Genomic DNA, 57,671 nt, shown 5'->3' with positions numbered 1-57,671 from the left:
ATCTGCCGGTGCATCGGTTCTTCCGAGGCGCGGTCGACCGACATGATGTCGAGGGAGAGGCGCATGTGGTCGGGCAAGGCACTATCCCCCGACGAACCGGGCGGCGCGGGCGATCTTTTCCTCGTTGAGCCGGCAGACGGTGTCGAGCACCAGTCGCCTGGTTTCGGGACGGATCTCGCGGCTGTTCTTCAGCGCGCGATGCACGGTGGCGGCACCGAGTTCCGCCTTCTCGGCAATCTCCCGGATGGTGCAAAGCCGTTCCATGCCAAGCGCAGCTTCGAAAGCCATGTCGCTCCTCCTCGGTTGCATCAAGGCACGGCTTCCAGCCGGCCTCAAGCTTGAAAGTCGGGGTTTGCAATCCAGAGCCGGGATTCTGCGATCCGCGCCGCGCAGGGAGCAAGGCGGCGCGGATAGCCGGGCGCTTTCGCGTCGCTAACCCCATCGAGGCGCGCGCCCATCGTGTTCCCCCGGCTCGCAAATGCGGGCCGGTCAGTTTGCCTGCCGCGTCGCCACTTCGAAGCCGGCCTCGCGGGCGGTGGCGAGCAGCGAGAAATAGCCCTTGCTGGCATAGGTCAGCGGATGCGCCTTGGCCGGATCCTGCTCGGCTTCGACAACGAGCCAGCCTTCATAGCCGCGCGCGGCGAGGGGTTTCAGCAATGACAGGAAATCGATCGAGCCGTCGCCGGGCACGGTAAAAATGCCGTCCATTACCGCCGCCATGAAGCTCATGTCCTCGCGGCGTGCCCGTTCCAGCACCGCTCTGCGAACGTCCTTGCAATGGAAATGCACTATACGGTCGAGATGCCGTTGCAGCAGCGATTGCGGGTCGCCGCCCGAAAACAGGCAGTGGCCGGTATCGAACAACAGGCCGACGCTTCGGCCCGTCGCCGCCATCAGCCTGTCGACTTCATCGTCCGTTTCGACGATGGTGCCCATGTGGTGGTGGAAGGCCATGCCGACCCCGAATGCGGCCATGCGGTCGGCGAGGGCGGTCAGTTTCACGCCATAGGACGGCCAGTCGCCGTCGGCGAGGCGCGGACGCTCGGAGATCGGTGCGAAAATGCCGTCATGGCGACCGCGCGAGGTGTCGGCGTAGACGACGATCCTGGCGCCAAGGTCGCGCAACAGCTGAAGATGTGGGGTGATCGCCGCGAATTCCTCGTCGACCGTGCGGTCGAGAATGCGGCCATCATACCAGCCGGAGACGAGTTCCAGGCCATAGGAAGACAGGAGCGGCCCAAGCACTTCGGCCTGGCGCGGAAATTTGCCGCCGAGTTCGGTGCCGCGGTAGCCGGCCAGCGCGGTTTCCGACAGGCAGGTGTCCAAGGACGTATCCCCGCCAAGCGCCGGAACGTCGTCATTGCTCCAGGTAATAGGATTGATGCCGATCTTGACCGTCATGACGCCAGGCTTTTGCGGGCTTGGGAATACAAGCCGAGCCTGCAGACTGGCGACAAAGAGGCCCTGTCACTAGGTCCAGTTCAGCCGAATTTGGCAGAACCAATCAATGGAGACCGACCCTAATCTTCCTTTGGGCGGCCAAAAAGGGCGCGCAGCTCGTCTTTGGCGTCCTCCAGCACTTTCTTCTGCGCCGCCGGCAGGTTCTTGCCGGCGCGGTTGATGTAGAAATTCAGCATCGACATGGCGGATTGAAACGGCCCTGCCTTGCGTCGGTCGCTGTGCTCGGCCGATCGCTTCAAAGAGGCGGCGATCTTCTTGGGATCGTGGGATTCGAAGATGTGTTCCTCGAGGTCCAGCGCTTCGCTGTGCTCGGTGACGTCGGCGGACCATTTCCGTTGCGCGGTCATGGCAAACTCCTTCCACTAGGTCGTTGCCGGAAAACGCCTTATGGCGCACCCCTGTTCCACTTCGGCCCGAATCCCTGGAGCCACGGATTTGCCTGTCGTGGCGCTGCTCGGCGATGCGAATGCGCCGATAGTGGTCAGAACCGCCGATTCAAGAACTGCGGACAGGAAACGCTCTTGACCCCAATCGTCTCAAGCCAGGCAGGAAGTTCCGGCATCGACAGTGCCTATGCCTGGATACGGCTGGGCATCTCGATGCTGCTGGCAACGATCGGCGGGGTCGGCATGTGGGCGGTGGTCGTGGTGCTGCCTGCCGTGCAGGCAGAATTCGGCGTCGATCGCGCCGCTGCCTCGATGCCCTACACCGCGACCATGGTCGGCTTTGCCGCCGGTAATGTGCTGTTCGGCCGCGCCATCGACCGCATGGGGTATTGGATCCCGGCGCTGATTGCCGCGATTACACTTGGCGCCGGCTTCCTGCTGGCGTCGCTGACCAGTTCGATCCTGCAGTTCACCCTCGTCCAGGGCCTGTTGATCGGCGTTGGCTCGTCGGCGATCTTCGGGCCGCTGATCGCCGACATCTCGCACTGGTTCAACCGGCGCCGCGGCGTCGCGGTGACGGCTGCCGCATCCGGCAACTATCTCGCCGGAGCGATCTGGCCGACGGCGATGCCCTATGTCATGCAGGCGCAAGGCTGGCGCTTCACCTATGCCGCGATCGGCGCCGTCTGCCTGGTCACCATGGTGCCGCTGATCCTGCTGCTCCGGCGCGGCGCACCGCCCCAGGCGGCTCCGGGATCGCCGGGGAGCCGCGTGGTGCAGCCGATCTCACTGTCGCCGGCGGCCTTGCAGGCGCTGCTCATCGTCGCCGGGCTCGGCTGCTGCGTGGCGATGTCGATGCCGCAAGTCCATATCGTCGCCTATTGCATGGATCTCGGCTACGGCGTGGCGCATGGCGCCGATATGCTGTCGATCATGCTGGCGGCGGGCGTAGTCAGCCGGCTTGGCTCCGGCTTTCTTGCCGATCGCATTGGCGGCGTGAAAACCCTGCTGATCGGTTCGGTGCTGCAATGCCTGTCGCTGCTGTTCTATATCCCGTTCGACGGGCTTGCCTCGCTCTATGTCGTCTCGCTGGTCTTCGGCCTGTCGCAGGGCGGCATCGTGCCCTGTTATGCGATCATCGTGCGCGAATATATGCCAGCCAAGGAGGCTGGCCAGCGCGTCGGCATCGTCATGATGGCGACCATCTTCGGCATGGCGATTGGCGGCTGGATGTCGGGCTGGATCTACGACCTGACCGGCTCCTATGCCGCCGCGTTCCTCAACGGCATTGCCTGGAACCTGCTGAATATTTTGGCCATGGTGCTGCTGCTGTGGAAGGCCCGGCGCAGCGCTGCTGTGGCGGCCTGAAGCACAGCGGTACGGATACAGTCTCTCCGGCCGTCGCTTGACAATAGCCGAAGGCTGCGCGACGCCAGACAAGGTGTGGCAACGGGCCAGTTTGGCATGGCAGCAGTTTCAAAAACGCTGAACATCGTTTCACGGTCGCGTGTGGGCGGTTGCCCGGCGTCCGGACGAGTACGGTGATCAAGCCGCGCTCACGCCGCGGCGGCGGCCGCCCGACCATCGCCGACGTCGCCCGCAAGGCCGGCGTCGGCGCCATTACCGTATCGCGCGCCCTGCGTGAGCCGGGGCGTGTCTCGGAAGATCTGCGCCGCCAGATCGAGTCGGCCGTGAACGAGCTCGGCTATGTGCCCGACCCGAATGCGCGGGCGCTGGCTTCGGCGCGCGCCGAGGTCTTTGGCGTTCTGGTGCCGTCGCTTACCAACAACGTCTTTGCCGAAGTGGTGCGCGGCATCTACGACAGCCTGTCGGACGGCCCTTTCCGGATTCAGCTCGGCAACACCCACTATTCCGGCCTTGAGGAAGAGCGGCTGCTGCAGGTGTTTGGCCCGCAACGCCCGGCGGCGCTGATCGTGGCCGGCATCGACCAGACGCCGGCCTCGCGAAAACTGCTGGAAACGGCAGGCTGTCCGGTGGTGCAGGTGATGGAGACCGGGCCCGATCCGGTCGACATGATGGTCGGTTTCTCACATTTCGAGGGCGGCAAGGCGGCTGCGGAACATCTGATCGAGGCAGGCTATCGCCGGATCGGCTTCATCGGTGCGCGCATGGATCCGCGTTCGCAGCGGCGGCTTGCCGGCTATCGCGCGGCGATGGAGGCGGCCGGCCTGTGCGATCCGAGGCTCACCACCACGACGCCGGTGCCCTCCAGCGTCACCCTCGGTCGCGAATTGTTCCGCGACGCGCTGGCCAAGGTGCCGAGCCTCGATGGGGTGTTCTGCAACAATGACGATATCGCCCTCGGGGTGCTGTTCGAATGCCATCGCGCTTCGATCGCCGTGCCGAAGACGATCGGCATCGTCGGCTTCAACGATCTCGACATGATGGAGGTGGCGTTTCCGTCGGTCACCAGCGTTCGGACCTATCGTTACGAGATCGGCCGGCGGGCGGTCGCCATGGCGCTTGCGGCGATCGAGGGCAATAGGCCGGAGTCGCGCGTTGTCGACCTCGGCTTCGAACTCAAGCGGCGTGAAAGCACGGCGCGCTGAAAGCTCGAAAAAAGGGTCCGGCGATCCGGTAGTATTCGAGCACCATCGCGATGCGCCGGAGGTGTTCGAGGAACTGAGTAGGTCTCGGACACCTACGCAGGCCAGGGTCCATGAACATCTGGGCGACTTCCTATGGGAAAATCCGGAGGCCGAACCGCTTCATTGAGGCGCATAGTTCTCCAGACGGCAAGGTCGTTCTTGGCCCAGTTCTCCACAATCTGGCGGTCTTCATCGGAAAGAAGGAGCGCAAGGCTCGCCAGTACATCGAATACGCCAGCTGAGTAGCCACGGCGGTACATGTGTTCCAGTTTTGGATCAATATGTCCTTCCATCATTGGCTCCCCACATCCAGCGTTGTTCTGCGCAAAGCGACGAAACAGTAATGCGTTTCATAGACGCTGTCGCCGTTTTGGATGCAACGGATCGACGGGTGGCGCAGGTGTCGTCGCGACCTCGGCTTCGAACTCAAGCGGCGTGAAAGCACGGCACGCTGAAGCGCGCTTCAACGCAATGGCGCTTTACACTACGTCATGGTAGCGCTACCAGTTATCGCCGGGCAGTACTTCGCTCAGAGGATGGGGGCTGTTTATTATACATAAGCGACAGCTCATGCTTGTTTATTATGTATAATATGATAGTTTTTGCGGGACTAGCCGGGCAGCAAAGGAGGGGATCGGGTCGGCATTCGGCCACCTGAACGCGCGACGGGTACGGCGGGAGGTGCCGGGCCGGAAAAAGCGCAAATTCATCGGCGTAACAACAAACAAAACTGCAACTGGGAGGAATATCGATGATCAAGTCACTCGTTGGCGGTATCGTTGCCGCCACTGCTTTCGTCATGCTGAGCTCGTCGGCGATCGCCGATCCTGAAATCGTCAAGGGGCCATCGGCCGAGCCTGACTGCTTCGCGCCCTGGTCGGCCGATACGCAGTTCTTCAAGTTCCCCAAGAAAGACGGCCCGTACCGCATCGCTCTGGCCAACGGCTATATCGCCAACACATGGCGCATCCAGATGGTGCAGACGGCAAAGGCCTATGCAGCGCAGCCGGACGTCGCGGCCAAGCTCAAGGAATTCAAGGTGGTCTCGACCGGCGAAGACGTGCCGGCGCAGATTTCGGCGATCAACAATTTCATCGATTCCGGCTATGACGCGATTGTCGTCAACGCCCAGAACCCGACCGCATTCGGTCCTGTCATCAAACGGGCCAAGGAAGCCGGCGTGGTGCTGGTCGCCTTCGACAACATCCTCGACACCAAGGATGCCATCAACGTCAATGTCGACCAGAAAGGCCTTGGCGAATTGTGGGGCAACTGGCTGGTCAAGCACGTGCCGAACGGCGGCAAGGTGCTGGAAGTGCGCGGCGTCGCCGGCACATCCGTCGATACCGACCGCCATAACGGCATCCACGAGGTTCTCGACGCTTCCGGCAAGAAATGGGATGTCACCGAGGTCGTCGGCAAGTGGGATGACGGCGTTGCGCAAAAGGCTACGGCCGATGCCATTGCCACCAACGGCCCCTTCGACGGCATTACCGGACAGGGCGGCGATACCGGCATCGTGCAGGCGATGATCGATGCCAAGCATCCGTTCGTGCCGTTCGGCGGCGAGACGGAGAACGGCTTCCGCAAATTCTGCGCCAAGTTCGCCGCTGACGGCCTGAAATGCTCGTCGGCCGGCACCGGCCCGGCGCAGGTCGCGGTTGCCATCAAGACGGCGATTGCAGCACTTGAAGGCCAGGTCGTGCCGCAAGCGGTCAAGCTGCCGCTGGCGATCGTCGAGGATCCGAACTTCAAGGCAGGCCAGGACTACTTCCCCGACCAATCCGACAATTTCTTCGTCGGCAATTCCTTCCCGACCTGCGGCATCAATTTCACGGCGCAGGAAATCATGGGCCAGAGCAAGGAAAACCAGTAAACTCCGACAGCCCGACATCCTGATTGCCAAGCGCCTGGGGAGGGCCGATGGACGGTGCGGTTCCGCTCTTCCGCATGGAAGGCATATCCAAGCGCTATGGCGGCGTGCGGGCGCTGGAGAAGGCCGAACTGTCGGTCACTCCAGGCAGCATCCACGCCATTCTCGGCGAGAACGGCGCCGGCAAATCGACGCTGATCAAGGTCATGGCGGGGGTCGTCGCGCCCGACGAGGGCCGCATGATGCTGGACGGAAGCGAAGTTACCTTCGCTTCGCCGGCCGCTGCCAACCAGGCCGGCATCGTCTGCATCTTCCAGGAACTGTCGCTCGTCCCCGAACTCAGCGTTGCCGACAACATCGTCATTTCCGATCCGCCGAAGCGTTTCGGCATGATCGACCGCAAGGCGCAGCGCCGCATCGCCGAAGAAGCCCTGGCTCGCGCCGGCGCTTCCGATATCCATCCGCTGGCGCTGGTCAAGGATCTTCCCCTTTCAAGAAGGCAGATGGTCGAGATCGCCAAGGCACTGGCGCGCAAGCCACGCATCCTGATCCTCGACGAGGCGACCTCGGCGCTGACCGCGGCCGACGTCGCCAGAGTTTTCGCCGTGTTGAAGCGGCTGCGTTCGGAAGGGCTGGCGCTGCTCTATATATCGCACCGCATGAACGAGATCGCCGAGCTGGCCGACCAGTGCACGGTGTTCCGCAATGGCCGCAATGTCGCCAGCTACGCGGCCGGTACAAAAAGCGACAACGAGGTCGTCGAACTGATGATCGGGCGCGAATACAGCCACATCTTTCCGCCCAAGCCCGCGCGGGCGGCTGCCGCAGCCACGCCGGTTCTGGAGGCGCGCAGCCTGTCCTGGACGGATCGGCTGCACGATGTCTCGCTATCGGTCGGGGCGGGCGAGGTGGTCGGGCTTGGCGGCCTCGACGGCCAGGGCCAGCGCGAATTGCTGCTCGCCTTCTTCGGTGTGCTGCGTGGCCTGTCGGGCCAGATCCTGATCGACGGCAGGCCGGTGGCGATCGCCAGCCCGGCCGCGGCGCGCGACGACCGGATCGGCATGGCGCTGATCCCGGAGGACCGCAAGACCGAGGGGCTGATGCTGCCGATGACGGTGCGCGAAAACCTCTCATTCGCTGCCCTCGACCGGCTGTCCAGGGCCGGCATCATCGATCGCGCCGCCGAGCAGCGGCTGATCGACGATATGGTGGGTCTCCTGGCGATCAAGACCGCCGGCCTCGACATTCCGGTCGGCGCGCTATCCGGTGGCAACCAGCAGAAGGTCGTCATCGCCAAATGGCTGATGCGGCAGCCGCGCATCATCCTGCTCAACGATCCGACGCGCGGCATCGACGTCGGCACCAAGCAGGAGCTCTACCAGTTGATGCGCAAGCTTGCCGACCAGGGTGCGGCGATCCTCTTCTATTCGACCGACTATGACGAGCTGATCGGCTGCTGCGACCGCGTGCTGGTGCTCTATGACGGCGCGGTCAAGCGTGAACTGGTCGGCGCCGAAATCACCGAGCGGGCCTTGATCGCCAGCGCGCTCAACATTCACGAAGAGATGCCAAAGCAAGGAGCGGACGCGTGAAGGATTGGCGCTACTGGCTTGCCGAACAGCGCGGAACGCTACTGGCGTTCGGCATCTTCGTCGTCATGTTCGTCATCTACACCTCGAACCATCCGGCGGGCTTCACCGCCAACGTCGTGCAGACGGCCTCGAACAAGGGCGTGCTGCTCGCCTTCGTCGCCATGGCGCAAACGCTGGTGGTGATCACCGCCGGCATCGATCTCTCGGTCGGGATGATCTTCACCCTGACCAACTGCCTGGCGTCGTGGCTGGTCGTCGGCACCGGCATCGAGACCGCCGTCGGCGTCATCGCCGTGCTCGGCACCGGGCTGCTGTGCGGGGCAATCAACGGCGCCATCGTCATCTATGGACGCCTGCAGCCGATCGTCGCCACTATCGCCACCGGTGCGGTCTATTTCGGCATTGCGCTGCTGCTTCGGCCGTTTCCGGGCGGCTCGGTCAATGAAGGGCTCGCCGATGCGCTGACCGGGCGCCTGTTTGGTATTGTGCCGGCGAGCCTGGTGGCGCTGCTGGCGGTCGTGCTTGTCGTCTGGGTGCCGTTCAGCCGGTCGGTGCTCGGCCGCGCCGCCTATGCGGCCGGCTCCTCGGAGATGGCGGCCTACATGTCCGGCGTGCCGATCCGGCGTGGAAAGTTCGCCGCCTATGCGCTTGCCGGTCTGCTTGCCGCGATCGGCGGGCTGTTCCTGACGTTCTTCACCTATACCGGTGATGCGGCCTATGCCAGCGGCAACGCCTATACGCTGTTTTCGATTGCCGCGGTCGTGCTTGGCGGCGTGTCGCTGTTCGGCGGCAAGGGCAGCGCCATCGGCGCGATCTTCGGCGCGCTTGCCTTCCGCACCATCGGCGACCTGCTGTTCGTCTTCGATTTCGATCCGCTCTGGCAGCCCCTGTTCCAGGGCGTCATTCTGCTGATCGCGGTCAGCCTCGGCGCCTTCGCCCTGTTTCGGGTCCGCAACCGGCTGGAGTGGTTCCTGTGAGCGAAACGACTGTGAGTGGTCTCGCCGGCCGCATGCCGAAATTCCTCCGCCGCGCCGACCCGGCGGTGCTGACGGCGTTCGCCTGTATCGTGCTGCTGCTGTTCCTCGGCAGCCTCTATTCGCGCAGCTTCCTGTCGCCTGAATACCTTTTGCAGCAGCTCAAGGTGGCGTCGTTTCTCGGCGTCATCGCGACCGGCATGATGCTGGTCATCCTGCTCGGCCAGATCGACCTGTCGGTGCCCTGGTCGGTGGCGGCCGGCGCGATGATGGCCTGTGCCGCGGCCGCATACGGCCCGGTCGGCGTGGCGCTTGCCATTCCGTTCGGCATCTTCTGCGGTGTTCTGATCGGCATCGTCAACGGCATCGGCGTTGCCTATCTGCGCATTCCCTCGATGATCATCACGCTTGCCACCAACGCCGTCGCGCAGGGGCTGATGGTGGTCTATACGGGCGGTTTCTCGCCGCAGGATTCGGCGACCGGTGCGATGCGCTATCTGGCGACCGGCTTTGCCGTTCCTGCCGTGCCCAACGCCGTCCTCATCTGGGCGCTGATCGGCGCCGCAATGGTGTTCGTGCTGACCCGCACCGGCTTCGGCCGCACCGTTTACGGCATCGGCAATCGCGAGCGTGCCGCCTATCTTTCCGGTATCGACACGCGGCGCGTGGTGATGATCGCCTTTGCGGTTTCGGGCGGGCTCTCCGCCTTCGGCGGCGTGCTGTTGGCCGGCTATGCCTCCAAGGCGGCACAGTCGATGGGCGACGCCTATCTGCTGCCGTCGATCGCCGCGGTTGTGCTCGGCGGCACGTCGATCCTCGGTGGGCGCGGCTCCTATCTCGGCACAGTCGCCGGGGTAATCCTGATCACGCTTCTGCAGTCCATTCTCTCTGTCATGCAGATGCCGGAGGCGGGACGGCAGATCATCTACGGCGTCGTCATCGTCGCCATGCTGCTGCTCTATGGCCGCGCGCCGGCAAGCCGCTGACCTGCATGACCGGCAAAGACGTGGCATATAAGCCGCCGAGCACTGTTCGAACGATACCCGCCATCGTGGTGATGGGGGTTGCCGGCTGCGGCAAGTCGGTTGTCGGCGAAGCGCTTGCAGCGGCATTGGGCGCCGTCTTTATCGAAGGCGACAGGCTGCATCCGCCCGAAAACGTCGCGCGCATGGCGAGCGGCCAGCCGCTCACCGACGCGTTGCGCGAAGGCTGGCTCGACGCGATCGGCCAGCGGATGGCCGCGTCGGTCGCAAGCGGACAAGGTGTGGTCGCCGCCTGCTCAGCGCTGAAACGCAGCTATCGTGATCGCCTGCGCGGCTTTTGCGCGGATATCGTTTTCGTTCACCTGGAGATCGACCCGGCAACAGCAAAACAGCGCGTCGGCAATCGCAAGGGTCATTTCATGCCGGCAAGCCTGGTCGACAGCCAGTTCGCCACGCTTGAGGCGCCGGCGGCGGACGAGGCGGCAATGACCCTGGATGGCACGCGTCCGGTCGCCGACACCGTCGCGACCGCCTTGAGCCTGCTCGCGCGCTAGATTTGCGACGTCAGTTCGACCGGGAAATCGTCATTGTCGGCGTCGCGCATGGCCGCGAGGCTGCGGTTGTCCAGCACCTCGGCGATCGCCTGCCGGACCTCCAGCATCATGTGCCGGACCTGGCAGGTCGCCTCGTCGCAATCCTCGCAGCGCTGGTATTGCGTGCGGCTGGCGCACGGGATCGGCGCCAGCGGCCCGTCGAGGACACGCACGACATGGCCGATCTTGATCTCGGAAGCCGGCCGGGCAAGGCGGTAACCGCCTTCCTTGCCCTTGCGGCTCTGGACGAAGCCGGCGTTACGCAACTCGCCCAGGATGGCATCCAGGAATTTCTTGGGGATGTTATTGGCGACCGCAATGTCGTTGACGAATGCGAGCTGGCCGACCGGCAGGCCCGACAGATGCACGAGGGCCTTGAGGCCGTATTTGCCTTTTTTGGTAAGCATGCCCCGAGTCAACCCATGAAGCCCCAACCACCTGCGTCTGGCGGCTGTTTGTGTGCAAATCATGACGGTTTGATCACGCGAAGCCGTTCGCGAAAACAAGCCGTCCGTTCTCACGGTAGGCACAAACGCGTTGATTCTTTGTAACGTTTTGGACGGAATGCGCCCGGAAAGTGCCAGAAATCACCTTTCGCGGCGCGAAAGCAAAGAAGCCGGCAAAGCCGGCTTCTGTCAAAGTTGGAACATCGCCTCAGCGGCTGCCATAAGTCTGGTCGAGCAGGCCGCCCGCTGCAAAGTGCTCGGCCTGGACCTTGGCCCAGCCGCCGAAGACCTCCTCCACCGTCAGCAGGCGGACATCGGGAAACTCAGCCTTATATTTGGCGGCGACCGCCGCGTCCCGGGCCCGCAGGCCGTTGCGGGCGGCGATGTCCTGGCCCTCCGGTGTATAGAGGAAGTCGAGATAGGTCTTGGCGAGATCGCGCGTGCCATGCTCGTCTGCAACGGTGTCGACGATCGCCACCGGAAATTCCGCCAACAGGCTGACCGAAGGCGTTACCTGCTCGAACTTGTCCTCGCCATACTCCTTGCGGACGCCGCGCGTTTCCGACTCGAAGGTGATGAGTACGTCGCCGATTTCGCGCTGCACGAAAGTGGTGGTCGCGGCGCGCCCGCCGCTGTCGAACACCGGCACGTTGTTGAACAGCTTTGTCACGAACTCCTTCACCTTGGCATCGTCGCCCTTGAAGGCTTCCTTGGCGTAGGCGGTGGCCGCGAGATAGGTGTAGCGCGCATTGCCCGATGTTTTCGGATTAGGGAAGATCACCTGGACGTCGTCGCGCACGAGATCGTTCCAATCCTTGATGTGCTTCGGATTGCCAGCGCGCACCAGGAAGGAGGGCAGCGAATAGAAAGGCGAGGCGTTGTCCGGAAAGTCCTTCTGCCAGTCGGCGGAGATGAGGCCCTTCTTGACCAGGAAGTCGATGTCGATGACCTGGTTGAACGTGACCACGTCGGCGCCGAGGCCTTCGGCGATGGCGCGTGCTTGTGCCGAGGTTCCGGCATGCGACTGATCGATGGTGACGCCGGGGTGGCCGGCGACGAACGCCTTGTTGACCTGCGCAAACAGTTCGCGCCCGACATCATAGGAAGCATTGAGCAATTTGTCGGCCGACCAGGCTTGGGAGGATGCGAGGAAGAGGCCGGCCAACGTGGCGATGCCAAGCAAAAATCGCTTCATGAAAACAGGCTCCAATGCCATGAGCTTAATGCCGGACCATAGCGGCAAGGCATCGTGCGCGACGAGGCACGCAGAGCGGCCGCTCCACGTTGTCGATAGAAGAAATATTCCCGCTGTGGGCGATTTCTGGTTTTTTCTTTCAAGCAGAGTCTCAGGACAGCTTGGCAGCGGCGCCGATGCCGTCGGCGTGCACGATGGTTCCCGGCCGGCCAACGCGGTGCAAGGCGATTGCATCGCCGCCCTGTCTGGCATATACAAATAGTATATACAAGGGAGCTGTTGTCATGTCTCAACACCGCCATTCAACAACCCCGCCGAAGGAGGCGAAGCTGTTTCGTAACAATCGCAGCCAGGCGGTGCGCATTCCCGTCGAGTTCGAACTTCCCGGCGAAAAGGTCTTGATCAGCCGTGAAGGCGACCGCCTGATCATCGAGCCGGTCCGCAAACCTGGCCTCACCGCACTGCTCGCGCAATGGGCGAAAGAGCCGCCGCCCGGTGCCGAGGAAGACTTTCCCGAAGTCGAGGATATGCCTGTCAAATCCGAGGAATTTTTTTGATGCGGTTCATGCTGGACACGAACATTGTCAGCGACATGATCCGAAATCCGGCCGGGAAAGCCGCAAGCGCTGTCCTGCGCGTGGGAGATGCCGCCGTGTGTACCAGCATCGTGGTCGCGTCGGAACTGCGATATGGCTGCGTCAAGAAAAGATCAGCCAAGTTGCACAAGAAGGTCGAGGAATTGCTGGCTGAGATTCCCGTCTTGCCGCTCGATGTGCCGGTGGATGCCGAGTACGGCGCGATTCGCGCAGAACTGGAAGGCAGGGGCCAGACCATCGGCCAAAATGACCTTTTTATTGCTGCCCACGCCCGTGCGCTTGGAACTACCCTGGTGACCGCCAACACCGGGGAGTTCAACCGGATCAACGGCCTGAAGGTCGAGAACTGGCTGGTGTAGCGCCTGATAGAGGATCAAGCAGCCGGAAAAAGCTTCCAGCGCCGCGGCCTGAAAGCCACGCGACTTTTCTGCGCCGCCGGATGATCGACGGGCAATTCGATCTCGACCCGCTGACGTTCGCCGCCGATTTCGAGCTCGACCCGCCTGGTGCCGGCGACGCGGCGGCTGGCGGCGACCGTGCCGGCGATGCAGCCGTTGCATTCTTCCACCAGATCGACGTCGTGCGGGCGGAAGAACAGCGTCGCTTCGCCTTGCGGTGCGTGCGGCGCGGAAAGCCCGATCGGCCGGTCGGCGATCCAGACCTGGCCGTCCTCGACCTTGACCGGAAGCGAACTCGATTCGCCGATGAAGCCGTAGACGAAGGGAGAGTTCGGCGTGTCGTAGATCTCGTCGGCGGTGCCGACCTGCTCGATGCGGCCCTGGCTCATCACCACGACACGGTCGGCAAGCTCCAGCGCCTCTTCCTGGTCATGGGTGACGAAGACCGTGGTGTGGCCGGTGGCGTCGTGGATGTCGCGCAGCCAGCGGCGCAGTTCACGGCGCACCTGCGCATCGAGCGCGCCGAACGGCTCGTCGAGCAAAAGCACGGCCGGTTCGATCGCCATGGCGCGGGCCAGCGCCACGCGCTGGCGCTGGCCGCCCGAAAGCTGTGCCGGATAGCGTTTTTCCAGACCGGAAAGCTGAACGAGGTTGAGGAGTTCCGAGGCGCGGCGGCGGATTTCCTTCGCCGACGGGCGTGACGGCCCGTGCCGGACCTTGAGTCCGAAGCCGATATTGTCGGCAACCGTCATATGGCGAAACAGCGCGTAGTGCTGGAAGACGAAGCCGACATTGCGCTCCTGAATCGACTTTTGGGAGGCATCCTCTTCGCCGAAGAAGATCTTTCCGCGGGTCGGCCGCTCCAATCCGGCAATCAGCCTGAGCAGCGTCGTCTTGCCGGAACCGGACGGGCCCAGCAGGGCGATCAGTTCTCCCGACTTGATGTCGAGCGAAACGTCGTGGAGGGCCGGAAACCGCTCAAACTCCTTGCGCACGTTGGCAACGCGAACTTCCATGCAAATCCCTTTTGTAGTTGATGCATGCCGTTATCCCAAAACCGGTTCCCACTTTTGGGCGACATCAAATCTTTGTTTTATGCATGTCGTTGTCCAAAAACCGCTACACACTTTTGGGCGACATGCATTTGTCAGTGTCCGCGCGTCGCGGCGATCTCGGCGCCGTAGCGCATCTCGAGAAGTGTTTTCAAGACCAGCGTGACGAGCGCCAGGCCGGCAAGCAGCGAAGCGACGGCAAAAGCGGCGGCGGCATTGTACTCGTTATAAAGGATTTCGACATGCAGCGGCATGGTGTTGGTCAGCCCGCGTATGTGGCCCGACACGACCGAGACGGCGCCGAACTCACCCATCGCGCGGGCATTGCACAACAGCACGCCGTAGAGCAATCCCCATTTGACGTTGGGCAACGTCACGTACCAGAACGCCTGCCAGCCATTGGCCCCGAGCGACAGGGCAGCCTCCTCGTCGCCATTGCCCTGTTCCTGCATCAGCGGGATCAATTCGCGGGCGACGAAGGGGAAGGTGACGAAGACGGTGGCCAGCACGATGCCCGGCACGGCAAACAGGATGACGATGCCATGCGCTTTCAGCCAGGCGCCGAGCAGGCCTTGCGCGCCGAACAAGAGCACGTAGACAAGCCCCGAAATGACCGGCGAGACGGAAAAGGGCAGGTCGATGAGTGTGGTCAGGAACGCCTTGCCCTTGAACTCGAACTTGGCGATCGCCCAGGCGGCGGAAATGCCGAAGACGATGTTGAGCGGCACCGAGATCGCCGCGACCAGAAGCGTCAGGCGGATCGCTGAGCGCGTATCCGGTTCGCCTAGCGCCTGTGTGTAGGCCTCGATGCCCTTGGCGAAAGCTTCCTTGAAGACGATGATCAGCGGCAAGAGCAGGAAGATGGCGAGGAACGCAAACGTTACCGCCATCAGCACGGCTTGCGCAGGGCGGCTTTCGGTTACCGCCGCCGAGCGGCTTTCGTGGTGCGGCGCGTAGGATTTGATCTCCGGGTCAGCCATAGCGCTTGCGGCTCCAGGTCTGCACCAGGTTGATGACCAGCAGCATCACGAAGGACAGCGCCAGCATGATCGCCGCGATCGCGGTCGCCGCGGCATAATTATATTCCTCGAGCCGGATGACGATCAGAAGCGGTGCGATCTCGGATTTGTAGGGCAGGTTGCCGGCGATGAAGATAACCGAGCCGTACTCGCCGACGCCGCGCGCGAAGGCCAGCGCGAAACCGGTGACGATGGCCGGTGCCAGTCCGGGAAGCAGAACACGGCTGATGATCTGGAAGCGATTGGCGCCGAGCGTGGCGGCCACTTCCTCTACCTCTTTGTCGATTTCCTCCATGATCGGCTGCACAGTGCGCACGACGAAGGGCAGCCCGATGAAGATCAGCGCGATGACGATGCCGAGCGGCGTATACGCGACCTTGATGCCGAGCGGCGTCAGCAGGCTTCCGATCCAGCCATTCGGTGCGTAAAGCGTGGTCAAAGCGATGCCGGCAACCGCCGTCGGCAGCGCGAAGGGCAGGTCGACCATGGCATCGGCGATGCGGCGGCCTGGAAAGCTGTAGCGCACCAGCACCCACGCGACGATCGTGCCGAAGACGACGTTGACCGCAGCGGCAATGAAGGCGGTGCCGAAGCTGATTTCAAGCGCGTTGATGGTGCGGCGGTCGGTGACGATCGCCCAGAAGTCGGTCCAGCCGAGCGCCGCCGAGCGCCAGACCAGCCCGGACAGGGGAATGAGGATGATGAGGGTGAGGTAGGCAAGCGAGAAGCCGAGCGTCAATCCGAAACCCGGAATGACGCTCGGCTGCCTGAATCGCCACCCCGCCTTGGCGGGTGCTGTGGTCATGTCGTCCTGATCTAAATGCTACTGGGCCGGCTTGTAGATCTGGTCGAATATACCACCATCGCCGAAATGATAAGGCTGTGCTTTCTTCCAGCCGCCAAAAAGCGGGTCGTCGATGGTGACCAGCTTGATCTCGGGCAGCTTGGCCAAGTCCTCCGCCGGCACCAGTTCGGGCTTCGAAGGGCGATAATGGTTTTTGGCGATGAGCGTCTGGCCTTCCTTGGAATAGAGGTAGCTCAGATAGGCTTCGGCAACTTTGCGCGTGCCTTTGGCGTCGACATTGGCGTCGACCACGGCTACCGGCGGCTCGGCCAGGATCGAGGTCGGCGGGTAGACGATATCGAAATTGTCGGCGCCGAACTCGTCGAGCGCCAGATAGGCCTCGTTTTCCCAGGCGAGCAGCACGTCGCCCAGCCCCTTTTGCGCGAAGGTCACGGTGGCGCCGCGCGCACCGGTGTCGAGAACCGGGACATGCGCATAGAGATTGCCGACGAATTCCTTGGTCTTGGCCTCGTCGCCGCCATCCTTGGCGCTGGCATAGGCCCAGGCGGCAAGATAGTTCCAGCGCGCGCCGCCGGAGGTCTTCGGATTGGGCGTGATCACCTGGACATCGTCCTTGACCAGATCGCCCCAATCATGAATGCCCTTGGGGTTTCCCTTGCGGACGAGGAAGATGATCGTCGAGGTGTAGGGCGCCGAATTGTTTTCGAATTTCGTTCGCCAGTCGGGATTGATCTTCTTCGTTTTCGAGACAATGGCGTTGATGTCGCCTTCGAGCGCCAGCGTCACCACGTCGGCGTCGAGCCCGTCGATCACGGCGCGCGCCTGGGCGCCGGATCCGCCATGCGACTGCTGGACGGTGACGGTCTCGCCTGTCTCGGCCTTCCAGTGGGCGACAAAGGCCTCATCGAATTGCTTGTAGAGCTCACGCGTCGGGTCATAGGACACGTTGAGAATGGTGGTGTCGGCAAACGCGAAACCGAGCGTGCCGAACTGGACAGATGTGGCGACCAGTGCGCCGAGCAGTTTCCTGAAATGAGGTTTGGTCATTTCCGCCTCCGTTGAACTCGCGCCAATCTACCGAATTGATAGAATTTAGATGCATTCAATGTTGCCTTTTTTGGCCTATTGAAGCAATTTTTCGCCTAGTTTCGGCGATGCGAGAAACTATTTTCCCCGTATGGACCATGATTGCGCTCCCGACGCGATTTCTAGAGACGGCTAGCTCTTCGGCAATGGCTGTGTCGCGCCCGAAGGTTGCGGCCGGCTATTCGGCGGTAACGGGAAAGTTGAAGCGCTCTTTTGGAAACGGCTCGTTCTCCAGCGTGAAGTGCCACCATTCGCGGGCGTAATTCTTGAAGCCGCGGGCACGCATCGCCTCGACAAGTCTTTTGCGGTTAGCCGCCGCTTCACTGGCTATCGGTCGGTGAGCCGTTTCGCTCGCTGGATCGAAACAGTCGAAACCCGTGCCGAAATCGAGCGTGTCGGCATCGGTCGCGCCGCAGGCCGGTTTCGGAGCGCTCTTGCGGTCGGCTCGCGCGATCGCGACATCGACCGTCGATCCGCGCGAATGGGTGGACAGTTCGCCGATATAGCCCTTGGCGATGAGATCCTTGCGCTTGACCTTTGGGTACCATTGCGGGTCCGGTGGTCCACTCTCTTTTGTCCAGTCACGCATGTCGGAGACAGCCCGCGCAGGGCGATAGCAGTCGAACACGACCAGCGTCAGTCCTTCGGCGGCAATCGCTTTCTGCACTTCCGAAAGCGCTTGCGCCGCTTGCCTGGTGAGGACGCATACCGGCGCATCGTAGCCGCTTACCTTGCGATGCAGGAAATTTTCGAGGCCGGCATAGCGGATATCCTGCCGGATTTTGGGATCGATGTCGGCTAGCCGAACAAAGCTGGCGGGGAGGGTGTCAGCAAAGGCCGAGGAAATACCGGCGGCCGAAAGCAAGACGTAAAACCCAATCCCCTGAATCACCTGCCGGAAATTATTCAAGGGAAACTTTCACTCGACGAAAACCTTCACACTGGCCGCGCGTCCCGCCGCGTCGATCACGGTCAGGGTCGAATAACCGGCGCCGTCCGGCTGCCAGGTCGCGGTGCGCCGCCGGTCGATGCCGACCAGCGGCTTGCCGTTGGCCAGCCAGCGGAATGGTGCGCGGCCGCCTTGCAGCTTGAGCACCAGCGGCGAGGCGTCGGCCGAGGAAGTGCCGAGATCGACGCGAGCGCCGTCGGGCGGAAAGATGATGGTTGGCGCAGGTTCGGTCTGCGTCGCCTGCACCAGCCCATCGGTGCCGGCGCCGAAGCGCGTCAGCGTCACCGGCAGTTCCTCGCGTTTCGGACGCCGGACGCCGGACGGCTGGCTCGGCAGTGGTACGGCGGCCAGGCCGGAACGGACAAAACCTTCGAACAGGATGGGCGCAGCCGAGACATAGCCGGACAGGCCGGGCACCGCACCGGCGTCGGGGCGGCCGACCCAGACGCCGAGCACGTAGCGGCCGTCGAAGCCGACCGACCAGGCGTCGCGATAGCCGTAGGAGGTGCCGGTCTTGTAGGCGATGCCGCGTTGGGCGGCACCCTGGGGAGGCTTGACGCCTGACAGGATGTCGGTGATCTGCCAGGTCGCCTGCCCGTCGAGGATGGTGGTGGTCGAGCGTTCGGCATTCGCCGGCTCGGTGCCGTCATGCAGCGTGTGTGCCTTGCCGCCATTGGCAAGGCCGGCATAGAGTTGGACCAGGTCGCGCAGGGTCACCCCGACGCCGCCGAGGCCGATCACCAGGCCGGGCGCTTCGTTGACGGGCAGGATAGGGGTCACATCGGCCTGGCGAAAGCGTGCCATCAGGCGGGCCGGGCCGACCGCGTCGAGCACGCGGATCGCCGGCACGTTGAGCGACAATTGCAGCGCCTGCCTGATGCTGACATCGCCCTGATAGCCCATGTCGAAGTTCTTCGGCCGATACCCGGAGAAATCGGCTGGGCTGTCCTCGATCAGCATCTCCTGCGCCACCAGGCCTTGTTCGAAGGCGAGGCCGTAGATGAACGGCTTCAGCGTCGAGCCAGGCGAGCGAACGACCTTGGTCATGTCGATCCAGCCGGAACGGCTGGCATCGAAGAAATCGGCAGAGCCGACCTCACCAAGAATATCGCCGGTACGGGCATCGGCCAGTACCATGGCCACCGAGAGGCGAGGGCCGAGCCTGGCGGCCGCATCCTTGGCCACCTGCTCCAGCCCTTCCTGGACACTCTTGCGGATCGTCAGTTGCAGCTTCTGGCCGGGAATGGCCTTGGACAGCATCGTATAGGCCGCATGGGCAGCGAGCGCCGGCAAGGTCCGCCGCAGCCCCGACACATCGTCGAGCGCAGCACGCGCGGCCTCACGTTCGCCGAGCAGGCCTGCCGAGACCATGCGGGTCAGCACGCGGTCGCGGGCAGCATGGGCGACGTCGAGGTTGCGGTCAGGGCGCCGCTTTTCCGGCAATTGCGGCAAAGCGACGAGCAGGGCCGCCTCCGAGACCGTCAGCCGTTTCGGCTCCTTGCCGAAATAGGCAAGCGAAGCGGCGCGCACACCTTCGAGATTGCCGCCATAGGGCGCCAGCGTCAGATAGCGTTCGAGGATCTCGCGCTTGGAAAGCCGCCGTTCGATCTGGAGGGCGCGCAGCACCTGCTTGATCTTCGAGCCGAGGCTGCGGCTGTCGCGCGGTTCGATCAGCCGGGCGAGTTGCATCGGCAGCGTCGAACCACCGGAGACGATATGGCCGCTGGTCGCGAACTGGCCGGCGGCACGCGCAAGTGCCAGCACGTCGACGCCTTGATGATCCCAGAAACGCTTGTCCTCATAGGTGACCAGCATGTCGACGAACTGCTTGTCGACCTGGTCCAGGCTGGTAGCGAGCCGCCAGTAGCCATCCGGCGTAGCGAAGGCGCGCAGCAGCTGGCCGTCTCGGTCCTGCACCTCGGTCGAGACCGTCAAAGCAGCCGGCAGCGGCGGCGGAAATGCGCGGTCGAGCTGCCAGAGGGCGACGGCGGTGATTGCCGCGAGACCGGCCAAGGAAATGCCCGTGATGGCCGCTCGGCGCAGGAATTTTCTGGAGAGCATGGCGCCGCCCCTCATCCGCCTGCCGGCACCTTCTCCCCGTTTAGTGACGGGGAGAAGCGGGCTGTCGCGACCCTTGGCGCCTTTTCTGCGACGTTAAAGTTCGGCGAAAACTTCGGCGCATGGCTCTTTCTCCCCGTCTCTATACGGGGAGAAATGCCCGGCAGGGCAATGAGGGGCAGCGCCACCGCCATATTCCTATCCTTACGGCGCCTTGACCTCCATCATGCCGGTGGCGGTGCGGGCCGAATATTGCGGCCGGTACATGTCCTCGATCGTTGCCGCCGGGTGGGCATAGGTGCCCGGCGTCACCGCGCGCACGACGTAGGCGAGCGTGATGTTGCGGTCGCCGTCGCCGTCGTTGGGATTGAAAGCCGCGACGAAACGGTCGTCGCGGAATTCGAGATGAGCGGCATCGGTCTGCGCCAGCCAGGAGAAGTTCGTCAATTGGGCGCTGGAGACCAGGCCCGGATTGTCGATCTCGAAGCCGGCCGGCAACAGGTCGGTGATCAGCAGTCGCGAAGGCCAGGTGTTCTGCTCGTAAACCTTGAGCACGACGACATAGCGTTCGTTCTGCTTGACCTCCGTCACGTTGGCCTCTGTGCCGTCTAGCTTGTAGTAGGTACGGCTGATGGTAAAGCCGTTGCCGCCGGCCGGCAGAGGCTGGATCGGCGAGGCCACGGTGGTGACGACCGCCTGCAGCGGATTTCTGCCGGTGTTGACGATGGTCAGCGGACTGTCGGCCAGGTCGCCACCAGCGATCTGGTCCGAATAGCCGCCGGCATGCGGTGCGCCGTTGACGGTCAGCGCGATCGAATCATTGCCGGCCTTCAGCGCGCGGGCCGCCAGCAGCATCCAGGACTCGTCCTGTGTGCTGGTCCACCTGGCGTCGGCGCGTTCCCTGGTCACTAGTTGGATCAGCGCCGGCACGATGGTCGGCACCGGCTTGCTTTCCGCGGCAAGCGCCAGGATCGCCGCGCCGTCGCGCAGCGGCGAGCCATAGTCGGACCGGTAATAGTCATATTCGGGCGTCGACTTGGCCAGTTGCAGCGCGGCCTGGAAGGTTGCCTCCGAGCGCTGGGTGTCACCGTAGAGCGCGAGAGACGCCGCCAACTGGGCGACGGCCATCGGGCTGGTAAAGGCTTCGAGCTGGGTGTCGGCATAATAACGCAGATCGCCGACCGAGGCCTTCTTGTTGCGGGCAAGCACATAGAGCGCATAGGCGATCTCGCTGCCGCGATCCTGGACGTCCTGATCGTAGCCGATCGCGTTCTGCAGATTGCTCAGCGCCTGGTTCATCGCCAAGGCCGGCACGTCGTATTTCTGCTCGCGCGCCCGGGTCAGGAAATCGGTGACATAGGCGTCGAGCCACAGATCGCCGGAACCCGGACCCCACAGGCCGAAGCTGCCGGCCGATGCCTGGTAGCTCAGCACCTTGTAGATAGCGTCCTGGACGCGGCCATGCAGATCGGGGTCGCTGGCCATGCCGATGCCGGAAGCCATCTCGTTGACGTAGAGAAGCGGCATGGCGCGGCTGGTGGTCTGTTCGGCGCAACCATAGGGATAGCGGTCGAGCGTCATCAGCAGCGACGGTACATCGAAGGCAGCCGCCTGCGAAACGCCGACGCTGACCGAAGCGCCATCGAGCAGGCTTGCCGCCAGCAGTTCCTTGTCGACGCGCAGCGCGCCGCCATTGCCCTTGAGGTCGACGACCATGCGGGTGGTCACCGGCAGTTGCGCTGGGCGCACCGGCACATAGAGCGTCTGCTCGACAGCGGTGCCGTCGGCATGCGCAAGCTTGATGGTGATCGAGGCGTTGCCCGCGGTCCGCGCAATCAACGGCACGGTCAGCGTCTGCCGCTTGCCTTTGGCCAGCGTCAGCTTTTCAGGCAAGGCGGCACTGCCGGTAGACAGGTCGCCCGTCGTGTCGATGGTCAGCTTGTAGTCGCCAGCAGGGCCGTCGGTGTCGGCGACATCGAGCCGCATGACGGCGGAATCGCCGGGCGCCAGGAATCGCGGCAGGCCGGCGGTGATCACCACCGGATCGCGAACGATGACGTCGGACTGGGCATGGCCGACTGCTTCCTTTGTCCAGGCGACGGCCATGACGCGCACGGTGCCGTTGAACTGCGGTATGTCGAAGTCGATCCGCGCCTTGCCGTCGGAGTCGAGCTGGACCGGGCCGGAGAAGAAGGCGACCAGCTTTTCGGTCGGCGGACTGCCTTGCGATTGCATGTTGGCGCCGTCGCCGCCGGTGCGCAGCTTACCGGTTGTGCCCAGCGAGCCGTCGATCAGCCGGCCATAGATGTCGCGAACCTCGAGACCGAGCATGCGCTGGCCAAAGAACCAGTTCTCCGGATCCGGTACCTTGTAGTTGGTCAGGTTGAGGATGCCGACGTCGACGGCCGCGACCATGACATAGGCGTTGGTGCCGGGCTGCACGCCGGCTACGGCCACCGGGATCGACAGCTGCTGGCGCGGCATGGTCTTGTCCGGCGGCGCCAAGCTGACGGCAAGCTTCCGCGAGCCGGGATCGAGCTTCAGCCATTTGACGCCGATGGCGCGCGCCGGCATACGCGTCTCTTGCGCATCGCCCGGCCTGAACAGCGTTGCCGTGACGTAGGCGCCGGCACCCCAGTCGTCGCCGACCGGGATGTCGACGGTGCTGCCGCCGGCCGGCACGCTGGCGGTGACGGTCTTCAGGAGCTTGTCGGCGCCGATGGTGACGAGCAGCTCGCCGGCAAAGTGCGGCGACACTTTGAGCTTGGCCACTTCACCCGCCGCATAGGTATCCTTGTCGAGGGCGATCTCTAGGCCGTCGGGCGTTTCGGTGGTGGTGGAACTGACATACCAGCCGGCGTCGAACTCGTAGCTGGTGGCCGGGCCTTCCGGATCCGCTGTCTCGATCTCGAGCCGGTAGCGGCCCCAGTCGACCGGCAGCGACACCGTCGCCTCGCCATCGGCGCTCAGGTCGACCTGGCCGTTGGCCACCGTCTTGGTGAAGGTGACCGGCTCATAGTTCCAGGAGTTGCTCGAGCGGTACCACTGGTAGCTGCGCTCGACCTTGACCAGCGACCACTGCGCGCCCTTCAGCGCCTCACGCTTGCCGTCTGGGTCGACAGCGATCAGGCTGAACTTGGCCGTGCCGCCTTGCGGCACCTCGTCGTCGTCGAAATCCGGGCGGATGCCGATCATGTGGCCCTGCGGGCGGATGCCGATATTCAGCGAGCGCTCGACGGCACGGCCGCCGGTTTCACGCATCCTGACAGTGACCTTTGCATCGACCAGCTTGGTGGTGGATGGCAATTGATCGACGGAGACCGGGAAGGTCGCCTTGCCGTGCTCGCCGACCACCGGCAGGCCGGTGAAGGGCGTCACAGTCGGTTCAGCCGACTGTTCGTCGGCCAGACCGAAGGAATAGCCTTTGAAGCGGTCCCAATCGCTGGCGGTCGACAGCGTCAATTCGCCTTCGAGCGCGAGGCCCGCGGCCGGCGCGCCGTAGAGAAAGCGGCCGTCGACGGTAATGTTGGCGGTCTCGCCCTGGGCGATCTCCTGCTTGTCGGAGGACAGGTCGAACTCGATGCGGTCCGGTACGAAGTCCTCGACCAGGAACATCTGGCTGGCGACCGCCGCCTGCTTGGGATCGGTATGGATCGCCACCGTCCAGGTGCCGCGCATGGCGTTGGGTTCCAGCGGCAGGTCGACTGCGTGACCGCCGGCCGATGCGCCATCGCTGACGATGCGGCGGTCCTCGACGCCGTCGGGCCGCGAAAAGATGAAGGTCAGCGGCAGGTTCTCGACCGCCTTGGCGGCACTGTCGCGGGCAAGGGCCACGACATGGACATCTTCGCCGGCGCGGTAGATGCCGCGCTCGGTCCAGGCATAGACGTCGAGCGCGCCAGGTGCCGGCCGTCCGGCGACGCCACGGTCGGACAGGTCGAAGCCGGCGCGGCCCATATCGAGGAAGACGAAATCGTCGTCGCCCTGTTTGGCCATCAGCACGGCCGGCGCCATGCCGCTGTCGCCGCGCGTCAGGCCGGGATTGAACACCGCCCGCCCTTCCGCGTCGGTGGTCGCGGTGCCGAGGATTTCATTGTTCCTGGCCAGCAGCGTCAGCTCGGCGCCGGCGATCGGCTTGGCGGTTGCGAGCGAACGGGCAAAGACGTTCAGCCCATCCTGTCCGGTATAGGTCGACAGGCCGATATCGGAGACGACGAACCATTGCGTGGCGTGCGAATCATAGTCGTCGCTGCGATCGTCGACGGCTTGTGCGGTCAGCACATAGACGCCGGGCTTGCGCTTCGGCAAAGCCTCGTCGATTGGGAAGGAGGTGGTGACTTCCTTGTTGAGGTCGTTGGCGATGTCGAGCTGGCCTTGCCAGACCGGCTCGCCCATCTGTTCGGAGATGTTCGAAATGTCGTAGCCGTCAAGCTGGCGCAGGAACTGATATCCCGACAGAAGCTGGGCCAGCGAGCGGTCGCCGATGCGGAAGAGCTTCATTTCGGCGGCATTCATGTTGACGGTGACGACCGGTATGCCGCGGCGTGCGCCTGCGGGCAGCACGAAGCTGTCGCCGGTGAAGCGGGCCGAAGGCGCGCGGTCCTGCACGTAGATCGACAGAACCACCGGTGCCGCGGTGACTTCGCCAATGGCGGCCGGCAAGCCGGCGCGGAAGGTCACGTCGTAATGTTGCCCGTGCTCGAGTCCTTCGACGCAGATCTGCTTGTCCTTGGCTTCGACGCCCTTGGGAGCGGCGTTGTCGACAGTAACGAACTGCGAGTAGTCGACGCCGGTCTTGACCAGTTCCTCGGAGAACTGCGCGCAGATGCGTGGCGCGCTGGTGTCGGCATCGACGGTATGATCGATGACGCGGAAGCCCTTGCGAGCCTTGAGATCCTGATAGGCGGCCCTGACTGCCGGCGAATTGACGAGAGCGAGGCTCGCCTCGTAGGCCTGCAGAGCCGGCCTGTAGAGATCGCGGCGATCAAGGCCGTCCCCGAGCAGCGCCAGCACGTCGGCGCGCGTCTTGGTGGTGCGCAGCAATTTGTAGGCGTTGAAGGCGGCGGAAGTGGCGTTCGCCGGCAGGGTCGACGGCTCCGAGCTGTTGGCGGTCGGATGGACGGCAAGCGTTTCGCGCGCCAGCTCGAGCCAGAGCTGGCCATCATCCGGCAGCACCGAAACCGCCGCTTCGTATTTGTGCATGGCCGAGCGATGGTCGCCCGTCAGCGCCGACCGTTCGGCGGCGGCCCTCAGCGCCGTCAGCCCCTCGGTCGGCTTGGTGTAGGTCGGGCCAGTGAGGTTGTTGCGGTATTGCTGGGCCTGGTCGGCCATCCAGTTGGGGAAGAAGGCGAGTTCGGGTGGCGCGCCGATGTCGGGATCGCCATCGATGTTGACGACCTTGCCGGCGACGGCGCCACCGAAGGGTTTCAACGAATTGTAATCGGATTTAAGGAAGCACCATTTGGCCTTGAGGTTGTAGGTGAAGGCGCGGCAGGCCGGGTCGCCGAGGCAGGTGGTCTTGCACTGGTCGAGGCTGACATTCTGGTCGGATCTGAGATCGAAACCGAAATAGTCGGAATTGTCCGATGTCACCACCCGCCGGGCTTCGGCCGCTTGCGCGACACCGCTCCAGGCAAAAAAGAGAAGGAAAAGAATCGATAGACCACGAGCCGCGCGCATTGCCATAAACCCCTCCAGACAAGTGCTTACGTCCAGAAATCTTCAAGCTTCAGTCGCGCTTGTCAACATCGGGACGCGGCAGGATCCGCCTGCCAACGGTTTGCTTTCCGGCCGGTGACCGGTAGTAGCTCCATAGGACAGGGGATCACGCTTTCTTGCGGCGACGCAGAAGGTGTGAGTTCCAAGCCCTGTCTATTTCAGCAATTGGATTGTGGCCCCTTTACGAGTGCTTCAGAACTTCATTCCAATTTTAGGTTTGCGAGCTAGGCTAGGAGCGTAATGCCGGCGTATGAAAGGCAGATGTCGGGAGGAACCGCGCCACGGCGCGCGCTTTCGCGCGCCCTGCTTTTCGCATTGTTGTGCTCTACGGCACTTGTTGCCGAAACCGGAAGTGCGGCGGCCTTCGAGATTTTCGGCATCAAGCTGTGGGGATCCAAAGACGAAGATGCCGATATCGTCGACCCGCTGCGCTATGCGGTGACGATCGAGGCGCCGGACGCCGACAAGGATCTCGCCGAGAAGCTCGAAAACGCCTCGGCGCTGAAGGCCGACGAGGAACACCCGGTATCCGGTTCTCTCGGCCTGCTGGCCAAGGCGCGCAGCGACCGTGAGCAACTTGTTGCCGCACTCTACAGTGACGCCCGCTACGAGGGTGTCGTCACCATCACTATTCAGGGCAAGCCGCTCGACGATCTGCCGCCCGATGCCGAGTTTTCGGGTCCGCAGCCGATACCGGTGGTGATAAGCATAGCAGCCGGGCCGAAATTCACGCTTGGCAACATCAGACTGGAAGGCGATGCGGCGGGGCTGGCAAGTGCCGATTTCGGTCTGATCGCCGGCGGTGACGCCAGTTCGGGCGCCGTGCTCAAGGCCGAGGCGGCGATCGTGCGGGCACTCAAGCAAGAAGGCAGGCCGCTGGCCAAGGTGACGGGCCGCGAGATCGTCGCCGAGCACGCCGGTTCGACGCTCGACGTGACGCTTGCCGTCGCGGCCGGCCCGGTCGCCGGCTATGGCGACACCACTGTCGAGGGCACGGAAAAGGTCGACCGCGACTTCACCGAATATATGACCGGCCTTAAGCGCGGTCGCCAATATTCGCTCGATGAGATCGACGATGCGCGTGACCGGCTGCTCGGGCTCGAGGTCTTCAACAGCGTGACGGTGAAGGAAGCCGACGCACTCGACGCCGAGGGCAACATCCCGATCGGTGTCCAGGTAAGCGAACGCAAGCCGCGCTATTTCGGCATTGGCGGCAGCTTCTCAAACACCGAAGGGCTGGGCCTCGAAGGCTATTGGGGGCATCGCAATCTGTTTGGCCGCGCCGAAAAGCTGCGCATCGACGGCAAGATCAGCGGCATCGGCAGCAACGACTTGACCCAGCTCAATTACAATGCCGGCGTCATGTTCGAAAAGCCGGGCGTGGTCGGGCCGGCGTCGAAATTCATTGCCAGCGTCAATACCGTGCTGGAACACCCCGACGCCTACGACCATTTCTCGGTCAAGGGCAGCACCGGCCTATCCTACGAATTGGACAAGAAGCAGACGGTTTCCGCGCAAGTCGCGCTGGATTATTCGAGGATCCACGACGCTTTCGGCAAGCACACCTATCTGATCGCCAGCATTCCACTGCAATATGTCTACGACAATCGCGACAGCAAGCTCAATCCGACCCGGGGCTTCAGGGTGCTGGCCTATGGTGAGCCGAGCTACGACATTTTGAGCGGGGCTGCGTTTGTCAAGCTGAAGGGCGAGGGGTCGGCCTACCAGTCACTCGATTCGGCCTCGAAATTCGTTTTCGCCGAACGTGTCGCCATCGGCTCCATCATCGGCGCCAGTCTTCAAGATGTTCCGGCAGATCGACGCTTCTACTCAGGCGGCGGCGGTTCGGTGCGCGGCTATGCCTATCAAGGCATCGGCCCGAAGGACAGCAATGGAGAACCGATCGGCGGGCTTTCCTTCTTCGAGACCTCGGTCGAGATGCGCATCGCCGTCACCGACAAGATCGGCGTCGTGCCGTTCGTCGATGCCGGCACGGTGTCGACCAGGCAGGTCCCCGATTTTTCGGACATGAAGGTCGGCGCGGGTGTAGGCTTGCGCTATCTGACGGCGTTCGGGCCGCTGCGCGTCGACGCGGCGGTGCCTCTCAACCGCGGTCCTGACGATCCTCATTTCGGCATTTATGCCGGCATCGGCCAGGCATTCTGATGGCAATATTCAGGCGCATCCTCCGTATTCTTTTCTACACGCTGCTCATCGTCGTGGCAGCGGCGGTGGGGGCGGTCGTCGTGCTGACCAAAACCGAGCGCGGCCGCGAAAACCTTGCCGGCATCATCTCGACCATGGCCTCGACCGGCGACCGCAAGGTGACTGTCGTCGGCATCGACGGCATCTGGTCGGGCGCGCTGAGGGTCGATCATGTCGTTCTGGAGGATCGCGAAGGCGCCTGGATGGTGGCGCGCAACGTGGCCGTCGATTGGTCGCCGCTGGCACTCCTGTCGAAGAGCTTCAGCGCCGATCGCATTGGGGCCGAGCGTATCGAGTTGGCAAGGCTGCCGGTGGCCAATACACAGCCGAGCCAAAGCGGAGCGACGACGCTGCCGGTTTCCATCGACGTCAGGCAACTCGACCTTCCCGAAATCGCGCTCGGGCAGGCTCTGGCCGGCAGCGGTGTGGCCGAACTTGCAGCCAAGGGAGCGCTCAAGGCGGACGCCTCTCCATTGGCGATCGAGACCAACCTCAACATCGTTCGCCACGACGGCAAGCAAGGCACGGTCGACGCCAAAGCCCATTTCGCGCCGGCCGACAACAAGCTCGACCTCGACCTTAAGGCATCCGAGCCGGCCGGCGGCATCATCGCCAACCTGCTCAACCTGCCGGGCGCGCCGCCGGTCAACATTGTCGTTTCCGGCACCGGACCGCTCGCCAACTGGAATGGCATCGGGACCTTCGTTGTCGACGGCCGGATCGTCACCCAGCTTACCGGTCGCCATCAGCTCACCGACAAGGGTCATTATGTCGAGGCCAACGGCGATGGCGAATTCGAGCGCTTCCTGCCCGAAACCCTGAAACCGCTGTTTGCCGGCAAGACCACCTTCGACCTCGCCGGCACGGCGACCGCGGCCGGCGGCGTCGATGTCGAGCGCGCCAATATCGACAGCGGCGCCTTGCACGCGACCGCTGCCGGCATTGTCGATCCGAACGGCGCCAGCGACCTTTCGGTGAAGCTCGCCGCAAAGGGGCCGCCGATCGTGCTCAGCCTCGGCAGCGAGGCGCAACCGATAACCGTGGCAATCAAGGATGCCACGGCCCGCGCTTTCGGCGATGGCAAGGCGCCGATGATGGATATCGGCGCGTCGCTGGTCTCGGTGGTGGCGGGCGGCACGCGGGTGGACGACCTGATCGGGCAAGTGCATTCCGATGGTTTCGACATCCAGAACCGTAGCGGGCCGGTCACCATCAAGCTGACGGCGGCCGGCCTGAACACCGACGTCGCGACTTTGGCGCCGCTGATAACGGGCAGGGTCAGCGCCGGTCTCGCCGGCTCCGTCAGCAAGGAACAGATTGTCGTCGACGAAGGGACGCTACGCAGCGACGCGCTCAATGCGTCCGTAACAGCCACAGTGGCGCTTGCCGATCTGTCGATGACGCTCAAGATGAATGCCGACGCGGCTTCGACGGCGCTGCCGCCGCAAATCAGCTCGGTTCTCGGTGAGCGCGTGCAGTTTTCCGCAACCGCGACACGCGACCCGGACGGTGCGTTCGCCGCCAACGCATTGCAACTCACCTCCGGTACGCTTAGCGCCAGCGGCACCGCCAGTGTGCAAGGCACCGATATCCGAGCCGATATCAAGGGTACGCTGGGCGACGTGTCGGTGCTGTCGCCGCTGGTCGGCGCCAACGTCGGCGGCGCCGTCGGTTTCGGGCTTACCGCAAGCGGCGCGCGCAGCGCACCGGATTTCTCGGTTTCGGCCAACAGCGACAGCCTGACGGCGTCCGGCCATACGGTGAAGCAGATCAGGCTGAGCGCGAGCGGCAAGGCCGATATCGCCAGTCCCGCCGCCGATGTCTCGCTGACCGGCTCGGTCGACGACCAGCCGCTCGACCTCAAGGCATCGCTGGTCACAACCGACGGCAAGCGCTCCATCAATGGACTTGCCGTCTCGTTAGCCGACAACAAGGTCTCCGGCGACCTCGGGCTCGACGACAACCTGCTGCCGCTCGGCACGTTGACCCTCGATGCCGCCGATATTGCTCCGCTGGCCGCACTCACAGGCCAGTCGGTAGCCGGCGACGTGCGCGGCACCATCCGCTTTGCGAACGACAACGGAGCGCCGACGGTCGCGATCGATGCGACGAGCACCGTGATTTCGCGCGGCGAACTGGCGGCGAAGACAATCGCCGTCAACGCGCTGGTCGCCAATTATCTCAAAGCACCGGCAATCGCCGGCAAGATCAAGGCCGACACGATCACCTCCGGACCCACGGTGATCAGCGGCATCGATGTCGACCTGAAGCGCGATGGCGACTGGACCGGCTTTAGCGGCGGCGCCACGGTCGCCGGCATTCCGGCCAGCGCGTCCGGGCGGGTCAGGGTTGCGAACGGCACCACCAGCATCGAGCTTGCCTCGGGCGAGGCGACCATCCGCGGCATCAAGGCAGCTGTCGCGCAGCCATCAGCGCTGACAATCGCCAATGGCAGGGTGAGCATAGAGAAATTGGCGCTCGGTGTCGGCGGTGGTTCGGTTGCCGTGTCGGGTACGGCCGGCCAGACGCTTGATCTCGCTGCCACCTTGTCGGCGGTGCCGGCAGCGCTTGCCAATGATTTTTCACCGGGTCTCGATGCCGTGGGCGTGCTCAGCGGCACCGCGCAGGTCACCGGATCGTCGGCTGCCCCAGATATTCGCTTCACCGCCCGGCTCAACGGCGCCGAAACCAGCCAGACCCGGCAGGCTGGGCTCGGGCCGCTGGATCTCGACGCAGCAGGCCGTTTCTCGTCGGCCAGCGGCCTGGCCATCGAGCAGGCGACGCTTGCCGGCGAGAAGATCTCCGGCAAGGCAGCCGGCACCATCAATCCGAACGGTGCCAGCGATTTTTCGCTCCACCTGGCCTCTACCGGTCCGAGCCTGCCGTTGTCGCTTGGCAGCAAGGAGAGCCCGATCAAGCTCGAGCTACAGGCGATATCGCTAACGGCGGCCGGGCAGGGCGCCCAGCCGAAGCTCGACATTTCCGCGACGCTGCCATCGGCCGCCACCAATCTAGCTATGATCGAGGGCATCACGCTTGCGCTGCACTCCGATCGCTTTGACGTGAAAGCCCGGAGCGGGCCGATCTCCGGCACCGTGACTGCCGAAAAAATCGGCATCGACAATCCGACTATCGCGCCGCTGATCGCCGGCAAGGTCACCGCCAAACTCGCCGGCAGCCTTGCCGCCGATGCCATCGTCATCGATAGCGGCACGGTGACCAGCGACGCATTGAACAGCGGCTTCAACGGGCGGGTCTCGCTGGCCGACGGCGCCATCGACCTCAATGTCAAGGCGGACGCCGCCTCGGCGGCGCTGCCGGCGGCGGTGCGTGGCGTGCTCGCCGAGCGAACGCAATTCAGTGCCGCGCTGAAGCGGGATGCCAACGGCAATGTCACCGCCAACGCGATCAGGCTGTCATCAGGCGCGCTGACCGCAGACGGGCAGGCGAGCCTTGCCGATAACAAGCTGAGCGCCGACGTCAAAGGCGCACTAGGCGACGTCTCGCTGCTATCCAAGGATGCCGGAGGCGCTATTTCTTTCGCGCTGAATGCGCAAGGCGCCAGTACCGCACCGGATCTATCGCTGACTGTCAACAGCGACAAGCTTTCGGTGGCCGCGCGTGAGATCACGGGATTGAAGCTCACCGCCACCGGCAAGGCTGATGCGGCCAACCCCGCCGCGAATGTGCAACTCACCGGAAACGTCGGCGGCCAACCGCTGCAGGGTAGTGCCGTGCTGGCGACATCGGACGGCAAACGCGCCATCAACGGGCTTTTGCTGTCGCTCGGCAAGAACCGTATTTCCGGCGACCTGGCGCTTGACGATGCCTTCCTGCCGGCCGGCACCGTGGCGCTCGACCTGCCCGATATCGGTCCGCTTGCGGCCCTGGCACTGGAAAAGGCCGATGGCGATGTGCGCGGCACGATCGCCTTCTCCAAGGCGGGTACCGTGCCGCAAGTCGCCGTCAAGGCGACGACGGCCTCGATCTCGCGCGGCGATGTCTCGGCCAAGGCCGTGAGCATCGATGCGCTGATCGCCAACTATCTGGCGGCACCGGTGATCTCGGGCAAAATCCGTGCCGACAGCGTAACTTCCGGCGGAACGGCTATTCGGGGCGTCAACGTCGATCTCAAGCGCGACGGCGAATGGACCGGCTTTTCCGGTGGCGCCACCGTCAAGGATATTCCGCTGAGGGCGGCCGGCCGGGTCAAGGCGGTCAAGGGCACGACGACGGTCGAACTTGCCTCCGGCGAGGCGACCATCCGCGGCATCAAGGCGGCCATCGCCCAGGCCTCGACCATCAACATCGCCAATGGAGTGACCAGCCTCGACAGGCTGGTGCTCAACCTCGGCGGCGGCACGGCGACGATCACGGGCAAGGCTGGGCAGGCGTTCGACCTCAACGCGACGCTGGCCCGCGTCCCGATCTCGATAGCCAACAGTTTTTCGCCGGGCCTCGATGCCGCCGGTTCCATCTCGGGCACGGTGAAGGTGACGGGCGCGCCGGCCAATCCGGCCGTTGCCTTCAAGATCGACGCCGCAGGCGTTCAGACGTCGCAGACCCGTGGTGCAGGTTTCGGCGGCATGGGCGTTTCATCCTCAGGTACGTATTCGGGCAACAGACTGACCTTCGACGCCAACATGAGCGATGCCGCCGGCCTCGGCCTCAAGGGCGGCGGCACGATGACGACATCAGGCGCGCCCACCCTTGATCTCAACTTTTCCGGCAAGGTGCCGTTCGCCTTCCTCACCAGGACACTCGCCGCGCAAGGCCTGTCCCTCAGCGGCACGGCCGACGTCGATGTGCAGGTGCGCGGCCCGGCGACGTCGCCGGTGATCTCAGGCACGGTCCGCACGTCGGGCGCCCGTCTGGTCGATGCGCGATCGGGGCTTGCGATCAACGACATCACTGCCGATGTCGCTATCGGCAATGGCGTGGCCAGGATCAACCGCCTGACCGGCACGCTGTCGACACGCGGCAGCCTTTCGGCCAGCGGCACCGTCGGCATCGATCCGGCAAAAGGTTTTCCGGCCGACCTGTCGGTCAAGCTCGTCGATGGCCGCTATACCGACGGCAAGGTGGTCACCGCCAATCTTGGCGGCGACCTGACCGTCAAGGGACCGCTCACCTCCGCGCCGGTGATTTCCGGTACGGTCAACCTGGCCAAGACCGTCATCACCGTACCCGAAAAGCTGCCCGGCTCGCTGGCCGAGCTCAACGTCAAGCACAAGAATGCGCCGGCCGCCGTGCGTGCGCAGGACAAGGCGTTGCGCCCGGCCGCTGCAAGCAGTGGCGGCGGCGGCAACGGCCTCAATCTCGACGTCACGGTCAATGCGCCGAGCCAGATCTTCATCCAGGGCAGGGGTGTCGACGCCGAGCTCGGCGGTTCGCTGCGGCTGACCGGCCCGGCATCGTCACCCCAGGCGGTCGGCACCTTCACCTTGCGGCGCGGACGGTTGACGATCCTTGCCAAGCGGCTGACCTTCACGGAAGGCACCGTCGGCTTTTCCGGCTCTCTGGTGCCCTACCTCAATCTCACGGCGCAATCGAAGACGACCAGCGCCACCGTGACTATCGTGGTGTCAGGCGAGGCGAACAACCCGAAATTCACCTTCTCCTCGGTACCCGCGCTGCCGGAGGATGAGGTGCTGGCGCAGCTGATCTTCGGCCGTTCGATGTCGAACCTGTCGCCGCTGCAGATCGCGCAGCTTGCCGAGGCTGCCGGACAACTGGCCGGCGTCGGCGGCTCGACCTCACTGCTGCAGAACCTGCGCAGCGCAATCGGCGTCGACGATCTCGACGTAATCACCGATGAACAGGGTGGCACCGCCGTCTCGGCGGGCAAGTATCTCAACGACCGTACCTATGTGACGATCCAGAAGGGCGACAGGCCGGGCTCGGGCAAGGCAACCGTCGATCTCGACGTTGGGCGCGGCGTCAAGCTGCGTGGCGAGGCAACCGACGCCGGCGAAGCAAAAGGCGGTGTTTTCTACGAACGGGAATATTGAAACCGGCCGTTCGCGCAGAACAACTGGTTGCCTGAGAACGAGTGGCGCAGCGGCGAATGTCCCAGTTTAATTGCCTGTGGGGATTTCGGACGAAATCCCTGGCGCAGTAGCAAATTTGCGCCAAGACTGTCGTTATCGCGCGAACCGCCCTGCTTTCAAAGTTGCACATTCCTTGGCATGTTCCCAATCCCTGCCGTCTTTGACATCATGGCGAGGATGCGGAATGTTAAAAGGCAGAAAGCCAACAATGGGAGTAAGTCATGACGATCTACAAGAGTAACGGCGACCGCGTTCCCGATCACATCCTGGCCATGGCCGAAGACGCCAAGGCAGGCAAGATGGATCGTCGCGAATTTCTAGCTCTCGCCAGCGTCTTCGGCGCGTCGACGGCGATGGCCTATGGCATGCTTGGCCTTGCAGACCCGACGCCGGCCAAGGCGGAAGAGGTCCAGGGCAAGAAAGGCGGCGTATTGAAGGTCGCGCAATGGATCAAGGATCCGAAGGATCCGCGCAAGGCCGACTGGTCGGAAATCGCCAATGCCGAGCGCCAGGCGCTCGAGCCGCTGGTCAAATACACCACCGAATACACGTTCCGCCCCTATCTGCTGGAGAGCTGGGACGTGAATGACGACGCTACCGAATACACGCTGCATGTGCGCAAGGGCGTCACCTGGAACAACGGCGATCCGTTCTCCGCAGACGACGTCATCTTCAACCTCAAGCGTTGGGCCGACAAGAAAGCCGAAGGCAATTCCATGCCCGGTCGCCTCGGTTCGCTGGTCAAGGATGACAAGCTGGATGAGAGCGCGGTTACCAAGGTCGACGATCACACGGTCAAGCTGACGCTCAGCAAGCCGGATATCGCCCTCATTCCCAACGTGTGCGACTATCCCGGCCTTATCGTCCACAAGACCTTCGACGAGAAGGGCGGCGACTTCAAGTCCTGCCCGATCGGAACCGGCCCGTTCGAGTTGGTCTCCTACGATGTCGGCCAGAAAGTGGTCTACAAGCGCCGCGAAGACAACAAATGGTGGGATGGTGACGTCTTCCTCGACGGCATCGAGTTCATCGACTACGGCACCGATCCGGCGGCGATGGTCAGCGCTTTCGAGGCAGGCGAGGTGCACACCAACTTCGAGACGTCGGCCGACTATGTGTCGATCCTCGACGGCATGGATTTGGTGAAGTCGGAGATCGTCACCGCCTCGACGATCGTCTGCCGTACCAATGTGACCAACAAGCCTTACGGCGACCAGAAGGTTCGCAACGCCCTGCAGCTCGCGGTCGACAACAATGTCGTCCTGCAACTCGGCTACGGCAATGCCGGCACGGTTGCCGAAAACCACCATGTCGCCCCGATCCATCCGGAATACTATGAATTGCCGAAGATTGCTCGCGACCCGGCCAAGGCAAAGGCGCTGATGGCCGAAGCCGGCCAGGCCGATTTCGAGCACGAACTGATCACGGTCGACGAAGACTGGCACAAGAACACAGGCGATGCGATCGCCGCGCAGATGCGCGACGCCGGCATCAAGGTCAAGCGTACGGTGCTGCCGGGTTCGACCTTCTGGAACGACTGGACGAAGTATCCGCTGTCGATGACCAACTGGAACATGCGGCCGCTCGGCGTCCAGGTTCTGGCGATCGGCTATCGCACAGGTGAGGCCTGGAACGAGACGGCCTGGTCGAATCCGGAGTGGGATGCCAAGCTCAACGCTGCGCTGGCAGTTGCCGACGCCGCCAAGCGCAAGGAAATGATGAAGGATATCGAGCAGATCCTGCAGGATTCCGGCATTATCATCCAGCCTTATTGGCGCAAGCTCTACAGCCATTCGGTCAAGGCGGTGCAGAACTACAAGATGCACCCGACCTTCGAGCGCGACTACGGCAAGGTCTGGCTCGACCAGGCCTGACCGGACGATCCGGAAGGGGGCGTCTCGCCCCTTTCCCTCGCTCTTTGCATGGTCCTTGGACCGGAAGTCGGCGCAGCAAAAAGTTGCGGACTCTTCGGCCTGGGTCTGCAATAAAAAGGGTATTGCATCTGGGACTGGTCTGAAGGCTTGTTCTGCCGCTGGCGGCAGCGCACGGCTTGCAAACCGGTTCCACCCCCCAACCCGACCGGCAGGGGACCGCCATGCTTTCTTTCGTTATCAGGCGTCTCGGCACCATGGCAGTGACGATGCTGTGCCTGACGATGATCGTCTTCTTCCTGGTCAATCTCGGGCCTAATCTGAAGAAGCTCGCGATCAGCCAGACCGAAATGCACACATCCGCCGAGCAGCTTGAGGCTTGGCTGGTCAACCATGGCTATCGGCAGAATTTCTTTATCCGCTACGGTCAATGGCTGGGCATCATGCCCAAGCAGCCGGTGACCGACCCGGCGACCGGCAAGCCCGCACAGCGTTTCTCCTTCTGCAACGATCCGGTCGTGCCGACATTCTCCGGCATCCTGCAAGGCGATTTCGGTTGCTCGACCAAGTTCAAGACGACGGTCGCTTCGAAACTCTTTCCGGCGCTCAGCGCCACCGGCATCCTGATGCTCTGCGTGCTGGCCGTAATGGTGCCGATCTCGCTTTTGATCGGTATTCTCGCCGGTATGCGCGAGGGTTCACGCACCGACCGCACATTGTCGGTGGCTTCGATCGCCTCGACGGCGACGCCCGAATATGTTTCGGGCGTCATCTTCACCGTGATCTTTGCCTCCTGGCTCGGCGTGCTGAACGGTTCGGCGGCCTCGGCCAGCCAGGGCATCACCTTCTATAATTTCACCTTGCCGGTGATGACGCTGGCGATCTACGGCATCGGCTACATCGCTCGCATGACCCGCGCCTCGATGGTCGAGGTGATGACCCAGCAATATATCCGAACCGCCCGGCTGAAGGGCCTCTCCTTCGGCAGCGTGGTGATAAAGCACGCTCTGCGCAACGCCCTGATCGCGCCATTCACGGTCATCATGCTGCAGTTCCCCTGGCTGCTCACCGGCGTCGTCATCGTCGAGGTGATGTTCCGCTACCAGGGGTTCGGCTACACCCTGGTCGAGGCCGCCGGCAACAACGACATCGATCTTCTGCTCGGCTGCTCGCTGGTCTCGGTGTTTATCGTCCTGATCACACAGCTCATCTCCGATGTCGGCTACGCGTTCCTCAATCCGCGCATCAGAGTTCAATAGGAGACCGGGCGGATGCAGGTCGAATATCTCAGCGCCTTCAACGTCGTACTCGGCGTGCTTGCCCGCTTCTGGCCGGTCTGGATCGCTCTCGCCCTGGTGATGGGGGCGAGCTTCGGCTACAAGAAGAAGCTAGGCCTTTACGGCCAGCTTTTCGACAGCGGCGTCGGCATCGTCGGCGTCGGCATCTGCCTGTTCTGGCTGTTTACGGCGATCTTCGCGTCGACCATCTCGCCCTTCGATCCGCTCGCCCAAGTGCCGATCATGAAGGACGCGCTGCCGGGCGCAATCGAGCCGGGGTCGAAACTTGTATACTATTTCGGCGGCGACAAGCTCGCCCGCGACGTGTTCTCCCGCATGGTCTATGGCAGCCAGATCGTGCTGATCATCGCGCCGGCGGCGACCGGTTTTGCGCTGATGGTCGGCATTACGCTCGGCCTGCCGGCCGGCTATTATGGCGGCAAGATCGATACGGTGCTGTCCTTCCTCGCCAACCTTGTGCTGGCCTTCCCGGTGATCCTCCTGTTCTACCTGCTGGTGACGCCGGGCATCATGGACACGCCGATCCCCTACGCGATGGCAGGGCTGTTCTTCCTGTTTCCGATCATCTTCTTCAGTGTGCTGTTCTGGACGCGCTACAAGAACCGCCCCGACCGCCTCTATATCCTGCTTGGCCTGACGTTGGTACTTGGCGGCTGGATCTATGCGGGCCTTGTCTTCGATGCCGATCCGTTCAAGATCATCCACATCGATCCCAACCAGCTCAACATCTTCGTGGCGGTGGTGTTCGCCTCCAGCCCCGGCGTGTTCCGCATCGTGCGCGGCCTGGTCATGGACATCAAAACGCGCGACTATGTTGCGGCGGCACAAACGCGCGGTGAATCGCCCTGGTACATCATGCTGTGGGAGATATTGCCCAATGCGCGCGGGCCGCTTATCGTCGACGCCTGCCTGCGCATCGGCTACACCACGATCCTGCTCGGTACGCTCGGCTATTTCGGGCTGGGACTGGCGCCGGAAAGCCCGGACTGGGGCACGGCGATCAAGGATGCAAGCCGGCTGCTGCGCTCCTTCATCCACCCGGCGCTGCCGCCGACGATCGCATTGATGTCGTTCGTGCTCGGCCTCAACCTCCTGGCGGATTCGCTGCGCGAACAGTCTATGAAGGATTGATGCCGGCAAAGATTGACGCCGGGAAGATCGATGCCGGGTTCGGCCCGACATGCCTGAAGAACAAGGATTGGAGCGACCCATGAATGAGGCAGTTCGAAATCCCGCCAAGCCGACGAATGGCCCGATCATCGAGATCGAGAACCTGTCGATCTCCTTCTTCACCCGCAAGGGCGAGATCCCGGCGGTCATGGATTTTTCCTGCACGGTCATGCCCGGCGAGGCGATGGGTATTGTCGGCGAATCCGGCTGCGGCAAGTCGACCGTGTCGCTCGGCATCATGCGCGACCTCTCCAACATCGGAAAGATCGTCGGCGGAAAGATCAAATTCCAGGGCAAGGACATGGGAGAATTGTCCGACGAGGAACTGCGCGCCATCCGCGGCAACAAGATCGCGATGATCTACCAGGAACCGATGGCCAGCCTGAACCCGGCGATGAAGGTCGGCCAGCAGCTGATGGAAGTGCCACTGATCCACGACAAGGTGTCGAAGGACGAAGCTTACAAACGCGCCTTGGAAATGGTGCGCGCGGTGAAGCTGCCGGATCCCGAGCGCATGATGCGTTCCTACCCGCACCAGCTTTCCGGCGGTCAGCAGCAGCGCATCGTCATTGCCATGGCGCTGCTGTCGAAGCCGGCGCTGCTTCTGCTCGACGAGCCGACGACAGCGCTCGACGTGACGGTGGAGGCCGGCATCGTCGACCTGGTCAAGGGGCTGGGCGAGAAGTTCGGCACCTCGATGATCTTCGTGTCGCACAACCTCGGCCTGATCCTGGAGACCTGCGACCGCATCACGGTGATGTATTCGGGCGAAGCGGTGGAGACCGGCAAGATCAAGGACGTCTTCGACCGGATGCGCCATCCCTACACGCAAGGCCTGTTCCGCTCGATCCCGTTGCCGGGCGCCGACAAGAATTCGCGGCCGCTGATATCCATCCCAGGGCAGTTGCCGCTACCGCACGAGCGGCCGAAGGGCTGCAATTTCGGCCCGCGCTGCCACCATTTCGTCGAGGGCGTCTGCAACGCCGCCGAAATTCCGATGATCGCGGTCGAAGGCCATGACGGGCATTTCTCGCGCTGTGTGCGCTTCAACGAGATCGACTGGGAGGCGCTGCCACCCGGCGCCAAGAAGGTCAACGAGCGGGTGGTGCCCGGTGCGCCGGTGCTCCAGATCGAAGACCTCCGGAAGTACTACAAGGTCGGCGGCAGCGAAGTGTTCGGCTCGAGCGAGGGCCGTGTCGTCAAGGCCAACGAGACGATCTCGTTCATGGCGCGCGAATCCGAGACCGTCGCTATCGTCGGCGAATCCGGCTGCGGAAAATCGACCCTGGCCAAGGTGCTGCTCGGCCTCGAAACGGCAAGCTCCGGCCGCGTCAAGCTCGGCAACAAGGAGATTCAGTCGACCGGGATCGAGAAGCGCAGCGTCGACACGGTGTCATCGATCCAGATGGTGTTCCAAAATCCGTTCGACACGCTCAATCCCAGCCATTCGGTCGGTTCGCAGATCATCCGTACGCTGGAAAAGTTCAACGTCGGCGACACAGTGGCCGACCGCCGCAAGCGAATGCTGGAATTGCTCGACCTGGTGAAGCTGCCGAGGGCGTTCGAGTCGCGCAAGCCGCGCCAGCTTTCAGGCGGCCAGAAACAGCGCATCGGCGTTGCGCGTGCCTTTGCCGGCGACGCCAAGGTGGTGGTGGCCGACGAGCCGGTCTCGGCACTGGATGTGTCGGTCCAAGCCGCGGTGACCGAGCTCTTGATGGACATCCAGCGCAAGAACAAGACGACGATGCTGTTCATCAGCCACGATCTGTCGGTGGTGCGCTACATCGCCGACCGCGTCGTCGTCATGTATCTCGGCTATATCGTTGAGCAAGGCACGACCGACCAGATATTCGCGCCGCCCTATCACCCCTATACCGAGGCATTGCTGTCGGCGATCCCGATCGCCGACACAAGCGTGGTCAAGAAGCACATCGTGCTGGAGGGCGACATCCCTTCGGCGATGAACCCGCCGTCCGGCTGTCCGTTCCAGACGCGCTGCGGCTACAAGAAACTGGTGCCGGACAACCTTTGCGAAACCATGGTGCCGCCAGTCAAAAATCTCGGCGACGGCCATATGAGCCTGTGCTGGCTGTCCGACGACGTGCTGGCGAAAATGGAGCCGGTGATCAAATTCGACAAGGAGCACGCCGCAAATGAGGGCGTGCCGGATGATGCAAACCACGGTGTTGGCCCGGGCTTTGCCGGAGATCCGCCCAAGCGCCCGCATGGAAAGACTGGCAGCGTTGAAGCCGATGCCGAGGGCCAGGCAGTGGAGAATGCCGAAGCGGTCGCCAAAGCCCGCCGTCACGAGGTTCGCGACGAGGTTTCAGAGACCGGCACCTCAAGCTCTGCCGACAGCGCGGTGGCACCAATCATGCCGCCGACTGTCGGCGACGGCCGACAGGCCGAGGACGCCACGCGCAAGCCGCGCAAACCCAAGGGCGGCTGAGAGCCGTTAATAGGCTAGGGCGCGCATTGCCGTAGCTGCGCGGCGTAGTCCTGCGCCATCTGTTCGGTGGCATGCGCATAGCGCTGCACGTCGGCGTCGCCGCGACTGCCGCGCTTGTAGGCATTCCAGCCGAGATAGTAGGCGAGATACAGATTGTAGGTGTCGTTGCGGGCGACGCCGAGCGTGTCGGCGGTCTTGGAATGATACCAGCCGACGAAATCGACGGCATCGGCAAACCTGGTGCGGCGCGCCGCCCAGCTTCCGGTCTCGTTCTGGTATTGCGCCCAGGTGCCGTCGAGCGCCTGCGAGAAGCCGGTGGCGCTGGAGATATGTTTCCAGGGAATGAAGCCCAGCAGCTTGGTGCGCGGCGGCCTTGCGTTGCTCTTGAAGCCGGATTCCTTGCGCACCGTCGCCATCAGCACGGGAACCGGCACACCGTATTTCTGCTCGGTGCGTTGTGCCGCCGCCTGCCAATTGTCGAACCAGCCGTCATTCTGGTCGAAAACGGCGCACACATCGTTGATATGGTTCGGTGGCGTCGCGCAGGCCGAAAGCGCCAGCGGCGCGGCAATCGCTATAATTTTACTAAAACTCGACCTACGCATCGGAAGAGCATTAGGCCGAAAACATAAAAGGAATCTTGCTGTCTTCCTTAACGGCTCATCGGCGCTTTGCCTGACGCGGAACAAGTATAACCATTCCGACGTTTGTTGTCGCTTTTGCCGATGTGAAATTCCCGGAATGCCGCCTTGGCTAAAATCACGCCCGCAGGTGGCGGATTCTTGACAGCTCGATCCTCGTGCCGGCGCTTTGATGCGCGGCATGAGCGAACCAAGACGCAAGCGCGGCGCCGAGCGAACCAGCAACAGGGGACCGACCGCCATCCCGCAACTGCCGTTGCGCCGCGTCACCAATCCCTATCCGCCAATGGCGATGCTCTCGGCCGACCAGATCGAGGCGATCCACCAGGCGTCGATGCATATCTTGGAGAATTTCGGCATCGAGGTGATGAGCCCGCGGGCGCTGTCGCTGTTCGAGAAGGCCGGGGCCAAGGTCGATCATGCCACGATGAACGTCCGCATCGATCGCGGCATGATCGAGGAAGCGCTGAAGACGACGCAGTCCAGCTATACGCTGACGCCGCGCAATCCCGCCCATGCCGTCCACCTCGGCGGCAATACCATCAACTTCACGCTCGTCGCCGGGCCGCCGAATGTGCACGACATGGAGCGCGGCCGCCGTGCCGGCAATTTGCGCGATTATTCCGATCTCGTCCGGCTGGCGCAGCATTTCAACTGCATCCACATGCTAGGCAACCAGGTCTGCGCGCCGGTAGAATTGCCGGCGAATTCCCGTCATCTCGACACTTATTTCGCCAATCTGACACTGACCGACAAAAGCTTTCACGTCTCGGCCATCGGCCGCGGCAGGGCGCTCGACGGCATCGAAATGATGGCAATCGCGCGCGGACTGACGCTTGACGAGATGCGCCACGATCCCGGCGTCACCACGATCATTTCGGTCAATTCGCCGCGCCGCTTCGACGAGATGATGGCCGAGGGGCTGATGACGATGGCCGAGTTCGGCCAGTCGGTGGCGGTAACGCCATTCACGCTGATGGGAGCGATGAGCCCGGTGACGCTTGCCGGCGCGCTCGCCCAGCAGAATGCCGAGGCGCTGTTCGGCGTGGTGCTGACGCAGCTCGTCCGCCCCGGCGCGCCGGTGATGTATGGCGCCTTCACCTCCAATGTCGATATGAAATCGGGAGCGCCGGCGTTCGGCACGCCTGAAAACACCAAGGCGAATATCGCGTCCGGACAGTTGGCGCGGCGTTACAACCTGCCTTATCGCACAACGCCGGGCTCGGCTTCCAATGCCGCCGACGCGCAAGGCGCCTATGAGACGCTGATGGCGCTGTGGGGCGCGGTGCTCGGCCATGGCAACCTCGTCTACCATGCCGCCGGCTGGCAAGAGGGCGGACTGACAGCGTCGTTCGAAAAGTTCATCATCGACGTCGAGATGATCCAGCACATGATGGAGTTTTTGCGCCCGATCGAGGTCAACGAGGCCGAGCTTGCCGTCGAGGCTCTGGGTGCGGTTCCGACCGGCGGCCACTTCTTCGGCGAGCCGCACACGCTGGAGCGCTACGCCACGGCCTTCTACCAGCCGATGCTGTCCAACTGGCAGAATTTCGAGGCCTGGCAGGAGGCTGGCGGGCTCGATGCCACGGCGCGGGCGACGAGGCTTTGGAAGAAGGCGCTGGAGGACTATGTCGAGCCGGTGATGGAAGTCTCCAGGCGCGAGGCGCTTGAGGCGTACGTGGCCAAGCGCAAGGAAGCGATCGGGGCGGGCGAGCCTTAAGCGCCGCTCGTCTTGTTCGGCTTCATTCTCTTCTCCTCCAGAATCATGAAACCCATCCAACTCTTTGAAACGACGAGAATCCCATGAAATCGCATGCAAAGGTCGTGGTTATCGGCGGTGGCGTTGTCGGGTGCTCCGTGCTGTTCCATCTGGCCCGGCACGGCTGGACAGACATCGTGCTTCTGGAGCGCGATGAATTGACCTCCGGCTCGACCTGGCATGCCGCCGGCGGCATGCACACGATCAATGGCGATCCCGATGTCGCCAAGCTGCAGAAATACACAATCTCGCTCTACAAGGAGATCGAGGAACTGTCCGGCCAGGCGACCGGCGTGCATTTGACTGGCGGCGTCTTGCTGGCAGCGACGGAGGCGCGGCTCGACTGGCTGCGCGGCGTCGTCGCCAAGGGCCGCTATCTCGGCATCGAGCTCGAGGAGATATCGCCTGATGAGGCGGCCGAGCTGATGCCGTTGCTCGATCCCAAGCAGTTCGTCGGTGCCGTGCGCAACAAGGAGGACGGTCATCTCGACCCGTCCGGCGTTACCCACGCCTACGCCAAGGCGGCGAGGAAGCTTGGTGCCGAGGTCGAGCGTTTCACCAAGGTCGAGGACATTGTGCGGCGCGCCGACGGGTTGTGGCGCGTCATCACCAACAAGGGCGAGGTTGTGGCCGAACATGTCGTCAATGCCGGCGGCCTGTGGGCGCGTGAGGTCGGCCGCATGGTCGGGCTGGAGCTGCCGGTGCTGGCGATGGAGCACATGTACCTGATCACCGAGGACATGCCGGAGGTCGCCGCCTGGAACCAGAAGACCGGCACGGAGATCATCCATGCGGTCGACTTCGACGGCGAACTCTATCTGCGCCAGGAACGCGGCGGCATGCTGATGGGCACTTATGAAAAGGCCAACAAGCCATGGTCCGAATTCCAGACGCCATGGAATTTCGGCCACGAACTGCTGGAGCCCGATATCGACCGCATCGCACCGTCGCTGGAGGTTGGCTTCCGGCATTTCCCGGCGTTCCAGAACACCGGCATCAAGCAGATCATCAACGGACCCTTCACCTTCGCGCCGGACGGCAATCCGCTGGTCGGGCCGGTGCGCGGCCTGCCGGGGTTCTGGGTGGCCTGTGGTGTCATGGCGGGGTTCTCGCAGGGCGGCGGCGTCGGCCTGGCGCTGTCGAACTGGATGATCGAGGGCGATCCCGGCGCCGACATCTGGGCGATGGATGTGTCACGCTACGGTGACTGGGCCACGATGGCCTATACCAACGCCAAGGTGCGCGAGAATTATTCGCGGCGGTTTTCGATCCGCTTCCCGAACGAGGAACTGCCGGCTGGGCGACCGCTCAAGACGACGCCGGTCTATGATCTGTTGTCGGCCGAGGGCGCGCAATGGGGCGTCGCCTATGGGCTGGAAGTGCCGCTGTGGTATGCGCCCGAAGGGGTCAAGGACGAATTCTCCTGGCGCCGCTCGAGCGACTTCGAGCATGTCGCGAAAGAAGTGGAGACGGTTCGGCAACGCGTTGGTCTGTCGGAAATCTCGTCATTCGCCAAATACAGAGTCACCGGTGAGGACGCAGCAACCTGGCTCGACAGTATGCTCGCGTGCAAATTGCCAAGGCCCGGCCGCATGACGCTGGCGCCGATGCTGAAGGAAGACGGCAGGTTGATCGGCGATTTCACGCTGGCCAATCTCGGCGGTCCAAATTCTGCAAGCAAGGATTGGTTCCTGGCCGGCAGCGGTGTCGCCGAGCAGTACCACATGCGCTGGTTCGAAGCGCATCTGCCGAAGGACGGCTCTGTTAGCATCGAGGCGCTGGGAGCAAAACTCACCGGCCTGTCGATCGCCGGGCCGAGCGCGCGGAACCTTCTTGAAAAGGTCACACGATCTGACGTGTCGAATACGGCCTTTCCGTTCATGGCCATCAGCAGGATGGATATCGGCATGGCACCGTGCCTGGTCGGGCGCGTCAGCTACACCGGCGACCTCGGCTACGAAATCTGGGTGGCGCCGGAATATCAGCGTGCCGCCTATCAGGCGCTGATGGCGGCGGGCGAGGAATTCGGCATCGGCCTGTTCGGCTCGCGCGCGCTCAATGCGCTGCGGCTCGAGAAGAATTACGGCTCATGGGCGCGCGAATACCGGCCGATCTATGGGCCGCTGGAGGCCGGCCTCGACCGCTTCGTCGCCTATGGCAAAGAGGCCGATTTCATCGGCAAGCAGGCAGCGCTGGCGGAGCGCAAGCAAGGCGGCAGACTGCGGTTGCGGGCCTTTGTCGTCGATGCTGCCGATGCCGACGTCATCGGCGACGAGCCAATCTGGTATGGCGGTGCCGTGCGCGGCTGGGTCACGTCAGGCGGCTACGCACATCATTCAAAAAAATCCGTCGCCATGGGTTATGTGCCGAAAGAGATCGCCGATGAGGCCAACGGTTTCGAGATCGAGCTATTGGGCAAGCGTTACGCCGCACGTATGCAGCAGACACCGCTGTTCGACGCCAATTTCGAGCGGATGCGCGGTTGAGGAACCGAGTGGCATGGCGAAGTCGCCGTGCCGGTGGCACGATGAAAGGGGGAGGACGATTTCGCGATAGTGAAAATTCTTTCGCGCGGTGACCTTTGGTTTTATTGTCGAGCTGCGGCGGAAGGCTGGGCAATTGCTTCGGAGGTCCACCATGCCCGACGTGTATGCGCAGATCACAACCGCTGATCCGGCTGTTGTCGCGGTTCTTATCAACGCGATGGAGTTGCGGGCCGCAGACCCGCGCCAGAAGGCAATTCGCCACTCGTTTTTCTCGTCGATCGATTTTCCGGAAAGGGCACGCGTCCTCGAAGGCGGCTGCGGCTCGGGACCGATCAGTCGCGAGCTTGCGCGCTGGCCGGGGGTGAACGAGGTTGTTGGGCTCGATCCGTCGCCGATATTTCTGGCGAAGGCGCGCGAGCTTGCCGCGGATATCCCCAACCTGAACTTCGTCGAAGGGGATGCCAGGTCGCTGCCGCACGAGGACAACTCGTTCGATGTGGTCATCTTCCATACCTGCCTGACCCATGTGCCCGGTCCCGAAAAGGCCCTGACGGAATCGTTGCGCGTGCTTCGCCCAGGCGGCTGCCTGGCGATCTTCGACGGCGATTACGCGACGACGACGGTCGCCATCGGCGATCATGATCCGCTGCAGGATTGCGTGGATGCCGCAATGGCGGCGCTGGTGAATGACCGCTGGCTGACGCGCCGGCTGCCGCTGCTGGCGAAATCGGCGGGCTTTGTCGTCGAAAAATTCGACAGCTACGGCTACGCCCAAATTGCCGCGCCCGACTACATGCTGACTCTGGTCGATCGCGGCGCCGATATTCTGGCCGGCTGGAAGCGACTCGACAAGGCGCTTGGCGACGGGCTGAAGCACGAGGCGCGCCGGCGTGTCGAAGCCGGAGAGTTCTTCGGGTTCATCGCCTTCGCGGGCCTGATTGCGCGCAAGTCGGCCTGAGCGCGCGCTGATCCGCCCGGCTACGATGTTTTGCGGTTGTCCAGTGCCAGGGCGCCGGGGCCGGCGAATACCAGATAGAAGAAGATGAAGCAGAAGGAGATCGCGGCATCGCCGCCATTGTTGACCGGGAAGAAGCTCTGCGGCATGTGCGCCATGAAATAGGCGATCGCCATCTCGCCGCTGAGAAGGAATGCCACCGGCCTGGTGAAAAGCCCCAATACCAGCAGGATGCCGCCTCCGAATTCCAGGATGGCCGCGGTCAGCGATAGCGCGCTCAGGGCGCCGGCATGGTCGCCGACGGGGAAATTGAACAGTTTCTGGGTGCCGTGCTCAATGAACTGCAGCGCCGTCATGATGCGCAAGGCGGCAAGGGCGAACGGTTGATATCCGGCGAGGCCTTCGAAAAGCTTCATCTACGACTCCATTTTCACCTAGCCCGGCCATAGGTCATCGCCAAAGGCCGGACCATTCACATAGTCCGGCCTTCATTCAACTGTCGGTGAGTGAGTCGTGAGGCGTGCTGCAGCCTTGGGGCCGCACGATGGCGGCCCCCAATTGGCGCGGCCTGTTACCGCGTCGGTGCCATTAGCGCGAAATGGGCGCCTTGCGGATCCGTGCACTGTACGATCCAGCTGCCGCCGGGGACCTCCATCGGACCCATCAGGATCTTGCCGCCATTGTCGGTGACGCGCTTGGCTGCCGCGTCGATGCCGGGCACGTTGAAATAGAACTGCCAGACCGGCGCCGGGATCTGCTCGGGCTTGTTCATCATGCCGCCAACGGGCTCGCCGCCGAAGGCGAAAAGCTGGTAGACGCCCATCGGACCCATATCCATGGCGTCGCCCTTCTCCCAGCCGAACTGGCTGGAATAGAAATCGAACGCCGCCTTCCAGTCTGACGTGTAGAGCTCATGCCAGCCGATGTTGCCGGGGGTCGCCAACGGTAGCGGCGGCTGGTCGGGGCCGCTGGGCTGCAGGAAGTTGAACATCGCGCCTTGCGGGTCTGCAACGACGGCGAAGCGGCCGACGCCAGGAATGTCGTCGGGCTCGCGGTGAACCGCGCCACCAGCCTTCTTGAGGGAGGCCGTTGCGGCATCGATGTCCCTGGTGAGGATATAACCGACCCAGGCCGGCGGCATGCCCATCTTGCGCGCGTCATCGGGCAGCGTCATCATCCCGCCGACGCCGCGCTCGCCGACATTCATGACGATATAGCGCGGCATGCCCTGGGCCCCTTCGAAAGGCTGCCCCCTCCAGCCCACCACGGAGGTGTAAAACGCCTCGGCGGCGTCGAGATCGGTGGTCATCAGCTCGTACCAGAAGAAGGGCATGGGGGACTGTGGCATTGTCGTGCTCCTTGCGGTTTGTACATCGATCATGCGCGATCCATTCTAGGACGATCTTCACGACGAAAATCCGACAGCCAACCAAAAAAGATGACGGCAAATTGGAAATGTTACCGGGTTGCGCGCCCTGCGGTTTTCGACTTTGCTCGCAGTCAACGAGGGGTTGTTGATCCATGCGCCGGATGTCGCTCACTTCCGAACTTGTCGCGCTGTGCCATCGGGAGGAGGCCGATCCCGGCCCCGATGGCAGCTGGACGCAGCTGACGGACGAAGACTTCAGGGCCCTTTGCCTTCGGTGATCAAAACCAACGCTAAGCTTACCAGGCTGACCACTCAGTCCAGCAACGGCAGTGCCGCTATGGCCAAGCTTCCCTGTCGGCGGCTTTGGTAACATGAGTACACTTGTCATGTTTATTCGTGGCTTTTCAGCAGTTTGCGCCGAAAATTGACCAATTGATAAAAAAACAAAACGTGCTAGCCTTCCCCAAAACAAGAACATGGGGAACTGACGATGCCAGAAGGCCAGTTCAAGCAAGGCATTGCCGGCGGGCGGCTCTCGCCGGACCAATATGCCGACAATTTCGCCGACCTGCACCCGCCACTCGATCATCACGAGGCGCTGGTCGAGTCCGACCGCTGCTATTTCTGCTATGATGCGCCGTGCATGAATGCGTGTCCGACCTCGATCGACATCCCGCTGTTCATCCGCCAGATTTCGACGGGCAATCCGATCGGCTCAGCCAAGACCATTTTTGACCAGAACATTTTGGGCGGCATGTGCGCCCGCGTCTGCCCGACCGAGACGCTATGCGAAGAAGTCTGCGTGCGCGAGGTGGCCGAAGGCAAGCCGGTGCAGATTGGTCGCCTTCAGCGCTACGCCACCGATGTCGCCATGGCCGAAAACAAGCAGTTCTACAACCGCTCCGAACCGACCGGCAAGACGGTCGCTGTGGTCGGCGCCGGACCGGCCGGGCTTGCGGCCGCGCATCGGCTCTCCCGCTACGGCCACGACGTGACCATCCTGGAAGCCCGCCCGAAGGCCGGCGGCCTCAATGAATACGGTATCGCCGCCTATAAGAGCGTCGACAATTTCGCCCAGGCTGAAGTCGACTATGTCACGTCGATCGGCGGCATCGACATCCAGAACGGCAAGGCGCTCGGCCGTGATTACCAGCTGTCGGACCTGACCAGGAATTACGATGCGGTGTTCCTCGGCATGGGGCTTGCCGGCGTCAATGCCTTGCGAGCGGATGGCGAGGAGGCGCAAGGCGTCAGCAATGCCGTCGAGTTCATTGCCGAGCTTCGTCAGGCCAGTGATCTGGCCAGCCTGCCGGTCGGCCGGCGTGTTGTCGTCATCGGCGGCGGCATGACGGCGATCGACGCGGCGGTGCAATCGAAGCTGCTCGGAGCCGAAGAGGTGACGATCTGCTATCGGCGCGGCCCGGAGCACATGAATGCCTCCGAATTCGAGCAGGATCTGGCTGCCGCCAACGGCGTCATCATCCGGCACTGGTTGCAGCCGAAGCGGGTCATTGCCGATGCCGGCAAGGTGTCGGCGATCGAGCTCGAATACACCGCGATGGACAGCGACAGGCTCGTCGGCACCGGCGAGCGGCTGACGCTCGTCGCCGATCAGGTGTTCAAGGCGATCGGCCAGAGCTTTGTCCCGGCTGCGCTCAACGGCAGCGGTGCGGAGGTCGCGCTGGAAGCCGGCCGCATCAAGGTCGATGCGGAAGGGCGCACCTCGCTGGCCAATGTCTGGGCTGGCGGCGACTGCATTTTCGGCGGCGACGACCTGACTGTTTCAGCCGTCGCGCAAGGCCGCGATGCGGCGGAGAGCATTCATCGGGCACTGACCTCGAACGGGAGGGCATGAGCATGGCAGACATCCGCAACAATTTCGTCGGCATCAAGTCGCCGAACCCGTTCTGGCTGGCTTCGGCGCCGCCGACCGACAAGGCCTATAATGTCATTCGCGCCTTCAAGGCGGGCTGGGGCGGCGTGGTATGGAAGACGCTCGGCGAAGAGGGCCCGCCGGTGGTCAACGTCAACGGTCCGCGCTATGGCGCGATCTGGGGCGCCGACCGTCGTCTGCTCGGCCTCAACAACATCGAGCTGATCACCGACCGCGACCTGCAGGTCAATCTGCGCGAGATCAAGCAGGTCAAGATGGACTGGCCCGACCGGGCGATCGTCGTCTCGCTGATGGTGCCTTGCGAGGAGCATGCCTGGAAGGCGATCCTGCCGGTAGTCGAGGAGACCGGCGCTGACGGCATCGAACTCAATTTCGGCTGCCCGCATGGCATGTCGGAACGCGGCATGGGTGCGGCGGTCGGCCAGGTGCCGGAGTACATCGAAATGGTGGTGCGCTGGTGCAAGGCCAACACCCGCATGCCTGTCATCACCAAGCTGACGCCCAACATCACCGACATACGCAAGCCGGCACGAGCTGCCCTTGCCGGCGGCACCGACGCGGTGTCGCTGATCAACACCATCAATTCGATCACCGGCGTCAATCTCGACAATTTCGCACCGGAGCCGACGATTGACGGCAAAGGTTCGCATGGCGGCTATTGCGGTCCGGCGGTGAAGCCGATCGCCATGAACATGGTGGCCGAGATCGCGCGCGATCCGGAAACGCATGGCCTGCCGATCTCCGGTATCGGCGGCATCACCACCTGGCGCGACGCCGCCGAGTTCATGGCGCTCGGCGCCGGCAATGTGCAGGTGTGCACGGCGGCGATGACCTACGGCTTCAAGATCGTGCAGGAGATGATCGCCGGCTTGGAAAACTGGATGGACGAGAAGGGCCATGCCACGCTCGACGACATCGTCGGCCGTGCCACGCCCAACGTCACCGACTGGCAGTATCTCAATCTCAACTACGTCGCCAAGGCGCATATCGACCAGGAGGCCTGCATCAAATGCGGCCGCTGCCACATCGCCTGCGAGGACACTTCGCACCAGGCGATCACCGCAATTGTCGACGGCGTCAGGCATTTCGAGGTGATCGAGGCCGAATGCGTCGGCTGCAATCTCTGCGTCAATGTCTGTCCGGTCGAGAACTGCATCACGATGGAGGCGCTGGCGGTCGGCGTGATCGATGAGCGCACTGGTAGGCCAGTGTCGCCGATCTATGCCAACTGGACGACGCATCCCAACAATCCGATGGCCAAGGTGGCGGCGGAATAGCATTGCGAAAAAAAGCGGCGTTCATGGGCGCCGCTTTTTGACTTTCCTATTGCAGATAAAATTTATCCACGATAATCTATATCCATGAACAGGAGAGCGAAATGAAGCTGGGCGAGGGCGTCGAAGCGGCCATCCACTGCGCCGCGATGCTCGCCGGCGTTGATGGCGCCGCGACCTTGCCAGGTGCTGCCATGGCCGAGGCGTTCGGGCTGTCGCCGAGCTATCTGCTTAAGCATCTCAACGCGCTGACTGCGTCCGGCATTCTGGAATCAGTGCCGGGGCCGTCCGGCGGCTACCGGCTGGCGCGGCCGACGGAACGCATAACGCTGCTCGATATCGTGCTGGCCGTCGAGGGGCGTGAACCGGCGTTCCGCTGCGCCGAAATCCGCCAGCGCGGCCCAGCGAAGCTCGATGCCTCGGTCTATGTCAAACCCTGCGGCATCAACGTAGCCATGCTGAAGGCCGAGCGTGCCTATCGCGCCGCGCTCGCCGACGCCCGGCTGTCCGACATCGTTGCAGAATACACCGCCGATGCCGATCCCCGTTCGGTCGCCGCGAACTGCGCCTTCGTCGAGCGCCATCGGCGGCCGCAGAAATCAAGTTCAACCAAGCAAGCATGAAAGGCTACAGACGATGAAACAGAGGCTGCAATTTTTCGGCGCGGCGCCGGAGATCATGAAGGCGGTGTCGGCGCTCAACAAGGCAGTCGACGAATGCGGGCTCGAAAAAAGCCTGTTGCATCTGATCAAGCTCAGGGCGTCGCAGATCAACGGCTGCTCGTATTGCGTCGAGATGCATAGCCGCGAAGCGCGCCGCGACGGCGAAAGCGAGCAGCGGCTCTATCTCGTCTCCGCCTGGAAGGAATCGCCGCTGTTTTCAGAGCGCGAACGCGCGGCCTTGGCCTGGACCGACGCGCTGACCAGGATCGCCGACAACGGTGTTTCGGACGAACTCTATGCAAGGACGCTTGAGCATTTCTCGGAACAGGAGCTGGTCAAGCTGTCGGTTGCGCTCGGCATGATCAACACCTGGAACCGGCTTTGCGTTCCGTTCCATGCAATCCATCCGATGCCAGCGGTCTTGGCCGCCTGAGGACCAGGTGCGCGGCCTTGCGCCGCGCGCCTCTTTTCTGCCCAAGGACCCCCACAGCATGTTTTTAAACTTTGACAGTGAGATCCTTTTCGCCGCCCGCCTGCTGCTTGGCGGCGCCTTTGTCTTTGCCGGCCTGCGCAACATCCAGAATGCGGCGTTGGTGAGCCAATTGATGACGACGCGCGGCGTGCCGCAGGCACGGCCGGTGCTGTGGCTGGGGATCGTCCTGCAGATCATCGCCGGAGCACTGGTGATCGCGGGCATCTGGACCGCTGCGGCGGCGGCATGCCTGATCCTGTTCCTTATCGTCGCCACGCCGATGTTCCATAACTTCTGGGATCATCAGGGCGTGGAGCGCGCGTCCCGCATCAATGGCTTTGTCGGCAACGTCGCGCTGGCCGGAGGATTTCTGGCGCTGATCGCGCAGTCGCTTTGACACGCCTCGTGGAGGCAGCCGCCTTACGCCGCATACCGCAAGCCGCCGTCGCAGGTCAGCACCTGGCCGGTGACGAAGCTGTTCGAGACCAGGAACGCAATTGCCTCGGCGACGTCCTCGGCGCGGCCGATACGGCCGACCGGTGTCTTGCCGGCATAATCGGCAAACACCGCATGGCGCTGTTCATCGGGTAAAAAGTCCCACCAGGGCGTGTCGATGACGCCTGGCGCCACGACATTGACGCGTAACGGCTTCAGCTCCATTGCCAGGATCGGCACCACGGTCAGCAGCATGCCGTTGACGGCGGCGATGCCGGCGACACCCGGCGCCGACAATTGCGCCGACACTGCCGAGATGAAAGTCACCGAGCCGCTCTTGTTCAGCGTCGGCAAGGCGGCCTGCAGGCAGGAGAGCTGTGGCCGGACCTTCTCGTCGACGCCGCCGCCGATATCGGTCAAGTCAAGTGTTTCGAACGGGCCGAGCCCCTTGCCGCCGCTGGCGGCCAGCACCAGGTGATCGAAAGGCCCGAGTTCGTTGAAAAACCGGCGAACCTCGTCCGGCTTCGCGGCATCGAAGGCAGCTTTTTCGACCGCGCCGCCAAGGCTTTGCCATGCGTTGTCGAGCCTTTCCCGGTTGCGCCCGGTGATCGTCACCTTCATGCCCGGGCCAAGCAGCTTTTTCGCGGTGGCGAGGCCGATGCCGGAGGAGCCGCCGACGATCACGGCGTGCTGCGTTTTCTCGGTCATGAATTTTCTTTCTTCGATGTTGCGGAAACGGGTGCGAGCCCGACAAGGCCGAGACTCAATTCGCGCAACTGCTGCCTCGCCTTCACGTCATAGGCTTGCGCATCGGCACGGGATTCTCTCTGGCCGTCGAAATAGAGGCCGCTTCGCCCTTCGAGTGCCGGCGACGTGGCGAGGTTGATGATGGCTTCCGCGCCGGTTTCGACCGAGCTCCACGGCGTGATGCCCGCCTGCCGCACCATCGTGGTGTTCATGTAGCTTGCCGGATGCAGGCTGTTGACGGTCACATTGGTGCCGTGCAGCTGCTCCGCCAGGTCGATGGTGAACATGATCTGCGCCAGCTTGCTCTGGCAGTAGGCACGGACGCCGTCATAGGAGCGGGTCAGCATGACGTCGTCGAAGTCGATCGCCTGCTGGCCGGCCGAGGCGACATTGACGATGCGCGACGGCGCGCTGGACTTGAGCAGCGGCAGCAGCTCCATGGTGAGCAGGAAGCCGGCGAGATAATTGACGGCAAAGCGCAACTCGTAGCCGTCGGCGCTAACCTGTCGTTTGGAGTTGGGGCCGGCTGTGCCGACGCCGGCATTGTTGATAAGGATATCGAGCCGCTTGGTCCTTGCGCGCACCGCCTCGGCGAGGCGGCGGACTTCCGCCAGGGAGGAGAGGTCGGCGACCAGCAGCTCGGCCTTGCCGCCGGCGGCTTCGATTTCGGCCACGGTCGCCTTGCCCCTAGTCGCGTCGCGGCCATGCACCAGGATACGGGCACCGCCGGCGCCGAGCCTTTGCGCGACGACGCGGCCGACGCCGTCGGTCGATCCTGTGATGAGGATTGTCTTGTCTTTCAGTTCCATATGTTCAGAGCCTCCATGTCATCGCTCTGAACGGAAAGATGGGGCACCGGCCACTTGCCAAACAGTTCAAACTTTATCCTGGTATCGATACTGCTATAATAGCACCGATGGATTCACCGACACACTCCGCCGAAGACAGCCGCCGCCGCGAGCTTGGCGCCTTTCTGCGCTCGCGGCGCGAAAGGCTGACGCCTTCGGCCACCGGCATTTCGACCGGCCTGCGCCGGCGCACGCCCGGGCTGCGGCGCGAGGAGGTGGCGATGATCGCCGGCGTCGGCACGACCTGGTACACCTGGCTGGAGCAGGGCCGCGACGTTCGGCCGTCGGTGGAAGTGCTGACGGCGCTCAGCCGGGCGCTGCGCCTGGACACGGCCGAGCAACGGCATCTGTTCATTCTTGCCGGCCGCCCGCAGCCGGAGCGTCGCGTCGACGCGCCGGAAAAAGTCGATAGCCCGTTGCTGCACATGCTGCAGAGCCTGGTCCTGCAGCCGGCCTATGTCCTTGGGCGGCGCTGGGACGTGCTGGCCTGGAATTCTGCTGCGGCAGCCGTGTTCGGCGACTATGGCCTGCTGGAGGGCGACGCCCGCAACATCGTCCATATGGTTTTCACCAGCCCGCAGCATCGGCGCCTGCTCGTCGACTGGGAGGAACTGGCACGTGCCGTGCTGGCGTCATTCCGGGCAGAAAGCGCCAGATATGTCGGCGATCCGGATTTCGAGCGGCTGATCGCGCTGATGACGCGCTCGAGCCCGGAGTTTCGCGCCTGGTGGCCGCTGCGCGACGTGGCCCGTAACCTGTCGGGTGTAAAGCATGTCAGGCATCCGACAGCGGGTGCCATGGCGTTCGAGCATATGAGCCTGTCGATCGACGACGGCTCGGACATGAAGCTGATCGTCTACACGCCGCTCGCCGAGCAGAACTCGATCGCCAAGCTGCAGAAGCTGCTCGATGCGCTGCCGGCCGAGCGGCGCAGCGCGTGAGCCCAGCTTCGTCATCCTGGGGTCTGCGCTGCGTCGCTCCGCTCCTTGCTGCGCCCCAGGATGACGAAGCAATGGGGGAGGTTTGCGACAGCCGAGCTGCCTCAGCCCTTCGGCTTCAGCCCGTCGATGAACAGTTGCTCGAGAAATCTTGCGGCATCCTCGAAGCGGCCGTCGCCGCCGCGGTCGGGGCCGAGCACGGCGCGCACCTGGACGTCGAAATCGGCGTAATGCTGCGTTGTCGCCCAGATCGAGAAGATCAGGTGCCAGGGGTCGGTGCGGGCAATCTTGCCGGCGCGCATCCAGCCCTTGATGACGTTGGCTTTCTCGTCGACCAGCGTCTTCAACTCGCCTTCCAGCATCGGCATGATGCGCGGCGCGCCCTGCAGGATCTCGTTGGCGAACAGCCGGCTCTCGCGCGGGAAATCGCGCGCCATTTCGAGCTTGCGCCTGATGTAGCTGCGCAGTTCGGTCAAGGGATCGCCGATATCGTCGAGTTCGCGCAGCGGCGCCAGCCAGGTGTCGAGAAGCCGCTGCATCAGCGTCTTGTGGATGTCCTCCTTGCGGCGGAAATAATAGAGCAGGTTCGGCTTCGACATGCCGGCGGCTTCAGCGATCTGGTCGATTGTCGAGCCGCGAAAACCGTTGGTCGAGAAGACTTCGAGCGCCGCCTCGAGGATGAGCTCGCGCTTTTCCACCTGGATGCGGGTGCGGCGAGGAGCAGAGCTTTCGACCGCATCCGTCACCTCGAAAAACCTTCGCTGCGAGGAGTGTCTGGACCAATTCTCTGGACCAGTTTTTCTCCGCCCTGTGGAGCGCACTTCGAAAGCCGCATTTCCGCTAGTAATCCCTTGACCGCTGATAAGGCGGTGCTAACGTTTGTCCAACCGGTCAAAAATTTGCGTAGCACGAAAACGTCGCGAAGACCAAGTTGGAAAGACCAGGCGTTAGCCGCACCGAAACAGGTTACAAGGGGAAGTCTCGGTCATGTCCAACCGGCTGAAAGTCACGCCGAACGATCTCAGTGCATTCTGGATGCCGTTCACGGCAAACCGGCAGTTCAAGCAGGCGCCGCGCATGATGGTGTCGGCCAAGGACATGCATTACACGACCAGCGACGGGCGCAAGGTTCTCGACGGCACCGCCGGCCTGTGGTGCGTCAATGCCGGCCACTGCCGCCGGAAGATCACCGAGGCGATCCAGAGCCAGGCGGCCGAGCTCGACTATGCGCCGGCGTTCCAGATGGGCCATCCGATCGTGTTCGAGCTGGCGAACCGGCTGGTCGACATCGCGCCGAAGGGCATGGACCATGTGTTCTTCACCAATTCCGGCTCGGAATCGGTCGAGACCGCGCTGAAGATGGCGATCGCCTATCACCGCGTAAAAGGCGAGGGCTCGCGTACCCGCCTGATCGGCCGCGAACGCGGCTATCACGGCGTCAATTTCGGCGGCATCTCCGTCGGCGGCATTGTCACCAACCGCAAGATGTTCGGCACGCTGCTCGGCGGCGTCGATCACATGCCCCACACGCATCTGCCGGAAAAGAACTCTTTCACCAAGGGCGTGCCGGAGCATGGCGCGGAACTGGCGAACGAGCTGGAGCGCATCGTCGCCTTGCACGACGCCTCGACCATCGCCGCCGTCATCGTCGAGCCGGTGGCCGGTTCCACCGGCGTCATCCTGCCGCCGAAGGGCTATCTCGAGAGGCTTCGCGAGATCTGCACCAAGCACGGCATCTTGCTGATCTTCGACGAAGTCATCACCGGTTTTGGCCGCCTCGGCACGCCGTTTGCCGCCGACTATTTCGGCGTCACGCCGGATATCATGACCACCGCCAAAGGCGTCTCCAACGGCGTCATCCCGATGGGCGCGGTGTTCGTGAAGAAGGAAATCCACGACGCCTTCATGACCGGGCCCGAGCACATGATCGAGTTCTTCCACGGCTACACCTATTCGGGCAATCCGATCGCCTGCGCGGCAGCGCTGGGCACGCTTGACACCTACAAGGAAGAAGGGCTGCTGACGCGCGGCGAGGAACTGGCGCCGTACTGGGAGGACGCGCTGCACTCGCTGAAGGGCGAGCCGAACGTCATCGATATCAGAAACATCGGCCTGATCGGCGCGATCGAGCTGGCGCCGATCGCCGGCCAGCCAACGAAGCGGGCCTTCTCGGCTTTCGTCAAGGCGTTCGAGCGCGGTGCATTGATCCGCACCACCGGCGACATCATCGCGCTGTCGCCACCGCTGATCATCACCAAGGGCCAGATCAACGAATTGATCGACCACGTGCGCGAAGTGCTGAGGGCGGTGGATTGAGGAACGCGCTGCAGCTTTCCCTCCCCCTTGAGGGGAGGG

General features: G+C 63.3%; 46 protein-coding genes and 1 pseudogene (1 of these 47 running past the window's edge). 27 read left to right on the top strand and 20 right to left on the bottom strand.

The annotated features are described in order from the left end of the window. The 4 genes from mocR to NKH60_RS21795 all read right to left on the bottom strand — a co-directional run. Nucleotides 1-77, bottom strand: partial view of a rhizopine catabolism transcriptional regulator MocR gene (mocR, locus tag NKH60_RS21810; protein ID WP_352740684.1) — the 5' end (the start) only. 1,390 nt of this gene lie to the left of the window's left edge; the window shows 77 of its 1,467 coding nt (coding positions 1-77); it begins with the start codon at nucleotides 75-77; its stop codon lies off the left edge, out of view. 4 nt (nucleotides 78-81) lie between these two features. After that, nucleotides 82-288 (bottom strand): LacI family DNA-binding transcriptional regulator, encoded by a 207-nt coding sequence (locus tag NKH60_RS21805; RefSeq protein ID WP_352453276.1) that lies wholly within the window; start codon nucleotides 286-288, stop codon nucleotides 82-84. A gap of 201 nt (nucleotides 289-489) precedes the next feature. After that, nucleotides 490-1,401 carry a myo-inosose-2 dehydratase gene (gene iolE, locus NKH60_RS21800; RefSeq protein WP_352836398.1) on the bottom strand — a complete coding sequence of 304 codons (912 nt, stop codon included), beginning with the start codon at nucleotides 1,399-1,401 and terminating at the stop codon, nucleotides 490-492. Nucleotides 1,402-1,520: 119 nt separating this feature from the next. Beyond that, nucleotides 1,521-1,808: a DUF3175 domain-containing protein gene (locus tag NKH60_RS21795; RefSeq protein ID WP_352684759.1), complete on the bottom strand. Its 288-nt coding sequence runs from the start codon at nucleotides 1,806-1,808 to the stop codon at nucleotides 1,521-1,523. 174 nt (nucleotides 1,809-1,982) lie between these two features. Between NKH60_RS21795 and NKH60_RS21790 the strand changes: the two genes are divergently transcribed. From NKH60_RS21790 to NKH60_RS21755, 8 genes are all read left to right on the top strand, one after another. After that, nucleotides 1,983-3,215, top strand: coding sequence for an MFS transporter (locus NKH60_RS21790; protein WP_352491068.1), 1,233 nt, complete (start codon nucleotides 1,983-1,985; stop codon nucleotides 3,213-3,215). 173 nt (nucleotides 3,216-3,388) lie between these two features. After that, nucleotides 3,389-4,417, top strand: coding sequence for an HTH-type transcriptional regulator GntR (gene gntR, locus NKH60_RS21785; RefSeq protein WP_352836401.1), 1,029 nt, complete (start codon nucleotides 3,389-3,391; stop codon nucleotides 4,415-4,417). Nucleotides 4,418-4,527: 110 nt separating this feature from the next. After that, on the top strand, nucleotides 4,528-4,698 hold the full coding sequence (locus NKH60_RS21780) for a hypothetical protein (RefSeq protein WP_352836404.1): 171 nt from the start codon (nucleotides 4,528-4,530) through the stop codon (nucleotides 4,696-4,698). Between the two features lie 509 nt (nucleotides 4,699-5,207). Continuing rightward, entirely contained in the window at nucleotides 5,208-6,332 is a 1,125-nt protein-coding gene (locus tag NKH60_RS21775) for a sugar ABC transporter substrate-binding protein (RefSeq protein WP_352473506.1), read from the top strand. A 47-nt stretch (nucleotides 6,333-6,379) separates the two neighbouring features. Next, nucleotides 6,380-7,921, top strand: coding sequence for a sugar ABC transporter ATP-binding protein (locus tag NKH60_RS21770; RefSeq protein ID WP_352456244.1), 1,542 nt, complete (start codon nucleotides 6,380-6,382; stop codon nucleotides 7,919-7,921). Further along, complete coding sequence (locus tag NKH60_RS21765; protein WP_352465245.1) at nucleotides 7,918-8,898, top strand: ABC transporter permease; 981 nt, start codon at nucleotides 7,918-7,920, stop codon at nucleotides 8,896-8,898. The genes NKH60_RS21770 and NKH60_RS21765 overlap by 4 nt, the downstream gene beginning before the upstream one ends. Beyond that, on the top strand, nucleotides 8,895-9,881 hold the full coding sequence (locus NKH60_RS21760; protein WP_352465244.1) for an ABC transporter permease: 987 nt from the start codon (nucleotides 8,895-8,897) through the stop codon (nucleotides 9,879-9,881). The genes NKH60_RS21765 and NKH60_RS21760 overlap by 4 nt, the downstream gene beginning before the upstream one ends. Nucleotides 9,882-9,886: 5 nt before the next feature. Next, nucleotides 9,887-10,432, top strand: coding sequence for a gluconokinase (locus tag NKH60_RS21755; protein WP_352873278.1), 546 nt, complete (start codon nucleotides 9,887-9,889; stop codon nucleotides 10,430-10,432). On the opposite strand, the gene NKH60_RS21750 is transcribed toward NKH60_RS21755, so the two are convergent. Together NKH60_RS21750 and NKH60_RS21745 are read right to left on the bottom strand one after the other, a co-directional pair. Further along, nucleotides 10,429-10,878, bottom strand: a complete 450-nt coding sequence (locus tag NKH60_RS21750) for an RrF2 family transcriptional regulator (protein WP_006202816.1) — start codon at nucleotides 10,876-10,878, stop codon at nucleotides 10,429-10,431. The two genes, NKH60_RS21755 and NKH60_RS21750, sit on opposite strands and share 4 nt — an antisense overlap. Before the next feature lie 247 nt (nucleotides 10,879-11,125). Beyond that, the gene (locus NKH60_RS21745) at nucleotides 11,126-12,112 is read right to left on the bottom strand and encodes a sulfate ABC transporter substrate-binding protein (RefSeq protein ID WP_352473511.1); all 987 of its coding nucleotides are present in this window, start codon (nucleotides 12,110-12,112) and stop codon (nucleotides 11,126-11,128) included. Between the two features lie 284 nt (nucleotides 12,113-12,396). On the opposite strand from NKH60_RS21745, the gene NKH60_RS21740 reads away from it, so the two are divergent. Both NKH60_RS21740 and NKH60_RS21735 read left to right on the top strand, forming a co-directional pair. Further along, on the top strand, nucleotides 12,397-12,669 hold the full coding sequence (locus tag NKH60_RS21740; protein ID WP_352473543.1) for an antitoxin: 273 nt from the start codon (nucleotides 12,397-12,399) through the stop codon (nucleotides 12,667-12,669). Then, on the top strand, nucleotides 12,669-13,067 hold the full coding sequence (locus NKH60_RS21735) for a type II toxin-antitoxin system VapC family toxin (protein ID WP_502898634.1): 399 nt from the start codon (nucleotides 12,669-12,671) through the stop codon (nucleotides 13,065-13,067). The genes NKH60_RS21740 and NKH60_RS21735 overlap by 1 nt, the downstream gene beginning before the upstream one ends. A gap of 14 nt (nucleotides 13,068-13,081) precedes the next feature. Here NKH60_RS21735 and NKH60_RS21730 read toward each other — a convergent pair whose 3' ends face one another. The 8 genes from NKH60_RS21730 to NKH60_RS21695 all read right to left on the bottom strand — a co-directional run bounded on the left by NKH60_RS21730 (nucleotide 13,082) and on the right by NKH60_RS21695 (nucleotide 25,760). Then, complete coding sequence (locus NKH60_RS21730; RefSeq protein ID WP_352465240.1) at nucleotides 13,082-14,122, bottom strand: sulfate/molybdate ABC transporter ATP-binding protein; 1,041 nt, start codon at nucleotides 14,120-14,122, stop codon at nucleotides 13,082-13,084. Nucleotides 14,123-14,253: 131 nt separating this feature from the next. Continuing rightward, a complete protein-coding gene (gene cysW, locus NKH60_RS21725) occupies nucleotides 14,254-15,138 on the bottom strand; it encodes a sulfate ABC transporter permease subunit CysW (protein ID WP_352473513.1) in 885 nt (294 codons plus the stop codon). Further along, complete coding sequence (gene cysT, locus NKH60_RS21720; protein ID WP_352473514.1) at nucleotides 15,131-15,982, bottom strand: sulfate ABC transporter permease subunit CysT; 852 nt, start codon at nucleotides 15,980-15,982, stop codon at nucleotides 15,131-15,133. The genes cysW and cysT overlap by 8 nt, the downstream gene beginning before the upstream one ends. A gap of 18 nt (nucleotides 15,983-16,000) precedes the next feature. Further along, nucleotides 16,001-17,029 (bottom strand): sulfate ABC transporter substrate-binding protein, encoded by a 1,029-nt coding sequence (locus NKH60_RS21715; RefSeq protein WP_352473515.1) that lies wholly within the window; start codon nucleotides 17,027-17,029, stop codon nucleotides 16,001-16,003. 217 nt (nucleotides 17,030-17,246) lie between these two features. Beyond that, on the bottom strand, nucleotides 17,247-17,933 hold the full coding sequence (locus tag NKH60_RS21710) for a M15 family metallopeptidase (RefSeq protein WP_352831270.1): 687 nt from the start codon (nucleotides 17,931-17,933) through the stop codon (nucleotides 17,247-17,249). A gap of 54 nt (nucleotides 17,934-17,987) precedes the next feature. Then, nucleotides 17,988-20,078 carry a penicillin-binding protein 1C gene (pbpC, locus tag NKH60_RS21705; RefSeq protein WP_352873274.1) on the bottom strand — a complete coding sequence of 697 codons (2,091 nt, stop codon included), beginning with the start codon at nucleotides 20,076-20,078 and terminating at the stop codon, nucleotides 17,988-17,990. Between the two features lie 11 nt (nucleotides 20,079-20,089). Beyond that, nucleotides 20,090-20,269 carry a hypothetical protein gene (locus NKH60_RS21700; RefSeq protein WP_352769180.1) on the bottom strand — a complete coding sequence of 60 codons (180 nt, stop codon included), beginning with the start codon at nucleotides 20,267-20,269 and terminating at the stop codon, nucleotides 20,090-20,092. Nucleotides 20,270-20,279: 10 nt separating this feature from the next. Then, on the bottom strand, nucleotides 20,280-25,760 hold the full coding sequence (locus NKH60_RS21695) for an alpha-2-macroglobulin family protein (protein ID WP_352873272.1): 5,481 nt from the start codon (nucleotides 25,758-25,760) through the stop codon (nucleotides 20,280-20,282). Nucleotides 25,761-26,033: 273 nt separating this feature from the next. Between NKH60_RS21695 and NKH60_RS21690 the strand changes: the two genes are divergently transcribed. The 6 genes from NKH60_RS21690 to NKH60_RS21665 all read left to right on the top strand — a co-directional run bounded on the left by NKH60_RS21690 (nucleotide 26,034) and on the right by NKH60_RS21665 (nucleotide 40,836). Beyond that, entirely contained in the window at nucleotides 26,034-27,959 is a 1,926-nt protein-coding gene (locus tag NKH60_RS21690) for an autotransporter assembly complex protein TamA (protein ID WP_352873270.1), read from the top strand. Continuing rightward, nucleotides 27,959-34,009, top strand: a complete 6,051-nt coding sequence (locus NKH60_RS21685; protein ID WP_352831262.1) for a translocation/assembly module TamB domain-containing protein — start codon at nucleotides 27,959-27,961, stop codon at nucleotides 34,007-34,009. Before NKH60_RS21690 ends, NKH60_RS21685 begins: the two co-directional genes overlap by 1 nt. A 260-nt stretch (nucleotides 34,010-34,269) precedes the next feature. After that, entirely contained in the window at nucleotides 34,270-35,922 is a 1,653-nt protein-coding gene (locus tag NKH60_RS21680) for an ABC transporter substrate-binding protein (RefSeq protein WP_352473524.1), read from the top strand. 221 nt (nucleotides 35,923-36,143) lie between these two features. Then, complete coding sequence (locus tag NKH60_RS21675) at nucleotides 36,144-37,178, top strand: ABC transporter permease (protein ID WP_352453204.1); 1,035 nt, start codon at nucleotides 36,144-36,146, stop codon at nucleotides 37,176-37,178. A gap of 12 nt (nucleotides 37,179-37,190) precedes the next feature. Beyond that, nucleotides 37,191-38,348 carry an ABC transporter permease gene (locus tag NKH60_RS21670; protein ID WP_352503177.1) on the top strand — a complete coding sequence of 386 codons (1,158 nt, stop codon included), beginning with the start codon at nucleotides 37,191-37,193 and terminating at the stop codon, nucleotides 38,346-38,348. 79 nt (nucleotides 38,349-38,427) lie between these two features. Further along, nucleotides 38,428-40,836: a dipeptide ABC transporter ATP-binding protein gene (locus NKH60_RS21665; RefSeq protein WP_352769165.1), complete on the top strand. Its 2,409-nt coding sequence runs from the start codon at nucleotides 38,428-38,430 to the stop codon at nucleotides 40,834-40,836. A gap of 14 nt (nucleotides 40,837-40,850) precedes the next feature. On the opposite strand, the gene NKH60_RS21660 is transcribed toward NKH60_RS21665, so the two are convergent. Then, nucleotides 40,851-41,441: a transglycosylase SLT domain-containing protein gene (locus NKH60_RS21660; protein ID WP_352453201.1), complete on the bottom strand. Its 591-nt coding sequence runs from the start codon at nucleotides 41,439-41,441 to the stop codon at nucleotides 40,851-40,853. A 217-nt stretch (nucleotides 41,442-41,658) separates the two neighbouring features. Between NKH60_RS21660 and NKH60_RS21655 the strand changes: the two genes are divergently transcribed. From NKH60_RS21655 to NKH60_RS21645, 3 genes are all read left to right on the top strand, one after another. Next, complete coding sequence (locus tag NKH60_RS21655; protein WP_352684725.1) at nucleotides 41,659-43,197, top strand: trimethylamine methyltransferase family protein; 1,539 nt, start codon at nucleotides 41,659-41,661, stop codon at nucleotides 43,195-43,197. Between the two features lie 83 nt (nucleotides 43,198-43,280). Next, a complete protein-coding gene (locus tag NKH60_RS21650; protein ID WP_352873266.1) occupies nucleotides 43,281-45,722 on the top strand; it encodes a GcvT family protein in 2,442 nt (813 codons plus the stop codon). A gap of 151 nt (nucleotides 45,723-45,873) precedes the next feature. Continuing rightward, nucleotides 45,874-46,680: a class I SAM-dependent methyltransferase gene (locus NKH60_RS21645; RefSeq protein ID WP_352473532.1), complete on the top strand. Its 807-nt coding sequence runs from the start codon at nucleotides 45,874-45,876 to the stop codon at nucleotides 46,678-46,680. 20 nt (nucleotides 46,681-46,700) lie between these two features. Here NKH60_RS21645 and NKH60_RS21640 read toward each other — a convergent pair whose 3' ends face one another. Together NKH60_RS21640 and NKH60_RS21635 are read right to left on the bottom strand one after the other, a co-directional pair. Next, nucleotides 46,701-47,093 (bottom strand): DoxX family protein, encoded by a 393-nt coding sequence (locus tag NKH60_RS21640; protein WP_352473533.1) that lies wholly within the window; start codon nucleotides 47,091-47,093, stop codon nucleotides 46,701-46,703. 155 nt (nucleotides 47,094-47,248) lie between these two features. Next, nucleotides 47,249-48,025 carry a VOC family protein gene (locus tag NKH60_RS21635; protein WP_352453197.1) on the bottom strand — a complete coding sequence of 259 codons (777 nt, stop codon included), beginning with the start codon at nucleotides 48,023-48,025 and terminating at the stop codon, nucleotides 47,249-47,251. A gap of 173 nt (nucleotides 48,026-48,198) precedes the next feature. Between NKH60_RS21635 and NKH60_RS21630 the strand changes: the two are divergent. From NKH60_RS21630 to NKH60_RS21605, 6 genes and pseudogenes are all read left to right on the top strand, one after another. Continuing rightward, nucleotides 48,199-48,321, top strand: a pseudogene (locus tag NKH60_RS21630) (gamma-glutamylcyclotransferase); the annotation flags it as partial. 215 nt (nucleotides 48,322-48,536) lie between these two features. Continuing rightward, complete coding sequence (locus NKH60_RS21625; RefSeq protein WP_352820330.1) at nucleotides 48,537-49,901, top strand: NAD(P)-dependent oxidoreductase; 1,365 nt, start codon at nucleotides 48,537-48,539, stop codon at nucleotides 49,899-49,901. Between the two features lie 2 nt (nucleotides 49,902-49,903). Further along, complete coding sequence (preA, locus tag NKH60_RS21620) at nucleotides 49,904-51,217, top strand: NAD-dependent dihydropyrimidine dehydrogenase subunit PreA (protein WP_352831257.1); 1,314 nt, start codon at nucleotides 49,904-49,906, stop codon at nucleotides 51,215-51,217. A 101-nt stretch (nucleotides 51,218-51,318) separates the two neighbouring features. After that, entirely contained in the window at nucleotides 51,319-51,837 is a 519-nt protein-coding gene (locus NKH60_RS21615) for an RrF2 family transcriptional regulator (protein ID WP_352831255.1), read from the top strand. A gap of 13 nt (nucleotides 51,838-51,850) precedes the next feature. Then, complete coding sequence (locus NKH60_RS21610) at nucleotides 51,851-52,309, top strand: carboxymuconolactone decarboxylase family protein (protein WP_352708071.1); 459 nt, start codon at nucleotides 51,851-51,853, stop codon at nucleotides 52,307-52,309. Between the two features lie 58 nt (nucleotides 52,310-52,367). Further along, nucleotides 52,368-52,745 (top strand): DoxX family protein, encoded by a 378-nt coding sequence (locus NKH60_RS21605; RefSeq protein ID WP_352831292.1) that lies wholly within the window; start codon nucleotides 52,368-52,370, stop codon nucleotides 52,743-52,745. A 23-nt stretch (nucleotides 52,746-52,768) separates the two neighbouring features. Here the strand turns inward: NKH60_RS21605 and NKH60_RS21600 are convergent, their stop codons facing one another. After that, complete coding sequence (locus NKH60_RS21600) at nucleotides 52,769-53,491, bottom strand: SDR family oxidoreductase (RefSeq protein WP_352831254.1); 723 nt, start codon at nucleotides 53,489-53,491, stop codon at nucleotides 52,769-52,771. Next, nucleotides 53,488-54,339: an SDR family NAD(P)-dependent oxidoreductase gene (locus tag NKH60_RS21595; RefSeq protein WP_352820336.1), complete on the bottom strand. Its 852-nt coding sequence runs from the start codon at nucleotides 54,337-54,339 to the stop codon at nucleotides 53,488-53,490. Before NKH60_RS21595 ends, NKH60_RS21600 begins: the two co-directional genes overlap by 4 nt. A 107-nt stretch (nucleotides 54,340-54,446) precedes the next feature. On the opposite strand from NKH60_RS21595, the gene NKH60_RS21590 reads away from it, so the two are divergent. After that, on the top strand, nucleotides 54,447-55,319 hold the full coding sequence (locus NKH60_RS21590) for a helix-turn-helix transcriptional regulator (protein ID WP_352750218.1): 873 nt from the start codon (nucleotides 54,447-54,449) through the stop codon (nucleotides 55,317-55,319). A gap of 101 nt (nucleotides 55,320-55,420) precedes the next feature. On the opposite strand, the gene NKH60_RS21585 is transcribed toward NKH60_RS21590, so the two are convergent. Beyond that, the gene (locus NKH60_RS21585; protein ID WP_352503191.1) at nucleotides 55,421-56,062 is read right to left on the bottom strand and encodes a TetR family transcriptional regulator C-terminal domain-containing protein; all 642 of its coding nucleotides are present in this window, start codon (nucleotides 56,060-56,062) and stop codon (nucleotides 55,421-55,423) included. A gap of 241 nt (nucleotides 56,063-56,303) precedes the next feature. On the opposite strand from NKH60_RS21585, the gene aptA reads away from it, so the two are divergent. Then, nucleotides 56,304-57,632 carry an omega-aminotransferase AptA gene (gene aptA / locus NKH60_RS21580; protein WP_352831253.1) on the top strand — a complete coding sequence of 443 codons (1,329 nt, stop codon included), beginning with the start codon at nucleotides 56,304-56,306 and terminating at the stop codon, nucleotides 57,630-57,632. Nucleotides 57,633-57,671: the final 39 nt, after the last annotated feature.

Origin of the sequence: Mesorhizobium sp. M1006 (genome assembly GCF_040318825.1) — a bacterium.
Classification (GTDB): domain Bacteria; phylum Pseudomonadota; class Alphaproteobacteria; order Rhizobiales; family Rhizobiaceae; genus Mesorhizobium.
Note: the sequence above shows the minus strand (reverse complement) of the source record. Positions and strands in the feature narration are given on the sequence as shown.

Excerpts from the sequence above, each read along its gene's own strand:
- NKH60_RS21805 (WP_352453276.1), bottom strand. The coding sequence starts at position 288 with ATGGCTTTCGAAGCTGCGCTTGGCATGGAACGGCTTTGCACCATCCGG.
- iolE (WP_352836398.1), bottom strand. The coding sequence starts at position 1,401 with ATGACGGTCAAGATCGGCATCAATCCTATTACCTGGAGCAATGACGAC.
- NKH60_RS21795 (WP_352684759.1), bottom strand. The coding sequence starts at position 1,808 with ATGACCGCGCAACGGAAATGGTCCGCCGACGTCACCGAGCACAGCGAA.
- NKH60_RS21780 (WP_352836404.1), top strand. The coding sequence starts at position 4,528 with ATGAACATCTGGGCGACTTCCTATGGGAAAATCCGGAGGCCGAACCGC.
- NKH60_RS21775 (WP_352473506.1), top strand. The coding sequence starts at position 5,208 with ATGATCAAGTCACTCGTTGGCGGTATCGTTGCCGCCACTGCTTTCGTC.
- NKH60_RS21770 (WP_352456244.1), top strand. The coding sequence starts at position 6,380 with ATGGACGGTGCGGTTCCGCTCTTCCGCATGGAAGGCATATCCAAGCGC.
- NKH60_RS21755 (WP_352873278.1), top strand. The coding sequence starts at position 9,887 with ATGACCGGCAAAGACGTGGCATATAAGCCGCCGAGCACTGTTCGAACG.
- NKH60_RS21750 (WP_006202816.1), bottom strand. The coding sequence starts at position 10,878 with ATGCTTACCAAAAAAGGCAAATACGGCCTCAAGGCCCTCGTGCATCTG.
- NKH60_RS21745 (WP_352473511.1), bottom strand. The coding sequence starts at position 12,112 with ATGAAGCGATTTTTGCTTGGCATCGCCACGTTGGCCGGCCTCTTCCTC.
- NKH60_RS21740 (WP_352473543.1), top strand. The coding sequence starts at position 12,397 with ATGTCTCAACACCGCCATTCAACAACCCCGCCGAAGGAGGCGAAGCTG.
- NKH60_RS21735 (WP_502898634.1), top strand. The coding sequence starts at position 12,669 with ATGCGGTTCATGCTGGACACGAACATTGTCAGCGACATGATCCGAAAT.
- NKH60_RS21730 (WP_352465240.1), bottom strand. The coding sequence starts at position 14,122 with ATGGAAGTTCGCGTTGCCAACGTGCGCAAGGAGTTTGAGCGGTTTCCG.
- cysW (WP_352473513.1), bottom strand. The coding sequence starts at position 15,138 with ATGGCTGACCCGGAGATCAAATCCTACGCGCCGCACCACGAAAGCCGC.
- cysT (WP_352473514.1), bottom strand. The coding sequence starts at position 15,982 with ATGACCACAGCACCCGCCAAGGCGGGGTGGCGATTCAGGCAGCCGAGC.
- NKH60_RS21715 (WP_352473515.1), bottom strand. The coding sequence starts at position 17,029 with ATGACCAAACCTCATTTCAGGAAACTGCTCGGCGCACTGGTCGCCACA.
- pbpC (WP_352873274.1), bottom strand. The coding sequence starts at position 20,078 with ATGCTCTCCAGAAAATTCCTGCGCCGAGCGGCCATCACGGGCATTTCC.
- NKH60_RS21700 (WP_352769180.1), bottom strand. The coding sequence starts at position 20,269 with ATGGCGGTGGCGCTGCCCCTCATTGCCCTGCCGGGCATTTCTCCCCGT.
- NKH60_RS21695 (WP_352873272.1), bottom strand. The coding sequence starts at position 25,760 with ATGGCAATGCGCGCGGCTCGTGGTCTATCGATTCTTTTCCTTCTCTTT.
- NKH60_RS21690 (WP_352873270.1), top strand. The coding sequence starts at position 26,034 with ATGCCGGCGTATGAAAGGCAGATGTCGGGAGGAACCGCGCCACGGCGC.
- NKH60_RS21685 (WP_352831262.1), top strand. The coding sequence starts at position 27,959 with ATGGCAATATTCAGGCGCATCCTCCGTATTCTTTTCTACACGCTGCTC.
- NKH60_RS21680 (WP_352473524.1), top strand. The coding sequence starts at position 34,270 with ATGACGATCTACAAGAGTAACGGCGACCGCGTTCCCGATCACATCCTG.
- NKH60_RS21675 (WP_352453204.1), top strand. The coding sequence starts at position 36,144 with ATGCTTTCTTTCGTTATCAGGCGTCTCGGCACCATGGCAGTGACGATG.
- NKH60_RS21670 (WP_352503177.1), top strand. The coding sequence starts at position 37,191 with ATGCAGGTCGAATATCTCAGCGCCTTCAACGTCGTACTCGGCGTGCTT.
- NKH60_RS21665 (WP_352769165.1), top strand. The coding sequence starts at position 38,428 with ATGAATGAGGCAGTTCGAAATCCCGCCAAGCCGACGAATGGCCCGATC.
- NKH60_RS21660 (WP_352453201.1), bottom strand. The coding sequence starts at position 41,441 with ATGCGTAGGTCGAGTTTTAGTAAAATTATAGCGATTGCCGCGCCGCTG.
- NKH60_RS21655 (WP_352684725.1), top strand. The coding sequence starts at position 41,659 with ATGAGCGAACCAAGACGCAAGCGCGGCGCCGAGCGAACCAGCAACAGG.
- NKH60_RS21650 (WP_352873266.1), top strand. The coding sequence starts at position 43,281 with ATGAAATCGCATGCAAAGGTCGTGGTTATCGGCGGTGGCGTTGTCGGG.
- NKH60_RS21645 (WP_352473532.1), top strand. The coding sequence starts at position 45,874 with ATGCCCGACGTGTATGCGCAGATCACAACCGCTGATCCGGCTGTTGTC.
- NKH60_RS21640 (WP_352473533.1), bottom strand. The coding sequence starts at position 47,093 with ATGAAGCTTTTCGAAGGCCTCGCCGGATATCAACCGTTCGCCCTTGCC.
- NKH60_RS21635 (WP_352453197.1), bottom strand. The coding sequence starts at position 48,025 with ATGCCACAGTCCCCCATGCCCTTCTTCTGGTACGAGCTGATGACCACC.
- NKH60_RS21625 (WP_352820330.1), top strand. The coding sequence starts at position 48,537 with ATGCCAGAAGGCCAGTTCAAGCAAGGCATTGCCGGCGGGCGGCTCTCG.
- preA (WP_352831257.1), top strand. The coding sequence starts at position 49,904 with ATGGCAGACATCCGCAACAATTTCGTCGGCATCAAGTCGCCGAACCCG.
- NKH60_RS21615 (WP_352831255.1), top strand. The coding sequence starts at position 51,319 with ATGAAGCTGGGCGAGGGCGTCGAAGCGGCCATCCACTGCGCCGCGATG.
- NKH60_RS21610 (WP_352708071.1), top strand. The coding sequence starts at position 51,851 with ATGAAACAGAGGCTGCAATTTTTCGGCGCGGCGCCGGAGATCATGAAG.
- NKH60_RS21605 (WP_352831292.1), top strand. The coding sequence starts at position 52,368 with ATGTTTTTAAACTTTGACAGTGAGATCCTTTTCGCCGCCCGCCTGCTG.
- NKH60_RS21600 (WP_352831254.1), bottom strand. The coding sequence starts at position 53,491 with ATGACCGAGAAAACGCAGCACGCCGTGATCGTCGGCGGCTCCTCCGGC.
- NKH60_RS21595 (WP_352820336.1), bottom strand. The coding sequence starts at position 54,339 with ATGGAACTGAAAGACAAGACAATCCTCATCACAGGATCGACCGACGGC.
- NKH60_RS21590 (WP_352750218.1), top strand. The coding sequence starts at position 54,447 with ATGGATTCACCGACACACTCCGCCGAAGACAGCCGCCGCCGCGAGCTT.
- aptA (WP_352831253.1), top strand. The coding sequence starts at position 56,304 with ATGTCCAACCGGCTGAAAGTCACGCCGAACGATCTCAGTGCATTCTGG.